The organism is Pseudomonas sp. Pse1 (genome assembly GCF_024519635.1).
GTDB lineage: Bacteria > Pseudomonadota > Gammaproteobacteria > Pseudomonadales > Pseudomonadaceae > Aquipseudomonas.
This window is the reverse complement of sequence record NZ_JALJRO010000003.1, coordinates 461,372-502,297: the sequence shown is the minus strand read 5'-3', so window position 1 is coordinate 502,297 and position 40,926 is coordinate 461,372. Positions and strand designations below refer to the sequence as shown.

Sequence of the window (40,926 nt, the reverse complement as noted above, 5' to 3'; positions counted from 1 at the left end):
GGGGGGGGGGGGGGGGGGGGGGGGGGGGGGGGGGGGGGGGGGGGGAAGGTTAGAACTTGATGCGCACGCCCAGTTGCATGCCTTGCGGGTTTTCGTTCGGCAGCGGGCTGTCCAGGCTCCAACTGACCGGGTAGCGGATCTCGCTGTCTCGGGTGTGATGGATGTAGGCGTACACCCCGTAGAGGTCGATGCTCTTGTCGTAGTTGTAGATGTAACCCAGGCTGATCGCCGCAGCATCGCTCAGGGCTTCGTCCTTACGGTCGTCCTTGTAGACGAAGCTGACCGTGGCATTGTGTTTGTTACCGAAGTTATGACGAACACCCAGTTGCAAGTCGTTGCCGTTGGAAGCGAAATCCACCCAAGGCGCGTAGGCGTAGTAGCCCACATAGCGGTGGTAAACCGCCGACAGATCGGTCTTGCCCATGCTGTAGACCGCCGTCAGATAAGCATCGGTGGACTGCTCCATGGTCTTGTGGTCCCACAGATTGCGTTGGTACTTGCGGTCCACGGCAGCCGAGAAATACCAGGGGCTGTCGGTCCAGCGATCGACAGCGAGGCTGATGACCTGCCCATCGCGGCTGCCATCGTCCTCGCCGTCGGTGACACCACCACGGAACTCAAAGCCGTCAATTCTCGGACTGATGTACATCAACAGGCCGTCTTCACGCCACGGCGCGTAGAACACCATGACGTTACTGATCAGGCTGTAGTCGTTGTTGTACAGCGGGTCGGCGTAACCATAGGCGTTGGCGGACGGGGTATCCCGGCGGCCCGCGCTGAGGGTTCCCCAGCGCTTGGAAATGCCCTCGAAATAGGTCTCGCGCTTGCTGATATCGTCATCTGAATGCGGGTTGTACTGCGCCTGATAGATCCAGTTCAGCGACAGGTCCTCGGTGACCGCCTCCTGCATATGCAGTTGCAGGCGGTTGGCGCTCAAGCCACCGCCGTTGGCACGTTCCTCGGTGTGACCACCGGACTTGGCCACCTCGTAGTTGACGTCAATGACCCCGGAAAGCTCGATCACGTCGATGCCCGAAACGTCCTTGAGGTCTGCGATGTCCGCGCAGGCGTAGCCACTCACCAGCGGCAGAATGAGTAAAAGCTTGTGCATTGAATGCTCCGATAGAACGAGTAGAGGCTCGCGACAGCACACCCCTGCTGTCGCGGCCTGGTTTCTTATTGGTCTTACTGTTCTTGCGGGTCTGGATCAGTCCCGGGGCGGCCAGGTCTTCGTCGGCGGCGCAAAGCTCGGCTCACCCAGCAACGGGGTCGAGAGTGCATAGAAGCCGTGGTTGGTGAAGACCCAGATCAGGTTGCGGTCGTACTCGGTGTAGGTGCCGTGCGTCAGGTTACCCATGGCCCAGCTCACGACGTTTTTGGTGTCGTACGGCGGTACGAAGTAGGCGCCGATCATTGGCTTGTCCGGGTTACGCACGTCAAACACCTGCACACCGGCGTTGTAGTAGGCATACGGCAGGATGCCGTCACGCGCGACGCCAGGCTGGGTGTAGTAACCACTGCGCTTGGGTCCGAAGCTGCCCTTGCGCTGGCAGTAGTCGGTGAAGCCAGCTTCGGCCGGCGGCGTCGGCAATGGCAGGGTGTGCTTGATGACTGGCTTGGTCGGGTCGCGAACATCCACGGCATAGATAGGCTTGACCGCCTCGTAGCAGTCCTCGGTCAGCGGGTAGCCGCTGAAGTAGATCAGCCCGGTTTTCTCCACTTGGCTCACATCAATACCGTCGCCTTCGGTACCGGCCACGCTGACCGGGAATTCGAGATGGCCGACCACCTTGAGGTTTGCCGAGTCGGTGATGTCGACCACATACAGGCCCATCCCGCCCATGGCCGCATAGCCGTATTTGCCGCCCTGCTCCACCGGTTTGGGAATGAACAGCGACGCCCGCGAGCCCATCCAGGAGGCACGGTTACCCGAGCGCGGGTTGGCCTTGAACACGGCCTCGTGCTCGGGATCGCCGATGATCTGGCCAGGCACGGTCAGCACGTCGAGCAGCTTGGGGTCGCTCGGGTTGGACATGTCCCAGGACTGATAGCCCGAGTTGTACAGGTCGTTGGGGTATTCGGTGAGCGCGTACTTGTCACTCGGTGCCGCCGCCACGTACATCACATCGCCGCCAAAATAGGCAGGAATGTCACGGGCCCCGGAGCCTTGTTGCTCACCGATCGGCGCATCCGGGTGCTCGATATCGGTGGTGCGGGTGGCGATCAGCTTCCAGTCCTGAGGCAGCGGGCCATTCATCTCATACACCTTGAAGCCTTTGAGGTGCTTGGATTTGCGGATGGCTTCGACCTTGTCCGGCTCACGATACTTGTCGCTCAGCACGCCAAAACGGCGGGTCTCGAAGGACTGCACCATGATGTTCTTGCCCAGCTTCTTGTTCCACTGGATAGACGCAGCGCCGAAGAAGTCGTCCGCCGGGTAGGGGTTGACCTCCTTACCCGGGCCGTCCACGCCCCATGGAGCGCCCTTGGCCAACAGCACCTTCACGTCCTTGGGATTGGTAATGTCAAAGATCTTCAGGTCGCGGCGCACGTACTGGTAGAGGTAGCGCTTGCCGGCGAAGTCGACGATGTTCTGCCAGGTGTGGAAAGGCTCGACCGTGATCGGGTAGTAGGCCTCGACCTTCATGTTCTTGATGTAGCTCTTGGTGTCCCAGTGATCCAGCTCGCCAGGGAACGGCTTACCTTCATGGGAGAAAGGCGTGGCGACCGGCCAGATGAACTTGCCGGTGGCTTTGTCCATGCCATAGCTGCCCGGTGCCGGCACCGGCGGAATGCGCTCCGGGCCCAGCTCGGTCAAGCGCTTGACCAGCGGATCGGTGATGTTCATCGGGGCATGCTCTTCGGCATGCAGGCCCGTGGTGGCGAAGAGAGCGACCACCAGCGACAGCGCAAGGCGACTGCGCGTGTGTCCGGTGGCAGGGTTAACAGAGAGCTGCATTGTTTTCATTATTTACTCCGTTTGGTAAAGCCCCATCGGGCAGTCTTTGTGCTCGTTGCCTGTGCGCAGGCCGCCACGCGCGGGGCGTCAGAAAATCTCCAGGGGGTAATCGGTGATCAGCCGAAAATCATCGAGGTCGCCGGAACCCTGATCGGCATTGGCGCGATGCCAGGCCTGACGCAACCGCAGGCTCAAGCCCTTGGCCGGCCCGGCCGCCACCACGTAACGCAATTCGATGTTGGTCTCGCGATGCGCGCCGTCGTCGCCATAGCGCCCGGCGTAGGGACTGCCGAGCGCAATCCCGCCGCCGTCGATCCGGCTGCCCTCGATGTAGCGGACCATCATTGAGCTGCCGGGCAGCCCCAAGGCTGCGAACGAATAGTCGTAGCGAACCTGCCAGGAGCGTTCCCGAGGCCCGTTGAAATCAGAAAATTGCGCCGAGTTGGGCAGCCAGATCGAGGCCCCCTGGTCGTTGCCGTTGCGACCCTTGCGATCGTTATCACCGACGCCGAGGTAGTCGAACGGTGTGTCGCCGTGGACCTTCTGCAGCCCGAGCAGGAAGCGGTGGCTGCCCAGGCGCAGGTAAGTCGAGGCGCCCAGCGTCAGGTTGTCGATCTCGCCGGCGCGTGCCGTGCCGGTCTCGGTGGTCCGGTACAGGGTCAGGTTCAGCCCGGCTTCACGCTCGTCTGCCAATGCAAAGCGCGAACTCAGATTCGCGTAGCCCTGGTACCAAATGTCCTCGAACTTCGCGCCGTACAACGCCAGCGAGTGCCCCGGCGCCCATTGCCAGGTAGCGCCGGCATAGTCGGCGCGCGGCGTGCTGACCTCAGCCATCACCGCCCATAGGTCACCGTCGGCGTTGGTGGTCACCGGACTGGTGGCCGAGGTGAAATGGCCAGCCTGCACATCCAGGTCATCGTGCTCGCGGCTGCGCAGGCTCAGGCCGGTGGCGGTCTGCGGCACGATGCGGAAGTGACTGACACCGAACACCGGGGTATCCGGGCGCTGTTCGCCCACCTTCAGTTCGGTCTTCGACAGCCGCAGTTTCAACGCCGCGCCGGCCTTGGCATATTCGTCGGCCGGCTCGCCGTTATCATGCACCGGCAGGTTGCGTGTGCCGGTCTTGCCCGCCGAGGCATCGAGACGCAGCCCCTGGTAAACGAACCCGTCCATCCCGAACCCGAGGGTGCCGGGGGTGAAGCCGGAGCTGAAGTCGAGGTTGATGCCTTGGGTCCAGTCACGCTGGTCTGGACGCCCTTCTTCCTTGCTGCGGTTGAAATAGGAATTGCGCAGCAACAGCTTGAGCTGGCTGCCCTCGACGAGACTGCCCCAGCCCTCGGCAGGCGCCGTTACCGCATGGGCCGGCAGGGCCAGAAGGCCCGAAATCAGGGGCACGGCTGAGCGAAATACGCGCATGACATCCTCGTACGACTTAATACTCATGGTCAGCGGGCAAGCCGCTCCCTACCCGGACGGCTAAGCGTCCGGGGACGGATTGTTCAGGGAATCGATGGCCCGATCTTTCGATCAGGCCAGGGCGGACTCAGTGCCGAATCGGCAGCGGGCGAGGCGCCTCACCCTCGACGGAGCGTGACTTGCGAAAGCGCAGGAAGTAGATCAATCCCATCACCAGCAGGAAGGGCACACCGCAGACCAGGGTCAGGGCGAACTCCTCGGTGAATAGCGTGGTCAGCATCACTGCAAGCATCAGCAGCAGCCCGGCCAGGCTGGTCCAGGGGTAGCCCCACAGACGGAACTCCAGGGACGCGCTGTCCTGACGACGGCGGAAGAACAGGTGGGTGAGGAAGATTCCGGCCCAGGTGAACATCGCGCCGAACATGGCGATCGACATCATCAGGGTGAAGGCGTCCTTCGGGTAGGCGATGTACAACAAAGTGCCCAGACCGATCCCCAGCGACGACACCAGCAGGGCCGCCAACGGCACACCGCGAGCGCTCAATCGCCCGAACAGTGCCGGCGCCTGGCCAGCTCGCGCCAGGCTAAACATCAGCCGTGACGTGATGTACAGCTGGCTATTCATCGCCGATAGCGCGGCGATCAGGATCACCCCGTTGAACACTGCTCCGGCGTAGGGAACGCCCGTCGCGTGCATCACCGTGACAAACGGGCTCTGGCCACCGTTGTTCTGCCCCCATGGCAAGATTGCCAAGACCAGTGCGATGGTCAGCAGGTAGAACACCACCAAGCGCACCACGGTGATGCGGAAGGCCTTGGTGACTGCGCGCTTGGGATCCTTGGCCTCACCCGCCGCGACCGCGATCATCTCGATGCTCAGGTAGCTGAAGAACGCCACGATGACCGCTACCCAGGTCCCCCACATGCCGTTGGGAAAGAAGCCACGATCATTGGTGTAGTTGGCGAAACCGATGGTCGAATCCGCTGGCGCCCCATAAACCACCCAGGCGCCCAACAGAATGAAGGCGACGATGGCGCACAGCTTGAGCAGCGAGAACACATACTCGATGGCGCCGAAGACCTTGACGCTGAGCACGTTGCTCAACACCAGCGCCGCCGAGAAGGTGATCATCCAGTAGCCGCCCGGCACGTCCGGGAACCAGTACTTCATGTACATCGCCGCAGCCGTGATCTCGGTGCCCACCGCAAAGACAATGGACGCCCAGTATGCATAGCGAATGAGGAAGCCGAACCAGGGCGCCACGTAGAACTCGGCGAACGAACCGAAGGAGCCCGACGTCGGATGGCGAACGGTCATTTCCGCCAGACAGCCCATCAGGAGCAGCGCGATCACGGCACCGATGCCATAACTCAGCAGCACGCTGGGACCGGCAAAGCCAATGGCAAAGCCGCTGCCGAGGAACAGCCCGGTGCCAATAGCGCCGCCAATGGCAATCATCGACAGCTGGCTACTGGTCAGGCTTTGTTTCAGGCCCTGCTCGCGCTGGACCAGGTTATCGAAAGAGCTTGTTGTTTTTGTCATATTCGAGTGCTCAGGTCTGGTCAAGGAGGAATCAGGTCACCGACTTCCTGGCGATGAACTGCGGCGCATTCCATTCGCCGCTTGCGAGAACCTCGCGCAGCGCCTGGACGCTGTCCCAGATGTTCACGTAGCTGTTATAGAGCGGGGCAAAGCCAAAGCGCAGAATGTCCGGGGCGCGGAAGTCGCCGATCACCCCACGGGCAATCAACGCTTGCATGACCGGGTAGGCATTGGCGTGCGCCAGCGACACCTGGCTGCCGCGCTGCGCGGCATCACGCGGCGAGCGTAATTCCACACCCAGGCCCGCCAACTGTTCGTCACACAGCTGAATGAACAGATCACAGAGGGCAACGCTCTTGTTGCGCAGCACCTGCATGTCGACGCCGTCGAACATTTCCAGTGACGCTTCCAGGGCCAGGATGCCCAACTGGGGAGCGGTGCCCACCAGCATGCGGTCGATGGTCGGGTGAGCCTCGTAGTCGTGGGTGAAGTCGAAGGGCCGAGCATGCCCGTGCCAGCCGGTCAGCGGCTGACGTACGTGCGGAATATGGCGCTCGGCGACATAGACGAAAGCCGGTGCGCCCGGCCCGCCGTTCAAGTACTTGTAGCCGCAACCGACGGCAAAATCGGCCTCTACGCCGTTCAGGTCGATCGGCATGGCCCCGGCGGAGTGGCACAGATCCCACACCACCAAGGCCCCGACTTCATGGGCACGCGCCGTGATGGCGGCCATGTCATAGCGGCGCCCAGACTTATAGTTAACGTGCGTCAGGGACAGGATCGCAACCTCTTCGTTGAGCGCCGCCAGCACCTCGTCCGGTTCAACGCAACGCAGCTCGGATCCGGTCAGCTCGGCCACGCCGGAGGCGACATAGACGTCGGTGGGAAAATTCCCCCGCTCGCCAAGGATCACCTTGCGTCCCGGTTGCATGCGGGTAGCCGCGACCAGCACCTTGAACAGGTTGATGGAAGTGGAATCGGCGACGATCACCTCATGGGCACCCGCACCGATCAGCCGGGCAATCTTGCCGCCCGTGCGCTGCGGCGCGGGGTACCAATCAGCATCGTTCCAGGAGCGAATCAGCCCCTGGGCCCACTCCTGCTTCAGCACTCGCTCAACGCGCGCCGGCACATGAGCGGGCATGGCGCCCAGGGAGTTGCCATCGAGATAGATCTCCCCGGACGGGAGATCGAATCGCCCACGGGATTCACCCAGAGGGTCATCGTGATCGAGACGTTCAAAATGCTCGCGGGTGAGCGGGACGGACAAAGACATGCGAATTCCTTTATTACTTGTTCTTCTGGAAAGGAGCGGCGGCCACCAGTCGGCGAACCCCTGCAAGGATTCGCCGCAAAATTGCGCGACGCATCCCGGTGCATGCAGGGATGTTACCCCCTGCCGTCAATTACCTATAAATAGAAAGAAGGCTCATAGCTATTACGCTTGGTAATACATGAACCGAATGTGCTCCTATTACGAAGGTTGAAAAATTGATTGCCGGATAAAAGGTGTATCGGCGCAACTCACCCCCAAGGATCGCCCTCCATGAAATTCGACCTCGCCTACTGCCTCAGCCTCGACTCCAAGCTGTCGATCTATGACGTGCGCGATCTTAATTTCGACGAGACCATGGCCTTCGATTCCGCCAAGGAGCGCTTCCAGTGCCCTAACGATGCCTGTCGCCTGGCCTTCGGTGCAGGGAATGTGCTGGGGACGATCAATGCCAAGAGCGTGAATTACATCCGGACGCCGCATTTCAAGAATGTGCCCAGTACCCGGCATGTCGAGGGTTGTCCCTATGTCAGCCTCAAGGCGCCAAGCGTCGAAAACGGGGAAACGGATGACGGGCCGGAGGAGCATTTTCCGTCGGAGTTGTTGCTGGCTCGGCGTGAGTATGTGCGCAAGCCGGTGAGTGCTTCTGCCGTTGCAGGCGACTTGCCTGTGCAGCAGCCTGAGACTTTATCCACTCGGCCGATCACGGCGTCCCCTGCCGCGGAGTCGGCGCCGGGCAAGACCAGTGTGTTTGCCCACCCGGTGGAATGTTTCGTTTCAAACTTCGCTAACAAGGAACTGCTCAAGCGCATGCCGCTGAAGATCGGCGAGCACAAGGCGTCCTACGCGTCATTCTTCAAGAAGATCGAATACCTGCAGGACAACCAGGGGTTGGTGTACTGGGGCAGGATCAAGGAGATCAAGGACTACACCCAGAGTTTTCGTATCGATTTCGAGAAGAAGGTCTGGTTCGAGAAGAAGCCCTACTCGGTCACCCTGTACCTGGGTAAAAAACTGATCGAGGGCTACCGCAAGCGCAAGGCGTTTCTCGAGGAGATCAAGCACGCCATTGAAAGCGAGCACGAGTTGTATTGCTTCTTTTATGGGGTGATGCCGCAGCTCAAGCAGGTACCGAGCAAGAAAAAACCTGATCAGACGTTCGGAGTGTTCAGTGCCAATATCGAGAATCTCGACCACTTCATCATCCGCGAGGCACCGGGCCTGGACCATTGACGGTCGCCCAGGATCACATTCATCAAAAAAATGAGTTTGATCCGGACGCAAAACAACTGTACAAAAACACAGTACTTATTGATTTGCCACTCAAACGCCCGGAGCAAGCCATGGCCTCAATTGCAATGAAAGTCACCCTGGAGCGAATCGCCCTGTTCCAGTTCACCCCCAAACACTGCGCCCAGGCGCGCGCCATGCTGGACTGGTCCGTTGCGGATCTGTCCCGCGAGTCCGGCGTCAGCGTAGAAGCGATCCAGCGGTTTGAAGCCGGTGCCGAAGTCCTCGAGGTCACGCGATTGGCCCTCACCTACCGGCTGGAGGCCGAGGGGCTGGTGTTCTTCCCCGGATTTGCCCCTGGCCGTGGCATGAGCGTCAGGGGGGTGGCGCCCAATCCAGTGGGGCGAGCGGATTTTGTGATGATCGAATAAAGGCGGCCCTAGCCCCTGGCAACCACCTGCTCGGTCGCCCCCTCGACCTCCAGCCACCAGGCGTGTCCGCTCGACGGTTGGTCAAGGTTGAACGCTTCACCCATCTGCGGCGTGGCGATGGACACATTGCGCTCCCAGGCCAAGGCCAGGATGCGATCGAAGGGTTCGTGCCAGGCGTGCATGGAAAGGTCAAAGGTGCCGTTGTGGATGGGCAGCAGCCAGCGCCCCTTCAAGTCGATGTGGGCTTGCAGGGTTTGTTCCGGCTGCATGTGGATCAACGGCCATTCGACGTTGTAAGCGCCGGTCTCCATCAAGGTCAGGTCGAAAGGACCGAATTGCTCGCCGATACGCTTGAAGCCATCGAAGTAGCCGGTGTCGCCGCTGAAAAAGATTCGCCTGTCCGCATCGATGATGACCCACGATGCCCACAGCGTACTGTTGCCGTCGAACAAGCCACGGCCGGAGAAGTGCTGGGAGGGCGTGGCTATAAAATGAATGCCGCCGACCTGGGTGCCTTGCCACCAATCCAGTTGGCGTACCTTACCGGCATCAACACCCCACTTGATCAAGGTCTCACCCACACCCAGAGGCGCCAGGAAGCACTGGGTCTTGCTCGCCAGAGTCAGGATGGTCTGATGGTCCAGGTGATCGTAATGATCGTGGGACAGGATCACTGCTTCGATTTCCGGCAGCTCTTGAAGGCTGAGGGGTGGCTGGTGAAAGCGTTTGGGGCCGGCCCATTGCACCGGGGAGGCACGCTCGGCAAAGACCGGGTCGGTCAGCCAGAACTTGTCTCGCAGTTTCAGCAGCAGGGTCGAATGTCCAAGCCGGAAGACGCTGTGATTGGGCGCCTCGAGTAACTGCTCGCGGGTCAGCCCTTGAACCGGAATGGTCCCGTCAGGTCGCGTGTTGCGCGGCTTGTTGAAGAGCATGTTCCAGAAGATTTTCAGGGTCTTGCGCAGCCCTGGTTGGCGTACTACGGCATGATTGCGATAACGCCCCTGTTCCTGTCGTGAGGTTTTCAAGGTGTTGGCGTTGTCCGCCAGGTAAGAAAAAGTGGCCATGTGCAAATGACTCCAGAAACCGATGAAAACGAGGATTTCTATGTGGAATTGAACTGGCCAATGCACGCACGCTTCAGCCGTAAACTCTAATTTTCACCCACAGAACTACACTGCACGGTGTAGTTTCTACATTGCATCAAAGCCGGGACTAAGTAAACTACCGAGTGTAACTCTTCATCTGACGTGTCGAAGCCCAGTTATGACAGCTCCCCAGCGACTCACCGAGCGTAAGCGCGAATCCATTGTCCAGGCGGCGATTGCCGAGTTCCGCGTCAGCGGTTTCGACATCACCAGCATGGACAAGATCGCTGCGACTGCCGGTGTGTCCAAGCGCACGGTGTACAACCACTTTCCGAGCAAGGATGAGTTGTTCACCGAAATCCTGCGCCGCTTATGGACCAATGTCACGGCCGAACAAGACACCGCCTACATTCCCGGTCAGCCACTGCGCGAGCAATTGCGCCACCTGTTGCAGTGCAAGCTGCAGATGCTTGCCGACGACAGTTTCCTCGACCTGGCACGCGTGGCCATTGCTGCAACCATTCACTCCCCGGAGCGCGTCCAGGACATGGTCCTGCGCATCGCCGAGCGCGAAGAAGCGCTGACCCTGTGGATTCGCGCAGCTCAGGCTGACGGCCAACTCAAGCCGGTCGATCCCGGATTCGCGGCCCAGCAGATGCACGGGATGCTCAAGGCGTTCGCCTTCTGGCCGCAGATTTCGCTGAATCAACCACCGCTGTCAGCCGAGATGCAAAGTACGGTGATTGAATCGGCGCTGGACATGTTCCTCACCTGTTATCAATGCTGAGCCGCCTTAAGCGCTGATTTGCGCTACGCTCCCATGCCTGTGAGTTTCGCGGGCTACGGATGCGCACCCGTGGGATAAATGACACTATTGGGCGATTGACCCCATCTTTGGAAACTTTGGAAAAACACGACAAGTTATTTCAAAGCGACACGAGTGCCTTTCATTCATGGAAAACCAACGCGGCAAAGGGCTGTCGTTTGCCAAGCGCATCTACAAACCCAGGATCATTGGCCTGGGCATTGGCTGCCTCAGCGTAGCCGCCGGCCTCTATTCATTGTCCCCACCCGCCTGGGTCTGGGGACTGCTGCTATTCAATGCTGCGATCTGGCCACACCTGGCCTTTCAACTGTCGTGCCGCTCGGCATTTCCCTACAAGGCTGAACGTCGCAATCTGCTGATTGATTCGTTGGCTGGCGGATTCTGGGCCGCCACCATGCATTTCAATCCCCTGGCGACGGTGACCATCCTCTCGATGATGGCGATGAATAATGTCGCCGCCGGAGGCGTACGCCTGCTACTTCAGGGCAGCCTCGCGCAGCTGGTGGGGATCGCCGTGTCCTGGAGTCTGCTGGGAAGCGGTTTTACATTCTCGGTCAGCCTGGTTCAGGTTTACGCCTGCCTGCCCATGCTGACCCTCTACCCTCTGGCTGTGGGCATGGTCTGTTACCAACTGGCGATTAAGCTGTCCGAGCACAAGCGCGCGCTGAGTGCCTTGAGTCGCACTGACAGCCTGACCGGCCTGTTCAACCACGGCGCCTGGAAGGATCTGCTGCAACTCTCCTTCCTTGAGTGCCAGCAACCCTCAACCACAGCCACCATCGGCCTGATCGATATCGACCATTTCAAGGCCATCAATGACACCTACGGGCACATTGTCGGGGACAGCGTCCTGCGCCAACTCAGCCTGGAGCTCAAACGCAACCTGCGCGAGAGCGACGTGGCGGGACGCTATGGCGGCGATGAGTTCTGCGTGATTTTGCCGAACCTGCCCCAGGATCAAGCCATCGAAGTAATGGAGCGCTTGCGCCTGGTATTCAGCCAGTATCGGCATCCACAGGTCGCTGCATTGAAAGTCAGCCTGAGTATTGGCCTGGCGACCTATCAGCCACGCTTCAGCGACGCGGCCCAGTGGCTCGACGAAGCGGACAAGGCGCTGTACAGCGCCAAGAGCAATGGTCGCAACCGCACTGACAGCGCCCGGATCACTGCGACGAATCCAGCCTGACTCCCGGCAACTGCGCCGGCAGGCGAATGGCGCGCGCCAATTCGTCAAACAACGTCACCACCGAGCGCAGCGCGCGACAGTCCGGGCGAGTCAGCAACCACAGGCTGCTGTCGTAACCGGCCAGCGGCTCGCCCACCCCTTGCATGCCTTGCGCCGGATCGATCAGAAAGTCCGGCAACGCCGCCACGCCAAGTCCGGCCCGCACCAATTCGGTAACGGCGAGCATGCTGTTACAGCGATAGGCCGGCTGCACGCCGGGCAAGTGCTGACGACGCCACGCGACAGTGGGGTGATCCGGCAGGAAGTCATCGGGGGCGATCCAACTGAGGTGTGACAGGTCGCACGGCCCCCTCGACTGCAGATAGTCGACACTGGCGCAGACCCTATAGGTCACCGCTGCCAAGCGTCGTCCAACCAGATGCTCCGGTGGCGAGCGCGTCAGGCGCAGCGCAATGTCGGCATCGCGACGACTGAGATTGGCAAAGTCATTGGACGTGCTCAACTCCAGGGTCAATGCCGGATAACCGGGCATGAATTGCTTCAGGGCCGGCAGCAACAAGGCGTGCAACACCGAATCGGTACAGGTCAGGCGCACCGTGCCGCTCACCACTTCCCCACCCTGCTCCACACCCACACGCGCAGCCTCCAACGCCTGCTCGGCACGTTCAGCCTGCTCGGCCAGGGTCCTGGCCAGGCTGGTGGGCAAATACCCGGCTCGGCTTTTCTCGAACAACGCCTGGCCCAATGCGCCTTCAAGACGGCGAACGCCGCGAAACACTGTCGACACATCAACCTTCAACAGTGCTGCGGCACGCGCCAGGGAGCCACCGCGGACCAATGCCAGGATCAGTACGAGGTCGGGGTAATCCAATTGATAGTGCGCTGCTGCATTGATCACTTGGGTAAACGCCAATATTGATTGCGTGAACGCCAATCTATAGTAGCCGCCAGGAATCAACCAGTCTCGGAGACCACCCCATGCACGCCACCCCGCCGCTGCGTATTGCCTTGATTGGCGACTACGATCCACAGATCACCGCCCACCAGGCTATTCCATTGGCCCTGGAACTCGCCGCACGGCACATCGATCGCGATGTTCAGTGGCAATGGCTGGCGACCGAATCGATCGCCGCCGATAGCGATTTTTCCCACTTCGACGGCCTCTGGTGTGTGCCGGGCAGCCCCTACCGCAACACTGATGGCGCGCTATGGGCGATTGGTTTTGCGCGAGAACGACAGCGACCGCTCCTCGGCACCTGCGGCGGGTTCCAGCATGCCGTGCTGGAGTTCGCACGCAATGTAATGGGTTGGGCCGACGCTGAACACGGAGAAACGGCGCCTGAAGCAGCGCGTGCCGTGATCGCGCCACTGACCTGCGCGCTGATCGAAGCCATCGACCAGATCCAGTTAGTCGAAGGCTCACTGATCGCCAAGGCCTACGCCAGCAAACAGATCAGCGAAGGCTATCGCTGCCGCTACGGGATCAATCCGGCTTTCATCGACGAACTGCTGAACCAGGATCTGCGCGTCAGCGGCCAGGATGCGCGCGGCGAACCTCGGGCGATCGAGTTGCAGGCCCATCCGTTCTTCGTCGCCACCCTGTTCCAACCCGAACGCGCTGCGCTCAAGGGCCAACTGCCGCCGTTGGTCGCGGCGTTCGTCGAGGCCTGCGCGAGGAACCAGCGATGATCGCCACGACGCCACAACCGCCCTACTACGCAGTGATCTTCACCTCGCTGCGCAACCCGGGGGATCAGGGGTACGCCCAGGCCGCAGAACAAATGCTCGAGCTGGCGCGCGAACAATCGGGGTTTCTCGGCGTGGAATCGGCACGCGGCGACGATGGACTGGGAATTACCGTGTCGTATTGGAGCAGCGAAGAAGCGATCCGCGCCTGGAAACACCACGCTGAACACAGCGCCATCCGTGAGCGAGGTCGCTCGACGTGGTACATCGCCTTTGAGACGCGAGTGTGCAAGGTCGAGCGTGCCTACGCGTTCAGGTCCTGACCCGCACCGCCGTAATCTGCGGCACATCGACCCGGCGCATGTATACCCGCAACGGTTCGCTGATGTTGATCCGCTCATCGATGTTCTGGTCCAGCAACAGCTGGATCAGTTCGCGTTTGAGGGTCATGGCGTGCTCCGGGCCGGGCGCCCAGACGAATTCATTGCTGGGGATGATGCCGTCATCGGCGACATCCATGCCGAACGAATCTTCGCTGAAGCGCACGATGTACTGGCCGGTCTTGCGATTGAGGCCGACGAAACCCTGGAGTTGATCGGCGGCCTGGCAGATAAGTTCAGAAGTGATGCGCATGGTAAACCTCACAAAAGGTCGGGGCGGACCGGTGATCAATGGTTTACACGCAGGGCGAGCGATCGGCGTTCCCTCTGCCGGGGAACCTGCCGGGGCCTAGAGTACTGCAAAGGTGCGAAAAAAACCGAGGAGGATGGGGGCATTCTGCGTGCTCGAATCATCATTGACGTTTTTCGCGAGCAGACTCGCTCCCACAAAACCGCATTCGCACAGCTTTATGTCGGTGATGCGATAGCACAACAGTCACTCAGTTGTTAAAAGGTATTCCTCTTGCAATGCGACTGACGAAAGGACTTCGACCATGCCTGCCCACTTTTCCCAAAACGCCCTGCTGCTGAGCCTGCTGCTCGGCGTCGGCCAGCTACAGGCTGCCGAGCCCGCAAGCCCCAAGGCGGTGGCAACGGCCAATGGTATTCCGCATCCGGCGGTGATCGCTCATCGGGGCGCTTCTTTCGATGCACCGGAGTCTACCGCCGCAGCTTACAAGCTCGCGCGCGACCTCGGCGCCGACTATCTGGAGTTGGACCTGCAACGCAGCAAGGACGGCGTGCTCTTCGCCCTGCACGACGACAATCTGCAACGCACCACCGACGTCGCCAGCAAGTTTCCCGAACGCAAGAACAGCCCGGCCAACGAATTCACCCTGGCCGAACTGAAAAGCCTGGATGCCGGCAGCTGGTTCAACACGGCCTATCCGGACCGCGCCCGCCCGGCCTATGCCGGCCTGCAAATCCTCACCCTCGACGAAGTCATCGACATCGCCCAGGGCAATCCCCGGCACAAACCCGGCCTGTACATCGAGACCAAGGAGCCCAAGCAATTTCCCGGGATCGAGCGCGACCTCAGGGATAAGCTGCAAGACCGTGGCTGGCTGAGTCCGGCCGGATCAAAACTGGCGAAAAGCGAACTGGCTGTTGGCCAGGGGAAAGGCAAGGTAGTGCTGCAGACCTTCGAAAAGAGCAGCCTGCAAAAGCTCCAGGAGGAAATGCCGCAAGTGCCGAAAATCCTCCTGCTATGGGTGGCGGAAGGCAGCATTGAACCTCAATCGAAGGTGAAGTTTGCCGATTCCGGGGACCAGGACAAAGCCACCTTCTATGCCCGGCAACAACCGAAAGACAACGCAGCCTTCGAGCAATGGGTCGACTTCGCCAAGGCCAGCGGCGCAATCGGCACCGGCCCTTCGGCGACCCGCTCCGACCTCGGCGACCAGAGCTACAGCAACCTGGTACAACCCTGGATGAACCGGTACACCCACGACCTGGGGATGCTGGTGCATGTCTACACCCTCGATGATGACGTCGACTTCAAAAGCGTCATGGATGCCGGTGTCGACGGCATCTTCACCAACCGCGCCAGCGAACTGCTCAGCTACTACAAGCGCCCCGCAACCGGCACCGTGGCCCAGTTGCTCGAACGCAACGGGTTCTAAATGAGTCAGGCCCATGAGTGGACCGGGCAGCTTTGGCTGGGGCGTGATTATGGCCTGGTGTTCGGCAAGCTGGGGCGTACCGCGCCCCATGCGCATTATGCCCATCAGTTGATCATCGCCACCGGGCAGCCCGTCACTCTTGAACTGGACGGCGTGACACAAACAGCTCACCGGATGTTTATCGAATCGCTGCGCCCCCATGCGATTGTCGAGGCCGGCGACCAGGTCTTTAGCCTTTATGCCGAGCCCTTGATGTTCGATGCGTTGGTCCTGCAGGACCACCTGCGCGATGTCGAACCGACACAGCCCTGCCTCGATCAAGCGCTGCAAAGCTGCCCCCGCCGCCAACTCGACGACCCGCGTATCAGCCGGGCGCTGATGGCATTGGACAACCTGCTCAACGGCAAAGTCGCGGCTGCGACGCTCGCCGAGCAAGCCAACGTTTCCCTGAGCCAACTGGAGCGGCTGTTCGCCCAACAGGTCGGCTTGCCGGTGCGTCGCCTGGTGTTGTGGCGCCGTCTGCGGTTGGCCATGGCCCTACTGCTGAGCGGCTGCAACGTGACCCGCGCGGCCCATGAGGCGGGCTTCGCCGATACCGCACATTTGTCGCGCACGCTGAAAAAAATCTTCGGCGTGACCGCCAGCCAGGGCCTCGGCGCTATCGATATTTGCCTGCGCGCCTAGGTATCAGCGACGCAGCCCTTGAGGCACTGCGGGCTCTTCGCCCAGCTGTTCAGGCAGGAAAGGATCGAGCAACTGATCGACATAGCCCTTGGGAAAATCCGCGCGATTGCCAATCCCCAGGTCACCATCGCGAATCCCATGGGGTGGGTTGTGCAGCGCGGTGCCCAGCAGTCGGTCCCACAGATTGAAGAACAAGCCGAAGTTCACGTTGCCCGCCGCGCCATATTTCATGTGGTGCAAACGGTGCACCGGCGCCCAGGCAAACACGTAGGACAACCACCCCGGCTGCATATCGACATTGGAATGCTGCAGCAGCAATTGCAGGCTGATGGCGTACGCCAGCAACACCGCCACCTCCATGGGAATGCCCAGCAGGATCAACGGCAGGAACCCCACCGCCGCCTCCAACATCTGGTGCAGCGGATGTTTCATCAGGCCATTGAAACCGTAGAGCCGCTGGACGCTGTGATGCACCGCATGCAGACGCCACATCCACGGCACCTGGTGACTGGCGTAATGGGTCAGGCTGATACCCGCGTCGGCAATCAGCATGGCCAGTAACAGCTGCGTCCAGAGCGGCCAATCCACGGGCCAGATGCCCTCGAATGACAGCACCGCCACCAGCCCCGGCAACATCAGCAAGGCCGCCGCATTGCACGCTTCATTGACCAGCGCATGGGCCACATCGCGCCCGCTGTCGCCCTGGTCGCGGTTCCAGCATGGCTCATAGGGCAGCAGGTGTTCGGCGAGGAACGAGACCAGCAGCGCGCAGAGAAAAAAAACCAGCAGCCACCAGGCCGAAAGCCCGGTCCTGCCCACCAGCGCTATACCGCCGCCAAGAAACCCGGCAAGGAACATCGGTGCATAAAGTACTGCGAACAAACGTTTCATAAGAGCCTCCATTGATCTGGCTCCAGCATGTAACGCCCGAACGTGTAGGGATTGAACAAACGGCGCAAAGCCCCCATGTCGTAGATTAAGGATGAATTAAGTTGCAACCATTAACCTGATTCCACTTAAACAGCTCAGACCAAGGAATGAACCATGAAAACGTTGACCACCCTGTTCACTGCCGCTGCCCTGACCCTGTCCGCCGGTTTTGCCATGGCCGACGTGCGTCCTGACCAGATTCCTGGCCTGCTCAAGTCGGGCACCATCATGGACTTTGAAAAGCTCAACCAGGCGGCTCTGGCCGTGCACCCAGGCACCACGGCGGCGAACATCACCGACACTGAACTGGATCACAACGCCACCACTGGCACCTATGTCTACGAAGTGGAAATCCGTGACGCGAAGAATGTCGAATGGGATGTGAAGCTCGACGCCAAGACCGGCGCCGTCCTGAGCAACGTCCAGGACAAATAATCGTCCAAACGAAAAAGCCGCACACCCTCAGGGCTGTGCGGCTTTTTTCGTTCCCGCCGAGTGCTTATGCACTCAAGCGCGCTGTCACTTCATTGAGCTGACCCGACAAGCCGTGCAGATTGCTGCTCGCTGCCTGCGTGCGCTGCACATTGTCCAGGTTGGTGCTGGCAATACTGGTGATTTCAGTGAGGTTGCGCGAGATGTCTTCGGCGACCGAGGTTTGCTCTTCAGCCGCCGTGGCAATTTGCCGGTTCATGTCGCGAATGGCCTCCACCGACTCGGTGATGCGCTCAAGCATGGCCCCGGCCCGGGTCACTTGCTCAACACTCTCGTCACTGCGCGACTGACCGCTTTCGATCGCCTGCGCGGCGTCCACCGCGCCGGTTTGCACGCTCTGGATAATCTGATTGATCTCGATGATCGACGCTGCCGTGCGCTGGGCCAGGCTGCGCACCTCATCGGCAACCACGGCAAAACCGCGCCCGGCTTCCCCGGCACGCGCAGCTTCGATGGCGGCGTTGAGTGCCAGCAGGTTGGTTTGCTCGGCAATGCCGCGAATCACCTCCAGCACCTTGCCGATACGCCCGCTATCCGTTTCCAGGCGGCGGATCACCGTCGCGGTGTTGGCGATCTCACCGCGCATCTGGGTGATGGCGTCGATGGTGCTCTGCATCACCTGCTCACCCTGTTGTGCCGACTGGTCGGCATCGTCGGCGGCCCGCGCGGCATCGGCGGCGTGTCGGGCAACTTCCTGGGCGGTGGCGGACATTTCGTTCATCGCCGTCGCCACCTGATCGGTGCGGCTGAACTGTTCGTTGGTGCCGTGGGACATCTGCCCGGCAATCTCATTCAGTTCACCGCTGGCGCTGTCCAGATCAGTGGCGCTACGTTGCAGGCGGGCAAAGGTCTCGGCGAGAAAATCACGCAAGGTGTTGGCCGCCAGCGCCAGGCGACCCAGTTCGTCCTGGCGATCGTTGGCCACTCGCGCCGAGAAACGTCCCTGGCTCAACTGCGCGACGTACTCGATCAGGCGCTGGATTGGCTGCACCAGATGCCGGTTGACCAGCCACAGGCTGAACAGGCCAATCAGCAACCCCGAGATCAACATCACCACAATGCCCAGCAGCACGGTGCGCTCGGCACTGTTGCTGATCGCAGTTGACTGCTGATTGCCACGCTGGCGCAGTTCGTTGACCAGTTCACTCATCTGCTCGCTGGTGGCGCGGTCCACACCCTTGACCGCGTTATCACCCGCCGCCGGATCGGCCCCGGCTGCCCGATAGGCCTCCAGCCCCTGCTGATAAGCACTGCCCAGCGCCCGGTGCGCGTCGCGCAGGCTGTCGATGCGGGCCTTGAGTGCGGGCTCGATGGCCGGCTGGCGGCTCAGTTCACCAAGGATGTTCTGTACATCGCCCTGGCGTGCCTGGAACTGCTGCCAGTATTTGTCCCGGTCGGCCGGCTGCTTGCCGCGCAGCAGGACGTTCTTCCACTCCTGCACCTGAATCTTGAATTGCAGGTTGGCCTCATCGATCAACTGCGAGGTGTGCAGCGGCCCCTCGATCAACTGTCGGTAACTCTGCACGCCGCTGGAGAGCAGGTAAAAACAGGCCAGGGCGATTAACAACATTGCAACCAGGCTGCCACTCAGCAGCGCGAGGATTTGAGCTCTCAGGGACTTTTGCAAAAACATCGAGGGATATCTCACGACGGGAATAATGCGGACAGCCAAGTGGGGACCCGGCTGCACAGACCAGCCTAGGCGTCATCGGCCTCGGCACGCATTTCTTGAGCGGCGCCGACCAGCGGTTTAGAGCGCTTGGCGCCAGTCGTCAAGCTGTCACAAAACGGTCAAATCGGCTTGCCATGATGCCGCTCGAGCGACGTTGTGATTGACGCAGCGAGCGCGCCCTCCCGCGAGACGCCATGAACTACAGCATCGATCACCGCCACCGCGACGCCGATCTTTTTGGCCTGCTCTATGGCTTCAGTTTTCGCCCCGGTGAACGGGGTCGTGAGATTGAATCGGCCGAGGCCCTGCAACGCCTGCAGCAGCCGGCCAGTGAAGACGAATTTCTCTGGCTGCACCTGAATCTCGCCCACGCCGCCTGCGAGCGCTGGATGAAAGCCCACCTGGCGCTACCCGACGAATTCTTTGAAGCGCTGCACGAAGGCTCGCGCTCAACGCGAATCGAGCACGTCGACTCGGCCTTGCTCGCGGTGGTCAACGACGTGGTGTTCAACCTCAGCAACCTACAATCCTCGGACGTCTCGACCCTGTGGGTCTGCGCCCGCAGCCGACTGATCGTCAGCGCCCGCCTGCAACCGCTGCACTCGGTGGACAAGCTGCGCTCCTCAGTCAAGGCCGGCGAGTGTTTTCGCTCGCCCCTGGAATTGCTGGTGCACCTGTTGCGCGATCAGGGCGAAGTGCTGACCCAGATCGTGCGCAAGACCAGCCTCAGCGTCGACCAGGTCGAAGACCAGTTGCTATCCTCCCGGCTTTCGACCAACCGCGCCGAACTGGGCGCCAACCGCCGCGTGCTGGTGCGCCTGCAACGCCTGCTGGCGCTGGAGCCGGGCTCGCTGCTGCGGCTGCTCAATCGTCCGCCGCAATGGCTGCAGAAAGAGGACGTCAAGGAGTTGCGCAAATCCACCGAAGAATTCGCCCTGATCATCAACGACCTGACGGCCCTCGGCGAGCGGATCAAACTGTTGCAGGAAGAGATCGCCGCCAACCTCAATGAACAGAGCAACCGCACGCTGTTCACCCTGACCGTGGTCACGGTGCTGGCGCTGCCGATCAACATCATCGCCGGCTTCTTCGGGATGAACGTCGGCGGCGTGCCGCTCTCGGGCGATCCCGAAGGGTTCTGGATCCTGGTGGCGCTGGTGGCGTCCTTTACCCTGATTGCCGGACGCTGGGCGTTTCGCAAGCGCGGGGATTACTGATCAACGACTGCATGCGCGCACGCTTCTGGCCAGCAACATACGCTCGCGCACCACGTCGTAGGCCCAGTGGTAGACATAGGTGTACGGCAGGAAGAACAGCAGCACGCCGATGTCGAGAATCAACGCCTGCAACAGGCTGACGTTCAACCACCAGGCAATCAGCGGCACACTGACAGCCACCAGCCCGCCTTCGAACAGCAACGCGTGAATCACTCGAGTGAAGGCACTGGGCGTCAGCTTCAAGCGCTTGAGCAGGCGATCGAACAGGCCGTTGAAGAGCACGTTCCAGGCCAGGGCAATCAGGCCGATGGCGATGGTGGCGACGCCCATGTCGACCACCGGCTTGTCCATCAGCCACGCCAGCAGTGGCGTGCACAGCAGGACGGCGAGCAATTCGAAACCGATGGCTTGGCCAATACGCTCGGTGAGGGATTTTTGCTTGGTCATGATCCAATGCCTTTACAAGTGAACAGGGTTGCCATCATCTGCCACGATGCCGATACTTCATAACCAGTAACCATCGATCAAGGCGATAGTTCATGGCCTCACATGAAGTGCTGCTGGCCTTTGTCCAAGCAGCGACCCAGGGCTCGTTTTCCGCCGCCGCACGCAAGTTGGGCAAGAGTCAGTCGACCATCAGCGCGGCAGTCGCCAGCCTGGAGATCGACCTCAACGTCACGCTGTTCGACCGCAGCAGCCGCAAGCCCGGCCTGACTTCGGCCGGGCACGTGCTGCTGCAGCGTGCCGAGGAAATTCTCGCGGCCACCAGCCGCCTGGAAATGAGTGCGGCGCAGTTGGCGCAGGGGGTGGAGGCGAAGCTGACCATCGCCATGTCCGACACCTACCAATCGGATCGATTTGAAGCGGCCCTGAGCGAGTTCGAACAGCGTTACCCGGACCTCGAACTGGAATGCCTGATCGCCGAATGCGACGACTTGATCGCCCTGGTGCAAGGCGGTCGCGCCCATATCGGTTTCGCTGAAATGCAGGAGCATTACCCGCCGGACCTGGATCGCGCGACGGTCGACGAGCACACCGAAATCGCCCTGTTCGTGTCTCCTGCGCACCCCTTGGCCACGCTGGCGAAGATCGACCGGCAAGTGCTTCAGCAACATCGCGAATTGCGCCTGGCAACCATCATCAATCCCTATGAAAGCCGTGCGCTGGGTCGGGTCTGGTCAGCGCCCAGCTACCTGATGTTGCTGGAAATGGCCCAGGGTGGTTTCGGCTGGGCGCCTCTGCCGCGTTGGCTGGTGGCGCGTTTTGGCCCAGGCACATTGCAGGAACTCAAGGTCCGTGGTTGGCCAAAGCCGGTGGCGGTGGACGCGCTCTGGTCACGTTTGAATCCGCCGGGACCGGCGGGCAGTTGGATGCTGGCGAAGATGCTCGAATGACCTCAGGTGGCAAAAACCCAGCCTGAGGGGTGTCAGCCCAGTTCGCGCAGGCGCTGCTCGATAAAGTGTTGCTCGGGGACTTGCCGGGTCAGCTCCAGAGCCCGGCGATAGGCAGCCCGCGCCTCATCCATGCGCCCCAGTTGGCGACAGAACTCACCCCGCGCCGAATGCGCCAGGTGATAGTCGAGCAACTCACCGCGTGCGAGGATCTGCTCGACCAACTGCAATCCGGCCAAGGGGCCATCACGCCGCGAAATGGCCGCTGCGCGATTGAGCTCAATCACCGGCGACGGCAACGCCTGCAGCAGGACATCGTACAAGCCGACGATCTGCGCCCAGTCGGTGTCGGCGGCGCTCGGTGCTTCGGCATGCACCGCCGAAATCGCCGCCTGCAGACAATAAGGTCCGATATCGCGCAGGCTCAAGGCGCGCTCGATCAAGGCGCAGCCTTCGGCAATCATGGCCGCGCTCCACAGCGAACGGTCCTGCTCATCCAACAAGATCAGTTCGCCAGTGGGCGAAGTGCGCGCCGGACGTCGCGACTCGTTGAGCAGCATCAACGCCAGCAGCCCCATGACCTCGGGCTCTGGCAGCAACTCCATGAGCAGGCGACCAAGGCGGATCGCTTCGCGGGTCAGGTCCTCGCGGGTCAGCTCAGTGCCGACGGACGCCGAATAACCTTCGTTGAACACCAGGTAAATCACCCGCAACACGCTATCAAGGCGCTCAGGCAATTCAGCCAGGGACGGCACCTGGTAGGGAATTTTCGCGTCGCGAATCTTCGCTTTGGCGCGCACGATGCGCTGGGCAATGGTGGCCGGTGTGGCGAGAAAGGCCCGGGCGATTTCCTCGGTGGTCAGGTCGCAGACTTCACGCAAGGTCAGCGGCACTTGCGCATCGGCGGCGAGTGCCGGGTGACAACAGGTGAAGATCAACCGCAGCCGATCGTCTTGCACGTCCTCAACACTCCACTCGGCCTCTTCCAATGCTTCAAGTTGCGCCACCAGTTGTGCCTGGGACGCAGCGAACCGCGCGCGCCGACGCAGGCCGTCAATGGCCTTGAAGCGCCCGGTGGAAACCAGCCAGGCCCGGGGATTATCCGGCACACCGTCGCGCTGCCAACGCTCGACCGCGACGAAGAAGGCTTCATGCAGGGCCTCTTCGGCCAGATCGAAATCGCCGAGCAAACGAATCAAGGTCGCCAGGATCCGCCGTGACTCGTTACGGTAGACCGACTCGACCAGCGCCTTGACCTCCTCGCCGGGCATCAGTCAGGCATGTCCGTGGTGACCAGCGTCACCAGCCGATCCAGACTCTGTCCCCAGCCATCATGAAAGCCCATGGCCTCGTGTGCCTGCCGATCCTCCTGGTTCCAATGCATGGCGCGGGCGGTGTACAGCGTTTTTCCGTCGACCTCATCGAAGGTCACTTCAGCCGTCATGAAAGGCTTGCCGGAGGGAATCCAGCCCGGCTTGAACGCATCGGTGAACACCAGCCGCTGCGGAGCCTGGATCTCCAGGAACACGCCGCTGGTGGGATACTCGCTGCCATCCGGAGCGCGCATCAGCGTACGAAACTGGCCGCCGACCCACAGGTCCATTTCGCATTCGGGGGTGGTCATGCCGTGGGGCCCCCACCATTGAGCGAGCAACTTTGGCTCGGTCCAGGCGCGAAACACTTTGTTGCGTGGCGCATCAATCAGCCGACTGATGACCAGTTGGTGGTCAGCCGGCTGCGGGCCGGCGTTGGAAATGCTCATGAATAAACTCCTGTCTTATGCTTGTTATCAGAGATTCAGTTCACGGATGGGACGGACTTCGACACTGCCGACCCGGGCGGCCGGAATCTTCCCGGCGACCTGGATGGCTTCGTTCAGATCCTTGGCCTCGATCAGGTAGAACCCGGCCAATTGCTCCTTGGTTTCGGCAAACGGGCCGTCGGTGATCGACAGCTTGCCGCCGCGCATGCGCACCGTGGTGGCGGTCTGCACCGGCTGCAAGGCCTCGGCGGCGAGCATCCGGCCACTGCCCTGTACCGATTCGGCGTAGGCCATGCATTCGACGTCCTCAGGGCTGTCGGGCGAGCTGTGCAACAGGTGTTCGTCGCTGTAGACCAGGCATAGGTATTTCATAAGGCTCTCCCACTGCGGGCTGATCAACTATGGCTGCAGATTGCAGGTTTGGCGAAAAACCCGACGATTAGGGCTCAAGCTCGAACAACGCCGCGCCGCTGACCATGTCGAAGGGGGCCGACCAGTGCTCGTGGACAATCCGCCATTGCCCGGCGATGCGTTGATAACCGGCGCTGGCACGCATCCAGCAGCCTTTGGTTTCGCCCTTGTCGTCGGTGCCACCGCAGTGCACCAGCCAGTGGGCGAACGCCAAATCCTGGCTTTGGGTCACCTGAAGTTCGGCGAACTCGAACAGGTGCGGACCGGGGCAATACGTCATGCATTCTTCCCAGTGCGCGCGGTAGGCGGCCTTGCCCTTGAATTGCAGAGCCTTGACCGCATCGAACGAGACGATGTTGTCGGCATACAGGCCCATTAAGGTGTCGATGTCCTTGGCCACCACCGCCTTGCGGTAGTGCTCGATCAGGGTGTGGACTTCAGTGTTTTCCATCGGCGCGTTCATCACGGCTCTCCTGCTGTTTTATCGGAAGACACCCTTAGTCGACTGACACACAGCGCATTCGACAGCGTGAAGAAAAAAATCTGTCCGACTGCAAACGGGATAAAATCCGAGCCTTGATTTCGCCGGATGACGGACACCTCAGTGGCTACTCAACTCGTTCCTTATGCGCGGCTTTCGGCGCTACAACGCCAACAGGTGGAAGCTATCGAGGTTCACCCCGCGCAAAAGCTGTTCAGCGGCGATATCCATGGCGCCCTGCATTCCTTGGGCGCGGCGGCTGGCGATGCGATCCAGGGTTTTGCGCTGATCGCCGACGACATTCCCGTGGCCTTCCTGCTGCTCAAGCGCCCGCCCTTCCTGCCAACCTGGGCCCACGAGGACACCGCCTCCCTGCACGCACTGCAAGTCGACCGACGTTGCCAGGGCCAGGGTTATGGCAAAGCCTGCCTGCAAGCCCTGCCGGACGCTGCGCGCCGAGCCTGGCCGCAGATCAAGGGCCTTGAATTGTCGGTGGATACTGACAACGAAGCGGCGTTGGCGCTGTACCGGCAACAGGGCTGGGTCGACAGCGGCGACGCCTTCAAGGGCCGTATCGGCTACGAACGGCGCATGGCCCTGGCGTTCTGAAAAGACCTACAGATCCAGCGCCATTTCATGCCAAGCCAGGCCGCCGTGGTCTGACTCGGAGGCTTTGAGGTAGGCAAAGCCAAAGCCTGCATACAGGCGGATGTGCTGCTCGCGGCACATCAGGTTGATGCGGATCTTGCCCAGCTCGCGCATGCGTGTGATGAACTCGCCCATCAACACTTTCGCCAGACCCAGGCCCTGGTAGTCCGGGTGCACCACTACCGACATGATCACCACCTGCGGGCCGTCCGGGTCGTGGCCGATCATCTCCTTGAAGGCTTCATCGGCCATTTCCACCTGATACGCGGCACCCGAATTGATAAACCCGGCAACCACGCCATTGATTTCAGCAACGATAAAACCCTCGGGCCAGGTCTCGATACGGATGGCGATTTTCTCGCGGGTGGCCGCTTCGTCGCCCTCGTAGGCCTCGGTTTCGATGGCAAAACAACGGTCGAGGTCAGCGGCGGTAACCTGACGAATGACAGGCTTGGAAGCGTTCATGGCGAAAGTCCGGACAAGAAAAAACGGGGTTTGGATCATAATCGATCCAGCCCCCCGCCGGGGGCTGTGGCGTTCGAATGCTGTCGCCCGTCAAAGCCCCGGAAGACTGACCGGCGCGGCCGCTCCGACAAACTCGTTGTAGCCGGATAGGATCACGTAAACCGCGAAATAACAGAAGATCGCTGCAGATGCCATGTAGGAATAGCGCAGCAATTTGTCCCCCAGCAGCTTGCCGCCCTGGGTCGCCGCCAGGCACAGGCCGGCACTCCACAGCAAGCCGGCGCAGAAGAACCCGGCCAGGAACAAACCGGCACTGGCCGGGCCGCCGCCACCGGAGCGGGCAATCAGGGTGCCGCCTACCGCGGCAAACCAGAGAATCGCGCTGGGCGAGGACATCGCCAGGAACACCCCGCGCAAGAACTCGCGACGATGGGAGTCGCCGCCAGCCTCACCTGCCGGCGCCAGCACCGCGCTGTGGTGGATCGCCGAGTAAATCATCTTCGCCGCGAAGTACAGCAACAACACTGATCCACCGATCCACAGCACCCAGCGCACCGCCGAATACTGCAGCAACACGGTCATTCCGGCCAACGCCAGCACCGCGTAGATCAGATCGCCGAAGCAGGTCCCCAGACCAAGGGCAAAACCCTGTAGATACCCGCGCTGCATGGCCAGGGTAATCATTGCAATGTTGGCCACGCCGATGTCCAGGCACAGCGAGAGGCTCAGCAGAAAGCCGCTGGAAAACTCCATGGTTCATTCCGTTCAAAAGTCAGTAGGTCACGTGCAAGCCGAACAGTGTCGTCGAAAATAGTTGCTTGTGGCCACTAGACAATCGCACGCCGCCGCCCTTATCGTGCGCCCAGACCACCGCAGTGGTCAGCGTCGCTCGGACGGTTCCGGGCGCTAACGTATCCTGAGGCAACAATGGCAGACCACGGTTCGCCGCGCCGCTTTGCGCGCATAGATCGACTCCCCCCTTACGTATTCAACATCACTGCCGAGCTGAAGATGGCCGCCCGACGTCGTGGCGAAGACATCATCGACTTGAGCATGGGTAACCCCGACGGTGCGACCCCGCCACACATTGTGGAAAAACTGGTCACCGTCGCACAGCGTGAAGACACCCACGGCTACTCCACCTCCAAAGGTATTCCGCGCCTGCGCCGGGCGATTTCCCGTTGGTACAAGGATCGCTACGAGGTCGACATCGACCCGGAAAGCGAAGCCATTGTCACCATCGGTTCCAAGGAAGGCCTGGCGCACCTGATGCTGGCCACTCTGGACCAGGGCGACACCGTGCTGGTGCCCAACCCGAGCTACCCGATCCACATCTACGGCGCAGTGATTGCTGGCGCCCAGGTGCGCTCGGTGCCGCTGATTCCGGGCGTGGACTTCTTCGCCGAATTGGAACGGGCCATTCGTGGCTCGATCCCGAAGCCGAAAATGATGATCCTCGGCTTCCCGTCCAACCCCACCGCGCAGTGCGTGGAGCTGGATTTCTTCGAGCGCGTGATCGCTCTGGCCAAGCAATACGACGTGTTGGTGATTCACGACCTGGCCTACGCCGACATTGTCTACGACGGCTGGAAAGCCCCGTCGATCATGCAAGTGCCGGGGGCCAAGGACATTGCGGTGGAGTTTTTCACCCTGTCCAAGAGCTACAACATGGCCGGCTGGCGCATCGGTTTCATGGTCGGCAACCCGGAGCTGGTCAACGCCCTGGCGCGGATCAAGAGCTATCACGACTACGGCACTTTCACCCCGCTGCAAGTGGCCGCCATTGCGGCGCTGGAAGGCGATCAACAGTGTGTGCGCGACATCGCCGAGCAGTACCGGCAGCGCCGCAACGTCCTGGTAAAGGGCCTGCATGAGCTGGGCTGGATGGTCGAGAACCCAAAAGCTTCGATGTATGTCTGGGCGAAAATCCCCGAGCAATACGCCCACCTGGGTTCGCTGGAATTTGCCAAGAAACTGCTGGCCGAGGCCAAGGTCTGCGTATCCCCGGGCGTGGGTTTCGGCGAGTACGGCGACGACCACGTGCGCTTCGCCCTGATCGAAAACCAGGACCGAATTCGCCAGGCGGTACGCGGGATTCGCGGGATGTTTCGGGCGGATGGGTTGGTCAGCAAAACCAACGTCTGACGCAAACCCTGTACGAGCTGGCTTGCCCGCTCCAACAGGGACCGTGTTCAACAATGAAATCGATTTAAAACAAAAAAACCGCATCACTGCGGTTTTTTTGTGCCTGTCGAATGCGCTTTAAACGAACAGCGACAACAACAGAATAAAGCCCAGGCCCACCACCGACAGAATGGTCTCCATCGCGGTCCAGGTCTTGAAGGTTTCGGCCACGGTCATGTTGAAGTACTGCTTGACCAGCCAGAAACCGGCGTCGTTGACGTGGGACAGGATCAGCGAGCCGGCACCGGTGGCCAGTACCAGCAGTTCACGGTTTACGCCAGGAATCATCCCCACCACCGGCACCACAATGCCCGCGCCGGTAATGGTCGCAACGGTTGCCGAACCGGTAGCGATACGGATCACCGCGGCCACCAGCCAGGCCAGCAGGATCGGCGAGATCTGCGCGGCCACAGCCATGTGTCCGATCACGTCACCCACACCGCTGGTCACCAGCATCTGCTTGAAGCCACCACCAGCACCGATGATCAGAATGATCGCGGCGGTGGGCGCCAGGCTGGCGTCGAGCCACTTGAGCATCTGCTGAGAGCCGATGCCCTGCTTGTAGCCGAAGGTGTACAGCGACAGCAGCAACGCCAGCAACAGGGCCGAGATCGGGTGGCCGATCAGGTCCATAAAGGTGCGGAAGAAATTACCGTCTGGCAGCACCACGTCGGCAAAGGTCTTGAGCAGCATCAGGAACACCGGCGACAGCACGGTGACCAGGGTGATGCCGAAGCTCGGCAAGGTGGCCGAATCGGTTTCACGGGCCAGTTGATCCACCAGTTCCTGATTCGGATGACCGGGAATGTACTTGGCAATGAACGTACCGTAGATCGGACCGGCGATGATCGCCGTCGGCAGCGCCACGATCAGACCGTACAGAATGGTCTTGCCGATGTCGGCACCGAACACGCCGATCGCCAGCAGCGGGCCCGGGTGCGGTGGCACCAGGCCGTGTACCGCAGACAGGCCGGCCAGCAGCGGGATACCAATCTTGATGATCGACACGCCGGTGCGCCGGGCGACGATGAACACCAGCGGGATCAGCAGCACGAAGCCGATTTCGAAGAACAGCGGGATGCCCACCAGGAACGCGGCGAACATCATTGCCCATTGCACCTTGTCCTTGCCGAAGGCGCGGATCAGGGTCTGGGCAATCTGGTCCGCCCCCCCCGACTCGGCCATCATCTTGCCGAGCATGGTGCCCAACGCGAGGATGATCCCGACAAACCCCAGTACCCCACCGAAACCGTCCTGGAACGCCTTGATGATGGTGCCGATCGGCATGCCCGAAGTCAGCCCGAGGAACGCGGCCGCGATGATCAACGCAATGAAGGGGTGCAACTTGAACTTGGTGATCAGGACAATCAAGCCAATCACCGTGACCACTGCATCGAGCAGCAGGAACGTGTCGTGGGACATGCCGAACATTAGGGGTGTCTCCTGGTTGTTGTTGTTATTAAAGCGGGTAATTCAATAGCCATCAGGACAGCGCTACCTTTGAAAGCAAAACTCATACGGCGAGCTTCAAGCCATGTTCGCCCCACCAATCGTGGGCTTGCTTGGCCAGTTGCTCGACGCTGTGAACGGAGGCATTGAGGGCCAGGGTCAGCGGTTCACCGACCGGCGACTCAAGGGTGGCGAACTGGCTATCGATCAGGGTCGACGGCATGAAGTGCCCCGGACGATGGGAGACCCGGTCAGCGGCCACCTCGCGACTCAACTCGAGAAACACAAAGCCCAGGCCTGGCAAGGCGCTGCGCAAACGCTCGCGATAACTGTGCTTGAGGGCCGAACAGGTCAATACCGGGCGCTGGCCCTTGGCATCGACGCGACGCAGTTCGTCGCACAGGCTGTCCAGCCAGCCGGCACGGTCGTCGTCGTTCAGGGGAATGCCGGCGCTCATCTTTTCGATGTTGGCCGCAGGATGGAAGGAATCGCCTTCGATGCCGGTCGCGCCGCTGAGCCGGCACAAGGCCTCGCTGACGCTGGACTTGCCGCAGCCGGCCACGCCCATGATGACCAGGGCGGAGATTGCTTGACTCATGTAACACCTCAGCGCGCAGACAGCGCTACCTTTGCTCATTGAAACTCTAGTGCAAACGCAGCCATTGCCGACGACTTCTTGTCGTTTTTATGGGTTGCAACACATTCTTGCCCAATGCCGACAGGCAGGGATCAGGCAACCCCCGCTCAATCATTTGCAGCCGCATCGAGACAGCGCTACCTTAGTGCCTTGAATTTTGTTTGGCAAGCCGCCCGATGACCTCGACCAAAAACGATAAAAATACCCGCACCACTGGCCGCCCTACCCTCAACGAAGTTGCTCGCCTGGCCGGGGTCAGTCCGATCACCGCCTCACGCGCCTTGCGCGGGGTCAGCAGCGTGGCCACCGAACTGGTGGAAAAGGTCCAGCAGGCCGCCTCGGAACTCAATTACGTGGTCAACCCCGCGGCCCGCGCCCTGGCCTCGGCGCAGAGCCAATCGGTGGTGGTGCTGGTGCCATCGCTGTCGAACCTGCTGTTCATCGAAACCCTCGAAGCCATCCATCAGGTCTTGCGCCCCAAAGGCTTCGAAGTGCTGATCGGCAACTGCCACTACTCCCGTGACGAAGAAGAAAATCTGCTGCGCAATTACATGGCCTACCAGCCACGCGGCTTGCTGCTGACCGGTTTTGACCGCACCGATAGCGCCCGGCGGATGGTCGAGACGAGCAATGTGCCCTGCGTCTACATGATGGACCTGGACCCCGATGCCGGCGTGAACTGCGTCGGCTTCTCGCAAATCAGCGCCGGTGAAACCGCCGCGCAACATTTGCTCGCCCGGGGTCGGAAAAAACTGGCGTATATCGGCGCACAACTCGACCAGCGCACCCTGCTGCGTGGCGAAGGCTTCCGCCGCGCCCTGCAACATGCCGGCCGCTATGATTCGGATCTGGAATTGCTGACGCCGCGCCCATCCTCGGTCGGGCTGGGCGGCGAGTTGTTCCTGCAGATGATGGCCAACCACCCCGAAGTCGATGCGATCTTCTTCGGCAACGACGACCTGGCCCACGGCGCCCTGCTCGAGGCCATGCGCCACGGGATCAAGGTTCCGGAGCAGGTCGCTGTGCTGGGATTCAACGACCTGCCCGCCTCCGAACACATGGTGCCGCGCCTGAGCAGCATCAGCACCCCGCGCGAAGCCATCGGCCGGCGGGCCGCCGAACACCTGCTGACACTGATGGCCGGCAACCGCATCGCCAAACCGCTGGTGGACATGGGCTTCGAACTCAAGGTCCGCGAAAGCACCTGAGTTCGAGGCCGCTACATTTCAGTCGAGCGGATTCAGTTGAGCTGCAAACTCGAACTGAACTGGCCGATGGCGTCCACCACGTGACGTGAACCCTGCTGGATTTCCAGGATCACTTCACCGGCCTCGTTCGCCAGTTCCACCCCGAGTCCGGTGCGACTCAAGCTCGATTGCATGCTCGAGACGGCACTCAACGACAAGTCGTGGTTCTTGCGCACCACGTCGACGATCTCCAGAGTCGCCTTGCTGGTCCGCGCCGCCAGACTCCGGACTTCATCGGCCACCACCGCAAAGCCACGACCATGCTCGCCGGCCCGCGCCGCTTCGATGGCAGCGTTGAGTGCCAGCAGGTTGGTCTGGTCGGCAATCCCGCGGATGGTCTGCACGATGCTGCCGATGATGTCGGACTGTTTACTCACGGCATCGATGCTCAGCGCCGCTTCATTCAGGTCTTTGGAAATCTCCTCGATGATCTGCACGGTCTGCTGCACCACCTGCGAGCCTTTGCGGGCACAGGCGTCGTTCTGCACCGAGGTCGCATGGGCGGATTCGGCAGCGGTCTGCAGGGTGGTCATTTGCGGGGTGATGTCGCTGGCGAACTTAACCACTTTGTACAAGCGCCCGCGCGCATCGAAAATCGGGTTGTAGGACGCTTCGAGGTAAACCATGCGTCCGTACTTGTCGACCCGCTCAAAACGATGGGAATGGAATTCGCCACGGTTCAGCGAGGCCCAGAACGCCTTATAGGCCGCCGATTCGCTTTCCGAGCGGTGACAGAACAGGCTGTGGTGCTGCCCGACCACTTCGCCCAGCGAGTAATGCATGGTCTGCAGGAAGTTGTCGTTGGCGGTGATCACCCTGCCATCGGGTGAAAATTCGATCACTGCCATCGCTCGTCCCACAGCGTTTACCAAACTCTGATTTTCATGTTCCTTATGGATGCGGGCGGTAATGTCGGTGGCCACCTTGATTACGCTGGTGACTTGGCGATCGACGCCGAATACCGGCATGTAACTCGCTTCCAGCCAGACTTCCTGGCCCTTCTTGTTCAAGCGTTGGAAGGTCCCGCTGCTGGGCTCGCCGCGCCCCAGATCGCGCCAGAAGCGTTGGTAATCCACGCTGCTGGCGTAGTCGTCCTCACAGAAAATCCGATGATGCTTGCCACGGATTTCCTCAAGGGAATAGCCGACGGCAGCGCAGAAGTTTTCATTGGCATCGAGAATCACCCCCGTCGGGCCGAACTCGATCATGGCCATCGAACGGCTGATCGCTGCCCACTTGGCGTTGGCTTCGGTCAACGCGCAGGTGGTTCGTTGAATCTCGAGCAGGTCGGATTTGTGATGTAGGTTAAACATGGTCGCATTGCCCCAAGCACGGTTTTTTTGATTGATGAAAGTTCATCGGTCTTTCAACGTATCCACCACAACGTTCCATGGAACAGGCACACACACCCCTCTGCGGGAGGGCCAGATCAAGTCAATAACAGAGTTGAGTCGGAGGTTCGTGCCGCACGTTCCTACTGGGGCACCCCTCTCTTGATTGCCCGGGACAGGCCAACTCAAGCGCCAGAATCAATCGCTCAGCCGTAAGCATAGACAGGCTCTTCACGGCTGCAAGGCCATCATTGAGCCAGTAATCGGGACAAAATCGGTTCAGCGCCAACCGTCGGTCTTTTATACTCGGCGGCCTTGAGAATCGATGACAGTTACCATGCCCGATATCCAGTACAGCCAGCTCGATGAAGCCCTGTGGCCACTGATGAACAAGTTCTATCGCAGCCACCAATCTTCGATGAAAGCGGTGCGTGACGCGCAGCTGTGGGTCGGCCGGCGCGACGAAATCATCGCCGGGCTGTGCCTGCGGCCGGTGGCATCGGGGTTCTGGTTGACGGGTTTGTTTGTCGCCCCGGATTGTCGCGGCCAGGGCGTGGCGGCGGCCTTGATGGCAGAGGCGCTGGCCACGAGCAGCGCGCCGGTGTGGCTGTTCTGTCACCCGGATCTACAAGGCTTCTATGAGCGCAACGGTTTCAGCGCCCATCCGCTGCTGCCCCAGGCGCTAGGCGAGCGCCTGCTGCGCTACAGCCGCAGCAAGCCGATGATCGCCATGGCCCGGGGTTGAACGGGTTCAGTCGTCGGCGTTGGGGTCGAGGTCGGGGAACATCACGTCGGTGAAGCCGAACTTGCGGAAGTCGCTGATGCGCGACGGGTACAACCGGCCGATCAGGTGATCGCACTCGTGCTGCACCACCCGCGCATGAAACCCCGAGGCATAGCGCACGATCGGTTCGCCCTTGGGATCGAACCCTTCATAGCGGATGTGCTGGTAGCGCTCGACGGCCCCACGCAGGCCCGGCACCGACAGGCAGCCTTCGAAGCCCTCTTCCATGCTTGGGTCTAGCGGGGTGATCAACGGATTGATCAGGATGGTCTGCGGCACCGCTTCAGCGTCGGGATAGCGCTCGCTGTGCTCGAAGCCGAAGATCACCAGTTGCAGGTCGACACCAATCTGCGGGGCTGCGAGGCCGACGCCACCGACGCTTTCCATGGTCTGGAACATGTCATCGATCAACTGCCACAGCTCGGGGCTGTCGAACAGTTCAGCCGGAACCGGTGAGGCAATACGCAGCAGGCGTTCATCGCCCATTTTGAGAATTTCACGGATCATGATCAGGCTTCGTCAGAGGTCGGTTTGAGCGAGTGGTCCCGTCCCAATCCCGAAACGTGTTGTTTGGGTTCGTTTGCGTGCTCACCCGGGACTTTTTCCCCCGGGTCCTTGCCTTCGTTCGACATGTGTTCGATCACCGCATTCATTTCAGCGCCGAGCAGCAACACCGCCGCGGAAATATAGAAGTACAGCAATAGCACGATGATCGCACCGATACTGCCATACATGGCGTTGTAGTTGGCAAAGGTCTTCACGTAGAAACCAAAGCCCAGGGACGCGATGATCCACACCACCACCGCCAGCACCGAGCCCGGGGTGATGAAGCGGAATTCCTGCTTCACGTCCGGCATCACGTAATAGATCAACGCCACCGCGATCATCAGCAGGATCACGATCACTGGCCAGCGCAAGATCGTCCAGACGGTGACGATAAACTCCTGCATGCCAATTTGCGCGGCAATCCATTCCATCACCTGCGGCCCCAGCACCATCAGCGCGGCGGCGATCAGGAGCATGCCGGCAATGCCGACGGTATAGAAGATCGACAGCGGGAAACGCTTCCACACCGGGCGACCTTCGACCACGTCGTAGGCGGCGTTCATCGCACTCATCATCAGTCGCACACCGGCCGAGGCGGTCCACAGGGCGATGACGATACCCACCGAGAGCAGCCCGCCCTTGGATTGCTGCAACTGGTCGATGACCGGGTTGACCTGTTCCAGGGCTTGCGGCGGCAACACCAGTTCCGATTGCAGGCGCAGCCAGGAGAAAAAGTCCGGCAGGTGCAGGAAACCGATCAGGGCGATCAGGAACAGAATGAAAGGAAACAGCGAGAACAACATCTGATAGGCCAGTGCCGAGGCGTAGGTCGACATTTCATCGTCGACAAACTCGGTGACGGTGCGCATCATCACGCGATGCAGGGGCAAGCCTTTCAAATCGGGGAAAATCATAGCGTCTCCTTTCGCCGCTGGATTGAAGTCGGAGGCGACTCAGGGGCCGTTTTCTACATCAAAGTAGCTTGTTTGGCGACCTTGAAACAATTTCTAGCGTAGTCCATGCCTGTCTGACGTAAAAACGGCCATCCGCGGATGGCCGTCATGCTGCTGTAACGTCGGCTAGCCAAATCAGGCTTTGTCGATGGTGTTCTTCACTGCGTCCTTGGCTTTGCCCAGCTCTTGCTGGGCTTCGCCCTTCTTCTCCTGGATCTTGCCTTCGGTCTGCAACTTGGTGTCGTCGGTGGCCTTGCCAATACCCTGCTTGATGTTGCCGATTGCTTCGTTGGCCAAACCTTTTGCTTTATCGCCAGTGCTGCTCATGGTCGTTACTCCCGTGAACGTTCAGTGGTCAAAAGGGCTTACCTAGACGTTGACCGGCTGGCCTTGCGAGGAGTTTCATTTATTTTTCACCCGGTTCATTTCATCAGCCCATGCAGGTTGGGCTTTATGTTTGGCGCTTTAGCCGGGAGAATGCGCGTCTTGTTCAGGCTTTGGCACTGAAGCTCCATTTGTGTAGGAACGTTATGAAACTCGATAAAAAGCAGGCCATTGCCCGCAGAAACCAGGAACTGGGCGGTGCAGTGCTGGGCGTCAACAACTGCCACTTCACCGAATTGAACCGCAACCGCAATATCTGGTGGTTCGACATCCCGGTGACGCGCTTGGCGATTGGTCAGTACGAGTGGATTCACCTGCTGATGCACACGCCGGCCACCGACACCCTGCTGCACCTGAAGGTGCCTACGGTGTTCCTGCGCGAAAAGCTCGAAGGCCTGGTGGTGCGCAACGAAGGCAAGCGCAAGGCAGCGCTGAGCCTGGAGTTGAGCGCCGACAAAGACTCCTTCCTGCAGGACATGCGCCCGGCAGGCACCAATGTGAATTTTGCGCAATTCCAGCAGTAAGTCTGCGCAAATCAAAAGCCCCGCATGTGCGGGGCTTTTTGTTGGGCGCCTGGTTTACTTCTTCAAGCCCAGCTTCTTCAGCTCTTCGTCCCGCAGCTCGCGGCGCAGGATCTTGCCGACGTTGGTGGTCGGCAGCGCATCGCGGAATTCAACAGCCTTCGGCACTTTGTAGCCGGTGACGTTGGCGCGCATGTGGGTCATCACCTGCTCCTTGGTCAGGGTCACACCCGGCTTGGCGACGATGAAAATCTTGATCGCCTCGCCCGACTTCTCGTCCGGAACGCCAATGGCCGCGCACTGCAGCACGCCCGGCAGGGTCGCCAGCACGTCTTCCAGCTCGTTCGGGTAAACGTTGAAACCGGAGACCAGAATCATGTCTTTCTTGCGATCGACAATGCGCATGTAGCCGTCAGGCTGAATCAACGCGATGTCACCGGTCTTCAGCCACCCTTCGCTGTCGAGGATCTCGTCGGTAGCCTCCTGGCGCTGCCAGTAGCCCTTCATCACCTGTGGCCCTTTCACACAGAGTTCGCCGATTTCGCCCATTGGTTGTTCCACGCCAGCGTCGTCGATGACCTTGCACAGGGTCGAAGGCACTGGAATGCCGATGGTGCCGATCTGGATGTTCTGGATCGGGTTGACCGTGGCCACCGGGCTGGTTTCGGTCATGCCGTAACCTTCACAGATCGGGCAGCCGGTCACTTCTTTCCAGCGTTCGGCGGCGGCCAGTTGCAGGGCCATTCCACCAGACAAGGTGACCTTGAGGGCCGAGAAATCCAGCTTGCGGAACCCTTCGTTGTTGCACAGTGCGACGAACAGCGTGTTGAGGCCGACAAAGCCGCTGAACTTCCACTTCGACAGTTCCTTGACCATCGCCGGCAGATCCCGCGGGTTGCTGATCAGGATGTTGTGGTTGCCGATCAACATCATTGCCATGCAGTGAAAGGTGAAGGCATAGATGTGGTACAGCGGCAGCGGCGTAATCAGGATCTCGCAGCCTTCGTGCAGGTTGGAGCCCATCAGCGCCTTGCACTGCAGCATGTTCGCCACCAGATTGCGGTGGGTCAGCATCGCGCCCTTGGCTACGCCAGTGGTGCCGCCGGTGTATTGCAGCACCGCGACGTCGCTGCTGGCCGGGTTGGCTTCGGTCACCGGTTGGCCACGCCCCTTGCTCAGCACGTCATTGAATTTGATGGCGTTGGGCAGATGAAACGCCGGGACCATCTTCTTCACATACTTGATGACGCTGTTGATCAGCAGGCGCTTGAGCGGTGGCAGCAGGTCCGCCACTTCGGTGACGATGACGTGCTTGACGCCGGTCTTGGGCACCACGGCCTCGGCCAGGTGCGCCATGTTCGCCAGGCACACCAGCGCCTTGGCTCCGGAATCGTTGAACTGGTGTTCCATTTCCCGCGCGGTGTACAGCGGGTTGGTATTGACCACAATCAGCCCGGCGCGGATGGCACCAAACACGGCGATTGGGTACTGCAGCAGGTTGGGCAATTGCACGGCGATTCGATCGCCCGGGCGCAAATCGGTATGCTGTTGCAGATAAGCGGCAAAGGCCCCGGACAATTCGTACAGCTCACCGTAGGTAAGTGTCTTGCCGAGGTTGCTGAAAGCCGGCTTGTTGGCGAAGCGTTGGCAGGATTGCTTCAACACTGCCTGAATATTCGGGTACTCGTCTGGATTGATATCGGCAGCAATCCCAGCTGGGTACTTATCCTTCCAAAAGTCTTCGATCATGGAAGCCCACTCCTCAGCAACGCGAATTCTTCACCGCATTTGATGCGATTATTATTGGTGTGTGTTTTTGGTGAATCTGGCGTTTATCGAGTGCCGAGAAGTCCCAAAGCGCGCCGAGAGTAGCAGCTTTGCCAAGGGCCTACTAGAGCCAAAACAGGCCTCTACGGTCACTATGATGACTCAAGAAACTTTAATGGTCACTTTTAGAGTAAAAAATCTAAAGACCCTGAAATACCCGTGCTACAGGGTTCAAACGGCTTTTCCAGGGACAAAAAAAGGGGCGCCCATTGATGGACGCCCCTTTTTTGCTGCCGGCTCGCTAACAAATCATTACGCGATGTCGCGCAACTCCCGACGCAGGATCTTGCCCACCGGGGTCATCGGCAATGACTCGCGCAGGACGATGTGTTTGGGCACCTTGTAGGCGGTGAAGTTTTCCTTGCAGTACGCCTTCAACTCCTCAAGGCTGACCCCGGCTTCACGGGCCACCACGAACAGCTTCACCGCCTCTCCGGAACGGTCGTCCGGCACACCGATCACCGCGCAGTTGGCGACTTTCGGATGGGCCATGACCACGTCTTCGATCTCGTTGGGGTACACGTTGAAGCCCGAGACGATGATCATGTCTTTCTTGCGGTCGACGATACGCACAAAGCCGTCCGGATCGATCACCCCGATATCACCGGACTTGAACCAGCCCTCGGCATCCAGCACTTCGGCCGTGGCCTCCGGTTTCAGCCAGTAGCCTTTCATGATCTGTGGGCCCTTGATGCACAGCTCGCCCCGCTCACCCAGGGCTTGCTCGACGCCGTCATCGTTAATGACTTTCAAGGTCGTGCCAGGGACCGGAATGCCGACCGTGCCCAGGCGTGACAGGTCGCCGTAAGGGTTGGTGCAGGCCACCGGCGAGGTCTCGGTGAGGCCGTAGCCCTCGGTGATCCGGCAACCGGTCAGCTGTGCCCAACGCTCGGCCGTAGCCTTGACCAGCGCGGTGCCGCCGGAGTTGGTCAGCTTGAGGCTGGAGAAATCCAGGGTTTTGAAGTCCGGGTGATCCATGAGTGCCACAAACAGCGTGTTAAGCCCCAGCAATGCCGAGAAACGCCAGTTTTTCAGCTCCTTGATGAAGCCGGCGATGTCTCGTGGGTTGGTGATCAGCACGTTGTGATTGCCAGTCACCATCATGCACATGCAGTTCGCCGTGAAGGCATAGATGTGGTACAGCGGCAGCGGCGCGATCATCACTTCCTGGCCTTCGCGCAACAGCGGCTGGCCGTCGCGACCAAACTGACCGAGGCAGGCGCGGGCCTGCTGCATGTTGGCCACCAGGTTGCCGTGGGTCAGCATCGCGCCCTTGGCCAGGCCCGTGGTGCCGCCGGTATATTGCAGCACGGCGATGTCGTCGAGCCCGGCTTGCAGCGGTTTGATGCCCTGGCCGCGCCCCAGTCGCAGGGCGGTCTTGAAGGAGATGGCCTGCGGCAGGTCATAGGCCGGGACCATCTTTTTGACCTTGTCGACCAGGGTATTGACCAGCCAGCCCTTGGCGGTGGGCATCAGGTCGCCCATCTTCGCTTCGATCAGGTATTGGATCTCGGTGTCGGCCAGCACTTCCTGGACTTTTTGCCCGAACATGTTCAGGTACACCAGCGCCCGGGCACCGGAGTCCTTGAACTGGTGGCGCATCTCGCGCGCGGTGTACAACGGATTGGTGTTGACCACGATCAGGCCGGCGCGCAAGGCGCCGAACACGGCAATGGGGTATTGCAGGACATTGGGCATCTGCACTGCGATGCGATCGCCCGGTACCAGGTCGGTCTGGCTTTGCAGGTAACCAGCGAAAGCCGCGCTGTAACGCTCCAGATCGGCGTAGGTCAGGGTCACGCCCATGTTGCTGAATGCCGGACGATCAGCAAATTTCTTGCAGGAACGTTCGAACACCTCGATCACCGATTGGTAGGCACCCAGATCGATATCCACGGGTACACCGGCCGGGCGTTTGTCATTCCAGAAATCAGGTTGCATTGTTCTTGTCCTCTATACCTGAGCCAATCCGGGCCGCTTGGGGTGATGCCGCGTCTATCCCCGTAGGAGCTAGCCTGCTCGCGAAAAATCTGAAGGCGCCGCGAGCATTCAGGATGTCCGCGTCATCGTTGACGTTTTTCGCGAGCAGGCTCGCTCCTACAAAAAATGGCACATCTCCTCCAAAGCGGAGCTTCTGGGACACTAGCAGTTATGGCGAATCAGGCAAATATCAGCACCAGTGTCATTGACCGCGTGAATCTTGCTGCCATGGATTGCCCGCATCCCCCGTACGCCAGCCGATGCGCTATACAATGCAACGACCCCGCGCAAAGGAACCGCCATGATCCACGACACGTTCTGGTTGACCGCGAATGACCGCAGCCAGGTTTTCGTCAACCAGTGGTTACCCGAAGGCCCGCTCAAGGCGGTGATCCTGATTTCCCACGGGATGGCGGAACATAGCGCGCGTTATGAGCGCCTGGCTCAGCGATTGTGTAACCAGACGTACGGGGTCTACGCACTGGACCAGCGCGGCCATGGTCGAACGGCCGAAAACGGCGTATTGGGTCACTACGCCGACGAAGACGGCTGGTGCAAGGTCGTCGGTGATCTCGCCAGCCTCAACCAACATATCGGTCAACAGCATCCGGGCATTCCAATCGTGCTGCTGGGCCACAGCATGGGCAGCTACATCGCCCAGGCCTATCTGCTGCATCACAGCGCCAGCCTGTATGGCGCAGTGCTCAGCGGTTCGAATTTCCAGCCGGTGGCGCTGTACCGCGCCGCGAGCCTGATTGCCCGTTTCGAGCGCTGGCGCCAGGGGCCGACCGGGCGCAGTGCGCTGATCGAATGGTTGTCATTCGGCGCCTTCAACAAGGCATTCAAACCCAACCGCAGCCCGTTCGACTGGCTCAGTCGCGATCCGGACGAAGTCGACAAATACGTCCGCGACCCGCTCTGCGGCTTCCGTTGCACTAATCAGATGTGGATCGACATGCTGGGCGGCTTGCAGCAGATCAGCAAAGCGTCCAATCTCGCGCAGATTGATCCGGGCCTGCCCTTGCTGATCATGGGCGGCGAATGTGATCCGGTGAGTGAGGGCAAGCGTCTCAAGTCGTTGGCCAATGCCTTGCGCCGGGCCGGCAGCCAGAGCCTGCAGCTCAATCTCTACCCGCAAGCCCGGCACGAACTGTTCAACGAGAGCAACCGCGATGAAGTCACCGCGGACCTGCTCGACTGGCTGGATAAGGCGTTGAGCCATCGCCGGCCACC

41 protein-coding genes and 2 pseudogenes (1 of these 43 running past the window's edge) are annotated in these 40,926 nt (G+C 60.5%); 17 read left to right on the top strand and 26 right to left on the bottom strand.

Going from position 1 to position 40,926, the window contains the following annotated elements; translation table 11 throughout:
- Positions 1–49: 49 nt before the first annotated feature.
- The 5 genes from NR126_RS07415 to kynU all read right to left on the bottom strand — a co-directional run bounded on the left by NR126_RS07415 (position 50) and on the right by kynU (position 7,194).
- A complete protein-coding gene (locus NR126_RS07415; RefSeq protein WP_027619919.1) occupies positions 50–1,111 on the bottom strand; it encodes a porin in 1,062 nt (353 codons plus the stop codon).
- A 96-nt stretch (positions 1,112–1,207) separates the two neighbouring features.
- A complete protein-coding gene (locus NR126_RS07410; protein ID WP_218187467.1) occupies positions 1,208–2,968 on the bottom strand; it encodes a hypothetical protein in 1,761 nt (586 codons plus the stop codon).
- Between the two features lie 78 nt (positions 2,969–3,046).
- Positions 3,047–4,375 (bottom strand): OprD family porin, encoded by a 1,329-nt coding sequence (locus tag NR126_RS07405; RefSeq protein WP_256829961.1) that lies wholly within the window; start codon positions 4,373–4,375, stop codon positions 3,047–3,049.
- 127 nt (positions 4,376–4,502) lie between these two features.
- Positions 4,503–5,918, bottom strand: coding sequence for an amino acid permease (locus NR126_RS07400; protein WP_027619917.1), 1,416 nt, complete (start codon positions 5,916–5,918; stop codon positions 4,503–4,505).
- 31 nt (positions 5,919–5,949) lie between these two features.
- Positions 5,950–7,194 (bottom strand): kynureninase, encoded by a 1,245-nt coding sequence (gene kynU / locus NR126_RS07395; protein WP_027619916.1) that lies wholly within the window; start codon positions 7,192–7,194, stop codon positions 5,950–5,952.
- Positions 7,195–7,464: 270 nt separating this feature from the next.
- On the opposite strand from kynU, the gene NR126_RS07390 reads away from it, so the two are divergent.
- Both NR126_RS07390 and NR126_RS07385 read left to right on the top strand, forming a co-directional pair.
- Positions 7,465–8,424 (top strand): hypothetical protein, encoded by a 960-nt coding sequence (locus NR126_RS07390; protein WP_256829960.1) that lies wholly within the window; start codon positions 7,465–7,467, stop codon positions 8,422–8,424.
- 110 nt (positions 8,425–8,534) lie between these two features.
- Complete coding sequence (locus NR126_RS07385) at positions 8,535–8,852, top strand: helix-turn-helix transcriptional regulator (RefSeq protein ID WP_027619914.1); 318 nt, start codon at positions 8,535–8,537, stop codon at positions 8,850–8,852.
- Between the two features lie 8 nt (positions 8,853–8,860).
- On the opposite strand, the gene NR126_RS07380 is transcribed toward NR126_RS07385, so the two are convergent.
- Positions 8,861–9,916: an MBL fold metallo-hydrolase gene (locus NR126_RS07380; RefSeq protein ID WP_027619913.1), complete on the bottom strand. Its 1,056-nt coding sequence runs from the start codon at positions 9,914–9,916 to the stop codon at positions 8,861–8,863.
- A 199-nt stretch (positions 9,917–10,115) separates the two neighbouring features.
- Between NR126_RS07380 and NR126_RS07375 the strand changes: the two genes are divergently transcribed.
- Positions 10,116–10,724 carry a TetR/AcrR family transcriptional regulator gene (locus NR126_RS07375; protein WP_256829959.1) on the top strand — a complete coding sequence of 203 codons (609 nt, stop codon included), beginning with the start codon at positions 10,116–10,118 and terminating at the stop codon, positions 10,722–10,724.
- A gap of 166 nt (positions 10,725–10,890) precedes the next feature.
- The gene (locus tag NR126_RS07370) at positions 10,891–11,949 is read left to right on the top strand and encodes a diguanylate cyclase (protein ID WP_256829958.1); all 1,059 of its coding nucleotides are present in this window, start codon (positions 10,891–10,893) and stop codon (positions 11,947–11,949) included.
- On the opposite strand, the gene NR126_RS07365 is transcribed toward NR126_RS07370, so the two are convergent.
- Positions 11,927–12,907 carry a LysR family transcriptional regulator gene (locus NR126_RS07365; protein ID WP_256829957.1) on the bottom strand — a complete coding sequence of 327 codons (981 nt, stop codon included), beginning with the start codon at positions 12,905–12,907 and terminating at the stop codon, positions 11,927–11,929. The two genes, NR126_RS07370 and NR126_RS07365, sit on opposite strands and share 23 nt — an antisense overlap.
- 20 nt (positions 12,908–12,927) lie before the next feature.
- On the opposite strand from NR126_RS07365, the gene NR126_RS07360 reads away from it, so the two are divergent.
- The gene (locus NR126_RS07360) at positions 12,928–13,638 is read left to right on the top strand and encodes a CTP synthase (RefSeq protein WP_027619910.1); all 711 of its coding nucleotides are present in this window, start codon (positions 12,928–12,930) and stop codon (positions 13,636–13,638) included.
- Positions 13,635–13,958 (top strand): antibiotic biosynthesis monooxygenase, encoded by a 324-nt coding sequence (locus NR126_RS07355; protein WP_027619909.1) that lies wholly within the window; start codon positions 13,635–13,637, stop codon positions 13,956–13,958. Before NR126_RS07360 ends, NR126_RS07355 begins: the two co-directional genes overlap by 4 nt.
- On the opposite strand, the gene NR126_RS07350 is transcribed toward NR126_RS07355, so the two are convergent.
- On the bottom strand, positions 13,948–14,268 hold the full coding sequence (locus tag NR126_RS07350; protein ID WP_027619908.1) for a DUF2025 family protein: 321 nt from the start codon (positions 14,266–14,268) through the stop codon (positions 13,948–13,950). The genes NR126_RS07355 and NR126_RS07350 overlap by 11 nt on opposite strands.
- A gap of 301 nt (positions 14,269–14,569) precedes the next feature.
- Between NR126_RS07350 and NR126_RS07345 the strand changes: the two genes are divergently transcribed.
- On the top strand, positions 14,570–15,697 hold the full coding sequence (locus NR126_RS07345; protein WP_027619907.1) for a glycerophosphodiester phosphodiesterase: 1,128 nt from the start codon (positions 14,570–14,572) through the stop codon (positions 15,695–15,697).
- Positions 15,698–16,381: a helix-turn-helix domain-containing protein gene (locus tag NR126_RS07340; protein ID WP_027619906.1), complete on the top strand. Its 684-nt coding sequence runs from the start codon at positions 15,698–15,700 to the stop codon at positions 16,379–16,381.
- Between the two features lie 3 nt (positions 16,382–16,384).
- On the opposite strand, the gene NR126_RS07335 is transcribed toward NR126_RS07340, so the two are convergent.
- Entirely contained in the window at positions 16,385–17,272 is an 888-nt protein-coding gene (locus tag NR126_RS07335) for a sterol desaturase family protein (protein WP_105753848.1), read from the bottom strand.
- Between the two features lie 153 nt (positions 17,273–17,425).
- On the opposite strand from NR126_RS07335, the gene NR126_RS07330 reads away from it, so the two are divergent.
- Entirely contained in the window at positions 17,426–17,746 is a 321-nt protein-coding gene (locus tag NR126_RS07330; RefSeq protein ID WP_027619904.1) for a PepSY domain-containing protein, read from the top strand.
- Positions 17,747–17,810: 64 nt separating this feature from the next.
- On the opposite strand, the gene NR126_RS07325 is transcribed toward NR126_RS07330, so the two are convergent.
- Positions 17,811–19,436 carry a methyl-accepting chemotaxis protein gene (locus NR126_RS07325; protein ID WP_256829956.1) on the bottom strand — a complete coding sequence of 542 codons (1,626 nt, stop codon included), beginning with the start codon at positions 19,434–19,436 and terminating at the stop codon, positions 17,811–17,813.
- A 233-nt stretch (positions 19,437–19,669) separates the two neighbouring features.
- Here NR126_RS07325 and NR126_RS07320 point away from each other — a divergent pair, with 233 nt between their 5' ends.
- On the top strand, positions 19,670–20,692 hold the full coding sequence (locus NR126_RS07320; RefSeq protein WP_027619902.1) for a transporter: 1,023 nt from the start codon (positions 19,670–19,672) through the stop codon (positions 20,690–20,692).
- Here NR126_RS07320 and NR126_RS07315 read toward each other — a convergent pair whose 3' ends face one another.
- Positions 20,693–21,139: a multidrug/biocide efflux PACE transporter gene (locus NR126_RS07315; RefSeq protein WP_027619901.1), complete on the bottom strand. Its 447-nt coding sequence runs from the start codon at positions 21,137–21,139 to the stop codon at positions 20,693–20,695. It lies immediately after the preceding gene.
- A 92-nt stretch (positions 21,140–21,231) separates the two neighbouring features.
- Here NR126_RS07315 and NR126_RS07310 point away from each other — a divergent pair, with 92 nt between their 5' ends.
- Positions 21,232–22,086 carry a LysR family transcriptional regulator gene (locus NR126_RS07310; RefSeq protein ID WP_256829955.1) on the top strand — a complete coding sequence of 285 codons (855 nt, stop codon included), beginning with the start codon at positions 21,232–21,234 and terminating at the stop codon, positions 22,084–22,086.
- 32 nt (positions 22,087–22,118) lie between these two features.
- Here NR126_RS07310 and NR126_RS07305 read toward each other — a convergent pair whose 3' ends face one another.
- From NR126_RS07305 to NR126_RS07290, 4 genes are all read right to left on the bottom strand, one after another.
- Positions 22,119–23,354, bottom strand: coding sequence for an RNA polymerase sigma factor (locus NR126_RS07305; RefSeq protein ID WP_256829954.1), 1,236 nt, complete (start codon positions 23,352–23,354; stop codon positions 22,119–22,121).
- Entirely contained in the window at positions 23,354–23,845 is a 492-nt protein-coding gene (locus tag NR126_RS07300; protein WP_027619898.1) for an SRPBCC family protein, read from the bottom strand. Before NR126_RS07300 ends, NR126_RS07305 begins: the two co-directional genes overlap by 1 nt.
- Positions 23,846–23,872: 27 nt before the next feature.
- Positions 23,873–24,217 (bottom strand): YciI family protein, encoded by a 345-nt coding sequence (locus NR126_RS07295; RefSeq protein ID WP_027619897.1) that lies wholly within the window; start codon positions 24,215–24,217, stop codon positions 23,873–23,875.
- 67 nt (positions 24,218–24,284) lie between these two features.
- Positions 24,285–24,719 (bottom strand): nuclear transport factor 2 family protein, encoded by a 435-nt coding sequence (locus NR126_RS07290; RefSeq protein ID WP_027619896.1) that lies wholly within the window; start codon positions 24,717–24,719, stop codon positions 24,285–24,287.
- A gap of 141 nt (positions 24,720–24,860) precedes the next feature.
- On the opposite strand from NR126_RS07290, the gene NR126_RS07285 reads away from it, so the two are divergent.
- On the top strand, positions 24,861–25,346 hold the full coding sequence (locus tag NR126_RS07285; protein WP_105753932.1) for an N-acetyltransferase: 486 nt from the start codon (positions 24,861–24,863) through the stop codon (positions 25,344–25,346).
- A gap of 6 nt (positions 25,347–25,352) precedes the next feature.
- On the opposite strand, the gene NR126_RS07280 is transcribed toward NR126_RS07285, so the two are convergent.
- The gene (locus tag NR126_RS07280; RefSeq protein WP_027619894.1) at positions 25,353–25,850 is read right to left on the bottom strand and encodes a GNAT family N-acetyltransferase; all 498 of its coding nucleotides are present in this window, start codon (positions 25,848–25,850) and stop codon (positions 25,353–25,355) included.
- Positions 25,851–25,940: 90 nt separating this feature from the next.
- Positions 25,941–26,603, bottom strand: coding sequence for a LysE family translocator (locus tag NR126_RS07275; protein ID WP_256829953.1), 663 nt, complete (start codon positions 26,601–26,603; stop codon positions 25,941–25,943).
- 174 nt (positions 26,604–26,777) lie between these two features.
- On the opposite strand from NR126_RS07275, the gene alaC reads away from it, so the two are divergent.
- Positions 26,778–27,995: an alanine transaminase gene (gene alaC / locus NR126_RS07270; protein WP_027619892.1), complete on the top strand. Its 1,218-nt coding sequence runs from the start codon at positions 26,778–26,780 to the stop codon at positions 27,993–27,995.
- Between the two features lie 117 nt (positions 27,996–28,112).
- On the opposite strand, the gene NR126_RS07265 is transcribed toward alaC, so the two are convergent.
- Together NR126_RS07265 and NR126_RS07260 are read right to left on the bottom strand one after the other, a co-directional pair.
- Positions 28,113–29,465 (bottom strand): GntP family permease, encoded by a 1,353-nt coding sequence (locus NR126_RS07265; RefSeq protein WP_027619891.1) that lies wholly within the window; start codon positions 29,463–29,465, stop codon positions 28,113–28,115.
- An 82-nt stretch (positions 29,466–29,547) separates the two neighbouring features.
- Positions 29,548–30,081 (bottom strand): gluconokinase, encoded by a 534-nt coding sequence (locus NR126_RS07260; protein ID WP_027619890.1) that lies wholly within the window; start codon positions 30,079–30,081, stop codon positions 29,548–29,550.
- 215 nt (positions 30,082–30,296) lie between these two features.
- Here NR126_RS07260 and NR126_RS07255 point away from each other — a divergent pair, with 215 nt between their 5' ends.
- Positions 30,297–31,328: a LacI family DNA-binding transcriptional regulator gene (locus NR126_RS07255; protein ID WP_027619889.1), complete on the top strand. Its 1,032-nt coding sequence runs from the start codon at positions 30,297–30,299 to the stop codon at positions 31,326–31,328.
- Between the two features lie 32 nt (positions 31,329–31,360).
- On the opposite strand, the pseudogene NR126_RS28975 reads toward NR126_RS07255, so the two are convergent.
- Both NR126_RS28975 and NR126_RS28970 read right to left on the bottom strand, forming a co-directional pair.
- A pseudogene (locus tag NR126_RS28975) lies at positions 31,361–31,792 on the bottom strand (methyl-accepting chemotaxis protein); the annotation flags it as partial.
- Between the two features lie 117 nt (positions 31,793–31,909).
- Positions 31,910–32,680, bottom strand: a pseudogene (locus NR126_RS28970) (PAS domain-containing protein); the annotation flags it as partial.
- Positions 32,681–33,035: 355 nt separating this feature from the next.
- Between NR126_RS28970 and NR126_RS07240 the strand changes: the two are divergent.
- Positions 33,036–33,443 (top strand): GNAT family N-acetyltransferase, encoded by a 408-nt coding sequence (locus NR126_RS07240; protein ID WP_105753854.1) that lies wholly within the window; start codon positions 33,036–33,038, stop codon positions 33,441–33,443.
- 6 nt (positions 33,444–33,449) lie between these two features.
- On the opposite strand, the gene def is transcribed toward NR126_RS07240, so the two are convergent.
- From def to NR126_RS07225, 3 genes are all read right to left on the bottom strand, one after another.
- Entirely contained in the window at positions 33,450–33,989 is a 540-nt protein-coding gene (def, locus tag NR126_RS07235) for a peptide deformylase (RefSeq protein ID WP_027619886.1), read from the bottom strand.
- 2 nt (positions 33,990–33,991) lie between these two features.
- Entirely contained in the window at positions 33,992–34,942 is a 951-nt protein-coding gene (locus NR126_RS07230) for a YihY/virulence factor BrkB family protein (RefSeq protein ID WP_027619885.1), read from the bottom strand.
- 174 nt (positions 34,943–35,116) lie between these two features.
- Entirely contained in the window at positions 35,117–35,308 is a 192-nt protein-coding gene (locus NR126_RS07225; protein ID WP_027619884.1) for a CsbD family protein, read from the bottom strand.
- Positions 35,309–35,511: 203 nt separating this feature from the next.
- Here NR126_RS07225 and NR126_RS07220 point away from each other — a divergent pair, with 203 nt between their 5' ends.
- Positions 35,512–35,889 (top strand): hypothetical protein, encoded by a 378-nt coding sequence (locus NR126_RS07220; RefSeq protein ID WP_027619883.1) that lies wholly within the window; start codon positions 35,512–35,514, stop codon positions 35,887–35,889.
- Positions 35,890–35,943: 54 nt separating this feature from the next.
- Here the strand turns inward: NR126_RS07220 and fadD1 are convergent, their stop codons facing one another.
- Both fadD1 and fadD2 read right to left on the bottom strand, forming a co-directional pair.
- Positions 35,944–37,635 (bottom strand): long-chain-fatty-acid--CoA ligase FadD1, encoded by a 1,692-nt coding sequence (fadD1, locus tag NR126_RS07215; protein WP_105753855.1) that lies wholly within the window; start codon positions 37,633–37,635, stop codon positions 35,944–35,946.
- Positions 37,636–37,965: 330 nt separating this feature from the next.
- A complete protein-coding gene (fadD2, locus tag NR126_RS07210; RefSeq protein ID WP_027619881.1) occupies positions 37,966–39,654 on the bottom strand; it encodes a long-chain-fatty-acid--CoA ligase FadD2 in 1,689 nt (562 codons plus the stop codon).
- A 340-nt stretch (positions 39,655–39,994) separates the two neighbouring features.
- On the opposite strand from fadD2, the gene NR126_RS07205 reads away from it, so the two are divergent.
- On the top strand, positions 39,995–40,926 hold the 5' portion of the coding sequence (locus tag NR126_RS07205) for an alpha/beta hydrolase (RefSeq protein ID WP_256829952.1). Its footprint extends 13 nt past the window's final position; only the first 932 of its 945 coding nucleotides appear in the window; the start codon lies at positions 39,995–39,997; its stop codon lies beyond the right edge, outside the window.

Excerpts from the sequence above, each read along its gene's own strand:
- NR126_RS07415 (WP_027619919.1), bottom strand. The coding sequence starts at position 1,111 with ATGCACAAGCTTTTACTCATTCTGCCGCTGGTGAGTGGCTACGCCTGC.
- NR126_RS07410 (WP_218187467.1), bottom strand. The coding sequence starts at position 2,968 with ATGAAAACAATGCAGCTCTCTGTTAACCCTGCCACCGGACACACGCGC.
- NR126_RS07405 (WP_256829961.1), bottom strand. The coding sequence starts at position 4,375 with ATGCGCGTATTTCGCTCAGCCGTGCCCCTGATTTCGGGCCTTCTGGCC.
- NR126_RS07400 (WP_027619917.1), bottom strand. The coding sequence starts at position 5,918 with ATGACAAAAACAACAAGCTCTTTCGATAACCTGGTCCAGCGCGAGCAG.
- kynU (WP_027619916.1), bottom strand. The coding sequence starts at position 7,194 with ATGTCTTTGTCCGTCCCGCTCACCCGCGAGCATTTTGAACGTCTCGAT.
- NR126_RS07390 (WP_256829960.1), top strand. The coding sequence starts at position 7,465 with ATGAAATTCGACCTCGCCTACTGCCTCAGCCTCGACTCCAAGCTGTCG.
- NR126_RS07385 (WP_027619914.1), top strand. The coding sequence starts at position 8,535 with ATGGCCTCAATTGCAATGAAAGTCACCCTGGAGCGAATCGCCCTGTTC.
- NR126_RS07380 (WP_027619913.1), bottom strand. The coding sequence starts at position 9,916 with ATGGCCACTTTTTCTTACCTGGCGGACAACGCCAACACCTTGAAAACC.
- NR126_RS07375 (WP_256829959.1), top strand. The coding sequence starts at position 10,116 with ATGACAGCTCCCCAGCGACTCACCGAGCGTAAGCGCGAATCCATTGTC.
- NR126_RS07370 (WP_256829958.1), top strand. The coding sequence starts at position 10,891 with ATGGAAAACCAACGCGGCAAAGGGCTGTCGTTTGCCAAGCGCATCTAC.
- NR126_RS07360 (WP_027619910.1), top strand. The coding sequence starts at position 12,928 with ATGCACGCCACCCCGCCGCTGCGTATTGCCTTGATTGGCGACTACGAT.
- NR126_RS07355 (WP_027619909.1), top strand. The coding sequence starts at position 13,635 with ATGATCGCCACGACGCCACAACCGCCCTACTACGCAGTGATCTTCACC.
- NR126_RS07350 (WP_027619908.1), bottom strand. The coding sequence starts at position 14,268 with ATGCGCATCACTTCTGAACTTATCTGCCAGGCCGCCGATCAACTCCAG.
- NR126_RS07345 (WP_027619907.1), top strand. The coding sequence starts at position 14,570 with ATGCCTGCCCACTTTTCCCAAAACGCCCTGCTGCTGAGCCTGCTGCTC.
- NR126_RS07340 (WP_027619906.1), top strand. The coding sequence starts at position 15,698 with ATGAGTCAGGCCCATGAGTGGACCGGGCAGCTTTGGCTGGGGCGTGAT.
- NR126_RS07335 (WP_105753848.1), bottom strand. The coding sequence starts at position 17,272 with ATGAAACGTTTGTTCGCAGTACTTTATGCACCGATGTTCCTTGCCGGG.
- NR126_RS07330 (WP_027619904.1), top strand. The coding sequence starts at position 17,426 with ATGAAAACGTTGACCACCCTGTTCACTGCCGCTGCCCTGACCCTGTCC.
- NR126_RS07325 (WP_256829956.1), bottom strand. The coding sequence starts at position 19,436 with ATGTTTTTGCAAAAGTCCCTGAGAGCTCAAATCCTCGCGCTGCTGAGT.
- NR126_RS07320 (WP_027619902.1), top strand. The coding sequence starts at position 19,670 with ATGAACTACAGCATCGATCACCGCCACCGCGACGCCGATCTTTTTGGC.
- NR126_RS07315 (WP_027619901.1), bottom strand. The coding sequence starts at position 21,139 with ATGACCAAGCAAAAATCCCTCACCGAGCGTATTGGCCAAGCCATCGGT.
- NR126_RS07310 (WP_256829955.1), top strand. The coding sequence starts at position 21,232 with ATGGCCTCACATGAAGTGCTGCTGGCCTTTGTCCAAGCAGCGACCCAG.
- NR126_RS07305 (WP_256829954.1), bottom strand. The coding sequence starts at position 23,354 with ATGCCCGGCGAGGAGGTCAAGGCGCTGGTCGAGTCGGTCTACCGTAAC.
- NR126_RS07300 (WP_027619898.1), bottom strand. The coding sequence starts at position 23,845 with ATGAGCATTTCCAACGCCGGCCCGCAGCCGGCTGACCACCAACTGGTC.
- NR126_RS07295 (WP_027619897.1), bottom strand. The coding sequence starts at position 24,217 with ATGAAATACCTATGCCTGGTCTACAGCGACGAACACCTGTTGCACAGC.
- NR126_RS07290 (WP_027619896.1), bottom strand. The coding sequence starts at position 24,719 with ATGAACGCGCCGATGGAAAACACTGAAGTCCACACCCTGATCGAGCAC.
- NR126_RS07280 (WP_027619894.1), bottom strand. The coding sequence starts at position 25,850 with ATGAACGCTTCCAAGCCTGTCATTCGTCAGGTTACCGCCGCTGACCTC.
- NR126_RS07275 (WP_256829953.1), bottom strand. The coding sequence starts at position 26,603 with ATGGAGTTTTCCAGCGGCTTTCTGCTGAGCCTCTCGCTGTGCCTGGAC.
- alaC (WP_027619892.1), top strand. The coding sequence starts at position 26,778 with ATGGCAGACCACGGTTCGCCGCGCCGCTTTGCGCGCATAGATCGACTC.
- NR126_RS07265 (WP_027619891.1), bottom strand. The coding sequence starts at position 29,465 with ATGTTCGGCATGTCCCACGACACGTTCCTGCTGCTCGATGCAGTGGTC.
- NR126_RS07260 (WP_027619890.1), bottom strand. The coding sequence starts at position 30,081 with ATGAGTCAAGCAATCTCCGCCCTGGTCATCATGGGCGTGGCCGGCTGC.
- NR126_RS07255 (WP_027619889.1), top strand. The coding sequence starts at position 30,297 with ATGACCTCGACCAAAAACGATAAAAATACCCGCACCACTGGCCGCCCT.
- NR126_RS07240 (WP_105753854.1), top strand. The coding sequence starts at position 33,036 with ATGCCCGATATCCAGTACAGCCAGCTCGATGAAGCCCTGTGGCCACTG.
- def (WP_027619886.1), bottom strand. The coding sequence starts at position 33,989 with ATGATCCGTGAAATTCTCAAAATGGGCGATGAACGCCTGCTGCGTATT.
- NR126_RS07230 (WP_027619885.1), bottom strand. The coding sequence starts at position 34,942 with ATGATTTTCCCCGATTTGAAAGGCTTGCCCCTGCATCGCGTGATGATG.
- NR126_RS07225 (WP_027619884.1), bottom strand. The coding sequence starts at position 35,308 with ATGAGCAGCACTGGCGATAAAGCAAAAGGTTTGGCCAACGAAGCAATC.
- NR126_RS07220 (WP_027619883.1), top strand. The coding sequence starts at position 35,512 with ATGAAACTCGATAAAAAGCAGGCCATTGCCCGCAGAAACCAGGAACTG.
- fadD1 (WP_105753855.1), bottom strand. The coding sequence starts at position 37,635 with ATGATCGAAGACTTTTGGAAGGATAAGTACCCAGCTGGGATTGCTGCC.
- fadD2 (WP_027619881.1), bottom strand. The coding sequence starts at position 39,654 with ATGCAACCTGATTTCTGGAATGACAAACGCCCGGCCGGTGTACCCGTG.